The organism is Streptomyces sp. NPDC058534, from assembly GCF_042717365.1.
GTDB lineage: Bacteria > Actinomycetota > Actinomycetes > Streptomycetales > Streptomycetaceae > Streptomyces.
The window spans coordinates 1-52,420 of the sequence record NZ_JBHXNW010000062.1 but is presented as its reverse complement, the minus strand read 5'-3'; the positions used below and the strand labels follow the sequence as shown (position 1 = coordinate 52,420).

The 52,420-nt window shown below is 69.5% G+C and carries 56 protein-coding genes, 2 tRNA genes, 1 other RNA gene and 1 pseudogene; 37 read left to right on the top strand and 23 right to left on the bottom strand.

The window, feature by feature from the left end; all coding sequences use genetic code 11:
• Both ACFWR9_RS30780 and ffs read right to left on the bottom strand, forming a co-directional pair.
• Nucleotides 1-2,202 (bottom strand): DNA polymerase III subunit gamma and tau (locus tag ACFWR9_RS30780; protein ID WP_383847564.1); only part of this gene is annotated, 2,202 nt, incomplete at its 3' end.
• A gap of 48 nt (nt 2,203-2,250) precedes the next feature.
• Nucleotides 2,251-2,345, bottom strand: an RNA gene (gene ffs, locus ACFWR9_RS30775) — signal recognition particle sRNA small type.
• Between the two features lie 74 nt (nt 2,346-2,419).
• Here ffs and ACFWR9_RS30770 point away from each other — a divergent pair.
• The 4 genes from ACFWR9_RS30770 to ACFWR9_RS30755 all read left to right on the top strand — a co-directional run bounded on the left by ACFWR9_RS30770 (nt 2,420) and on the right by ACFWR9_RS30755 (nt 5,995).
• Nucleotides 2,420-2,507, top strand: a tRNA-Ser gene (locus ACFWR9_RS30770).
• Nucleotides 2,508-2,886: 379 nt separating this feature from the next.
• Nucleotides 2,887-3,204, top strand: coding sequence for a hypothetical protein (locus ACFWR9_RS30765; protein ID WP_383847562.1), 318 nt, complete (start codon nt 2,887-2,889; stop codon nt 3,202-3,204).
• A gap of 377 nt (nt 3,205-3,581) precedes the next feature.
• On the top strand, nt 3,582-5,258 hold the full coding sequence (locus ACFWR9_RS30760) for an Eco57I restriction-modification methylase domain-containing protein (RefSeq protein ID WP_383847560.1): 1,677 nt from the start codon (nt 3,582-3,584) through the stop codon (nt 5,256-5,258).
• Between the two features lie 11 nt (nt 5,259-5,269).
• The gene (locus ACFWR9_RS30755; protein ID WP_383847558.1) at nt 5,270-5,995 is read left to right on the top strand and encodes a PaeR7I family type II restriction endonuclease; all 726 of its coding nucleotides are present in this window, start codon (nt 5,270-5,272) and stop codon (nt 5,993-5,995) included.
• 334 nt (nt 5,996-6,329) lie between these two features.
• Here the strand turns inward: ACFWR9_RS30755 and ACFWR9_RS30750 are convergent, their stop codons facing one another.
• The 5 genes and pseudogenes from ACFWR9_RS30750 to ACFWR9_RS30730 all read right to left on the bottom strand — a co-directional run.
• Entirely contained in the window at nt 6,330-6,947 is a 618-nt protein-coding gene (locus ACFWR9_RS30750; protein WP_383847556.1) for a hypothetical protein, read from the bottom strand.
• On the bottom strand, nt 6,940-7,365 hold the full coding sequence (locus tag ACFWR9_RS30745) for a hypothetical protein (protein ID WP_383847554.1): 426 nt from the start codon (nt 7,363-7,365) through the stop codon (nt 6,940-6,942). Before ACFWR9_RS30745 ends, ACFWR9_RS30750 begins: the two co-directional genes overlap by 8 nt.
• Before the next feature lie 37 nt (nt 7,366-7,402).
• Nucleotides 7,403-8,455 (bottom strand): hypothetical protein, encoded by a 1,053-nt coding sequence (locus tag ACFWR9_RS30740; RefSeq protein ID WP_383847552.1) that lies wholly within the window; start codon nt 8,453-8,455, stop codon nt 7,403-7,405.
• A 181-nt stretch (nt 8,456-8,636) separates the two neighbouring features.
• The gene (locus tag ACFWR9_RS30735; protein WP_383847550.1) at nt 8,637-9,149 is read right to left on the bottom strand and encodes a hypothetical protein; all 513 of its coding nucleotides are present in this window, start codon (nt 9,147-9,149) and stop codon (nt 8,637-8,639) included.
• Between the two features lie 760 nt (nt 9,150-9,909).
• Nucleotides 9,910-10,089, bottom strand: a pseudogene (locus tag ACFWR9_RS30730) (site-specific integrase); the annotation flags it as partial.
• A gap of 25 nt (nt 10,090-10,114) precedes the next feature.
• Between ACFWR9_RS30730 and ACFWR9_RS30725 the strand changes: the two are divergent.
• Nucleotides 10,115-10,573, top strand: a complete 459-nt coding sequence (locus tag ACFWR9_RS30725; RefSeq protein ID WP_383847548.1) for a hypothetical protein — start codon at nt 10,115-10,117, stop codon at nt 10,571-10,573.
• Between the two features lie 86 nt (nt 10,574-10,659).
• Here the strand turns inward: ACFWR9_RS30725 and ACFWR9_RS30720 are convergent, their stop codons facing one another.
• The 3 genes from ACFWR9_RS30720 to ACFWR9_RS30710 all read right to left on the bottom strand — a co-directional run bounded on the left by ACFWR9_RS30720 (nt 10,660) and on the right by ACFWR9_RS30710 (nt 14,144).
• Nucleotides 10,660-10,932, bottom strand: a complete 273-nt coding sequence (locus tag ACFWR9_RS30720; RefSeq protein WP_383847546.1) for a hypothetical protein — start codon at nt 10,930-10,932, stop codon at nt 10,660-10,662.
• Nucleotides 10,933-11,067: 135 nt separating this feature from the next.
• Entirely contained in the window at nt 11,068-13,155 is a 2,088-nt protein-coding gene (locus ACFWR9_RS30715) for a hypothetical protein (protein ID WP_383847544.1), read from the bottom strand.
• A 671-nt stretch (nt 13,156-13,826) separates the two neighbouring features.
• Nucleotides 13,827-14,144, bottom strand: coding sequence for a hypothetical protein (locus ACFWR9_RS30710; RefSeq protein ID WP_383847542.1), 318 nt, complete (start codon nt 14,142-14,144; stop codon nt 13,827-13,829).
• Between the two features lie 38 nt (nt 14,145-14,182).
• Between ACFWR9_RS30710 and ACFWR9_RS30705 the strand changes: the two genes are divergently transcribed.
• Together ACFWR9_RS30705 and ACFWR9_RS30700 are read left to right on the top strand one after the other, a co-directional pair.
• Nucleotides 14,183-15,004 carry a hypothetical protein gene (locus ACFWR9_RS30705; RefSeq protein ID WP_383847540.1) on the top strand — a complete coding sequence of 274 codons (822 nt, stop codon included), beginning with the start codon at nt 14,183-14,185 and terminating at the stop codon, nt 15,002-15,004.
• Nucleotides 15,001-15,264 (top strand): hypothetical protein, encoded by a 264-nt coding sequence (locus ACFWR9_RS30700; RefSeq protein WP_383847538.1) that lies wholly within the window; start codon nt 15,001-15,003, stop codon nt 15,262-15,264. Before ACFWR9_RS30705 ends, ACFWR9_RS30700 begins: the two co-directional genes overlap by 4 nt.
• A gap of 348 nt (nt 15,265-15,612) precedes the next feature.
• On the opposite strand, the gene ACFWR9_RS30695 is transcribed toward ACFWR9_RS30700, so the two are convergent.
• The 4 genes from ACFWR9_RS30695 to ACFWR9_RS30680 form a co-directional block, all read right to left on the bottom strand.
• Entirely contained in the window at nt 15,613-15,966 is a 354-nt protein-coding gene (locus ACFWR9_RS30695) for a restriction endonuclease (RefSeq protein ID WP_383847536.1), read from the bottom strand.
• 11 nt (nt 15,967-15,977) lie between these two features.
• On the bottom strand, nt 15,978-17,714 hold the full coding sequence (locus ACFWR9_RS30690) for a tyrosine-type recombinase/integrase (protein WP_383847534.1): 1,737 nt from the start codon (nt 17,712-17,714) through the stop codon (nt 15,978-15,980).
• A gap of 11 nt (nt 17,715-17,725) precedes the next feature.
• A complete protein-coding gene (locus tag ACFWR9_RS30685) occupies nt 17,726-18,025 on the bottom strand; it encodes a helix-turn-helix domain-containing protein (protein ID WP_383847532.1) in 300 nt (99 codons plus the stop codon).
• A 156-nt stretch (nt 18,026-18,181) separates the two neighbouring features.
• Nucleotides 18,182-18,748: a helix-turn-helix domain-containing protein gene (locus ACFWR9_RS30680; RefSeq protein WP_383847530.1), complete on the bottom strand. Its 567-nt coding sequence runs from the start codon at nt 18,746-18,748 to the stop codon at nt 18,182-18,184.
• A gap of 269 nt (nt 18,749-19,017) precedes the next feature.
• Here ACFWR9_RS30680 and ACFWR9_RS30675 point away from each other — a divergent pair, with 269 nt between their 5' ends.
• From ACFWR9_RS30675 to ACFWR9_RS30655, 5 genes are all read left to right on the top strand, one after another.
• Nucleotides 19,018-20,553, top strand: coding sequence for a DnaB-like helicase N-terminal domain-containing protein (locus ACFWR9_RS30675; protein WP_383847528.1), 1,536 nt, complete (start codon nt 19,018-19,020; stop codon nt 20,551-20,553).
• 295 nt (nt 20,554-20,848) lie between these two features.
• Entirely contained in the window at nt 20,849-22,138 is a 1,290-nt protein-coding gene (locus ACFWR9_RS30670; protein WP_383847574.1) for a hypothetical protein, read from the top strand.
• 168 nt (nt 22,139-22,306) lie between these two features.
• Entirely contained in the window at nt 22,307-22,798 is a 492-nt protein-coding gene (locus ACFWR9_RS30665) for a mobilization protein (RefSeq protein WP_383847526.1), read from the top strand.
• A complete protein-coding gene (locus ACFWR9_RS30660) occupies nt 22,795-24,528 on the top strand; it encodes a relaxase/mobilization nuclease domain-containing protein (protein ID WP_383847524.1) in 1,734 nt (577 codons plus the stop codon). The genes ACFWR9_RS30665 and ACFWR9_RS30660 overlap by 4 nt, the downstream gene beginning before the upstream one ends.
• Before the next feature lie 107 nt (nt 24,529-24,635).
• Complete coding sequence (locus tag ACFWR9_RS30655; protein WP_383847522.1) at nt 24,636-25,016, top strand: hypothetical protein; 381 nt, start codon at nt 24,636-24,638, stop codon at nt 25,014-25,016.
• Between the two features lie 199 nt (nt 25,017-25,215).
• Here ACFWR9_RS30655 and ACFWR9_RS30650 read toward each other — a convergent pair whose 3' ends face one another.
• The gene (locus tag ACFWR9_RS30650) at nt 25,216-26,037 is read right to left on the bottom strand and encodes a DUF317 domain-containing protein (protein ID WP_383847520.1); all 822 of its coding nucleotides are present in this window, start codon (nt 26,035-26,037) and stop codon (nt 25,216-25,218) included.
• Nucleotides 26,038-26,161: 124 nt separating this feature from the next.
• The gene (locus ACFWR9_RS30645; RefSeq protein ID WP_383847518.1) at nt 26,162-26,515 is read right to left on the bottom strand and encodes a DUF317 domain-containing protein; all 354 of its coding nucleotides are present in this window, start codon (nt 26,513-26,515) and stop codon (nt 26,162-26,164) included.
• Nucleotides 26,516-26,817: 302 nt separating this feature from the next.
• Here ACFWR9_RS30645 and ACFWR9_RS30640 point away from each other — a divergent pair, with 302 nt between their 5' ends.
• The 10 genes from ACFWR9_RS30640 (at nt 26,818) to ACFWR9_RS30595 (ending at nt 32,634) form a co-directional block, all read left to right on the top strand.
• Entirely contained in the window at nt 26,818-27,048 is a 231-nt protein-coding gene (locus ACFWR9_RS30640) for a hypothetical protein (RefSeq protein ID WP_383847516.1), read from the top strand.
• On the top strand, nt 27,026-27,538 hold the full coding sequence (locus ACFWR9_RS30635) for a DUF6879 family protein (RefSeq protein WP_383847572.1): 513 nt from the start codon (nt 27,026-27,028) through the stop codon (nt 27,536-27,538). The genes ACFWR9_RS30640 and ACFWR9_RS30635 overlap by 23 nt, the downstream gene beginning before the upstream one ends.
• Nucleotides 27,539-27,565: 27 nt before the next feature.
• Nucleotides 27,566-28,411 (top strand): helix-turn-helix domain-containing protein, encoded by an 846-nt coding sequence (locus ACFWR9_RS30630; protein ID WP_383847514.1) that lies wholly within the window; start codon nt 27,566-27,568, stop codon nt 28,409-28,411.
• Nucleotides 28,412-28,508: 97 nt separating this feature from the next.
• Complete coding sequence (locus ACFWR9_RS30625) at nt 28,509-28,898, top strand: hypothetical protein (protein WP_383847512.1); 390 nt, start codon at nt 28,509-28,511, stop codon at nt 28,896-28,898.
• The gene (locus ACFWR9_RS30620; protein ID WP_383847510.1) at nt 28,895-29,437 is read left to right on the top strand and encodes an NUDIX hydrolase; all 543 of its coding nucleotides are present in this window, start codon (nt 28,895-28,897) and stop codon (nt 29,435-29,437) included. Before ACFWR9_RS30625 ends, ACFWR9_RS30620 begins: the two co-directional genes overlap by 4 nt.
• Before the next feature lie 83 nt (nt 29,438-29,520).
• The gene (locus ACFWR9_RS30615) at nt 29,521-29,766 is read left to right on the top strand and encodes a hypothetical protein (protein ID WP_383847508.1); all 246 of its coding nucleotides are present in this window, start codon (nt 29,521-29,523) and stop codon (nt 29,764-29,766) included.
• 59 nt (nt 29,767-29,825) lie between these two features.
• Complete coding sequence (dapF, locus tag ACFWR9_RS30610; protein WP_383847506.1) at nt 29,826-30,626, top strand: diaminopimelate epimerase; 801 nt, start codon at nt 29,826-29,828, stop codon at nt 30,624-30,626.
• Nucleotides 30,623-31,714 (top strand): ATP-grasp domain-containing protein, encoded by a 1,092-nt coding sequence (locus ACFWR9_RS30605; RefSeq protein WP_383847504.1) that lies wholly within the window; start codon nt 30,623-30,625, stop codon nt 31,712-31,714. The genes dapF and ACFWR9_RS30605 overlap by 4 nt, the downstream gene beginning before the upstream one ends.
• A 36-nt stretch (nt 31,715-31,750) precedes the next feature.
• Nucleotides 31,751-32,272 (top strand): C39 family peptidase, encoded by a 522-nt coding sequence (locus tag ACFWR9_RS30600; RefSeq protein WP_383847502.1) that lies wholly within the window; start codon nt 31,751-31,753, stop codon nt 32,270-32,272.
• The gene (locus ACFWR9_RS30595; RefSeq protein ID WP_383847500.1) at nt 32,272-32,634 is read left to right on the top strand and encodes a glutamate ligase domain-containing protein; all 363 of its coding nucleotides are present in this window, start codon (nt 32,272-32,274) and stop codon (nt 32,632-32,634) included. The genes ACFWR9_RS30600 and ACFWR9_RS30595 overlap by 1 nt, the downstream gene beginning before the upstream one ends.
• A 48-nt stretch (nt 32,635-32,682) precedes the next feature.
• Here ACFWR9_RS30595 and ACFWR9_RS30590 read toward each other — a convergent pair whose 3' ends face one another.
• The 6 genes from ACFWR9_RS30590 to ACFWR9_RS30565 all read right to left on the bottom strand — a co-directional run bounded on the left by ACFWR9_RS30590 (nt 32,683) and on the right by ACFWR9_RS30565 (nt 42,709).
• Nucleotides 32,683-36,039, bottom strand: a complete 3,357-nt coding sequence (locus ACFWR9_RS30590; RefSeq protein WP_383847498.1) for a type ISP restriction/modification enzyme — start codon at nt 36,037-36,039, stop codon at nt 32,683-32,685.
• A gap of 656 nt (nt 36,040-36,695) precedes the next feature.
• Entirely contained in the window at nt 36,696-38,477 is a 1,782-nt protein-coding gene (locus tag ACFWR9_RS30585; RefSeq protein ID WP_383847496.1) for a copper resistance CopC/CopD family protein, read from the bottom strand.
• Between the two features lie 201 nt (nt 38,478-38,678).
• On the bottom strand, nt 38,679-39,455 hold the full coding sequence (locus ACFWR9_RS30580; protein ID WP_383847494.1) for an SDR family NAD(P)-dependent oxidoreductase: 777 nt from the start codon (nt 39,453-39,455) through the stop codon (nt 38,679-38,681).
• An 8-nt stretch (nt 39,456-39,463) separates the two neighbouring features.
• A complete protein-coding gene (locus ACFWR9_RS30575; protein WP_383847492.1) occupies nt 39,464-39,955 on the bottom strand; it encodes a cupin domain-containing protein in 492 nt (163 codons plus the stop codon).
• On the bottom strand, nt 39,952-40,593 hold the full coding sequence (locus ACFWR9_RS30570) for a GNAT family N-acetyltransferase (RefSeq protein ID WP_383847489.1): 642 nt from the start codon (nt 40,591-40,593) through the stop codon (nt 39,952-39,954). Before ACFWR9_RS30570 ends, ACFWR9_RS30575 begins: the two co-directional genes overlap by 4 nt.
• Nucleotides 40,586-42,709, bottom strand: a complete 2,124-nt coding sequence (locus ACFWR9_RS30565) for a penicillin acylase family protein (protein ID WP_383847487.1) — start codon at nt 42,707-42,709, stop codon at nt 40,586-40,588. Before ACFWR9_RS30565 ends, ACFWR9_RS30570 begins: the two co-directional genes overlap by 8 nt.
• Before the next feature lie 83 nt (nt 42,710-42,792).
• Between ACFWR9_RS30565 and ACFWR9_RS30560 the strand changes: the two genes are divergently transcribed.
• The 7 genes from ACFWR9_RS30560 (at nt 42,793) to ACFWR9_RS30530 (ending at nt 46,983) form a co-directional block, all read left to right on the top strand.
• Nucleotides 42,793-43,521, top strand: a complete 729-nt coding sequence (locus ACFWR9_RS30560) for a siderophore-interacting protein (protein WP_383847485.1) — start codon at nt 42,793-42,795, stop codon at nt 43,519-43,521.
• 24 nt (nt 43,522-43,545) lie between these two features.
• A complete protein-coding gene (locus tag ACFWR9_RS30555) occupies nt 43,546-44,136 on the top strand; it encodes an HhH-GPD-type base excision DNA repair protein (RefSeq protein WP_383847483.1) in 591 nt (196 codons plus the stop codon).
• 411 nt (nt 44,137-44,547) lie between these two features.
• Entirely contained in the window at nt 44,548-45,216 is a 669-nt protein-coding gene (locus ACFWR9_RS30550; RefSeq protein WP_383847481.1) for an HdeD family acid-resistance protein, read from the top strand.
• Nucleotides 45,217-45,297: 81 nt separating this feature from the next.
• On the top strand, nt 45,298-45,618 hold the full coding sequence (locus ACFWR9_RS30545) for a hypothetical protein (RefSeq protein WP_383847480.1): 321 nt from the start codon (nt 45,298-45,300) through the stop codon (nt 45,616-45,618).
• Nucleotides 45,619-45,670: 52 nt separating this feature from the next.
• Nucleotides 45,671-45,805 carry a hypothetical protein gene (locus ACFWR9_RS30540; RefSeq protein ID WP_383847478.1) on the top strand — a complete coding sequence of 45 codons (135 nt, stop codon included), beginning with the start codon at nt 45,671-45,673 and terminating at the stop codon, nt 45,803-45,805.
• Between the two features lie 153 nt (nt 45,806-45,958).
• Entirely contained in the window at nt 45,959-46,255 is a 297-nt protein-coding gene (locus ACFWR9_RS30535; RefSeq protein ID WP_003999914.1) for a type II toxin-antitoxin system VapB family antitoxin, read from the top strand.
• Nucleotides 46,256-46,365: 110 nt separating this feature from the next.
• On the top strand, nt 46,366-46,983 hold the full coding sequence (locus tag ACFWR9_RS30530; RefSeq protein WP_383847570.1) for a LytR C-terminal domain-containing protein: 618 nt from the start codon (nt 46,366-46,368) through the stop codon (nt 46,981-46,983).
• 38 nt (nt 46,984-47,021) lie between these two features.
• Here ACFWR9_RS30530 and upp read toward each other — a convergent pair whose 3' ends face one another.
• On the bottom strand, nt 47,022-47,657 hold the full coding sequence (gene upp / locus ACFWR9_RS30525) for a uracil phosphoribosyltransferase (protein ID WP_383847476.1): 636 nt from the start codon (nt 47,655-47,657) through the stop codon (nt 47,022-47,024).
• A 138-nt stretch (nt 47,658-47,795) separates the two neighbouring features.
• Between upp and ACFWR9_RS30520 the strand changes: the two genes are divergently transcribed.
• The 8 genes from ACFWR9_RS30520 (at nt 47,796) to ACFWR9_RS30485 (ending at nt 52,347) form a co-directional block, all read left to right on the top strand.
• Complete coding sequence (locus ACFWR9_RS30520) at nt 47,796-48,032, top strand: hypothetical protein (RefSeq protein ID WP_383847474.1); 237 nt, start codon at nt 47,796-47,798, stop codon at nt 48,030-48,032.
• 300 nt (nt 48,033-48,332) lie between these two features.
• Entirely contained in the window at nt 48,333-48,875 is a 543-nt protein-coding gene (locus tag ACFWR9_RS30515; RefSeq protein ID WP_383847568.1) for a hypothetical protein, read from the top strand.
• A gap of 74 nt (nt 48,876-48,949) precedes the next feature.
• Nucleotides 48,950-49,381 (top strand): tRNA adenosine(34) deaminase TadA, encoded by a 432-nt coding sequence (tadA, locus tag ACFWR9_RS30510; protein ID WP_383847566.1) that lies wholly within the window; start codon nt 48,950-48,952, stop codon nt 49,379-49,381.
• A gap of 66 nt (nt 49,382-49,447) precedes the next feature.
• Nucleotides 49,448-49,532 (top strand) — tRNA-Ser (locus ACFWR9_RS30505).
• 89 nt (nt 49,533-49,621) lie between these two features.
• Nucleotides 49,622-49,798 carry a hypothetical protein gene (locus tag ACFWR9_RS30500; RefSeq protein ID WP_383847472.1) on the top strand — a complete coding sequence of 59 codons (177 nt, stop codon included), beginning with the start codon at nt 49,622-49,624 and terminating at the stop codon, nt 49,796-49,798.
• Nucleotides 49,798-50,091, top strand: coding sequence for a Dabb family protein (locus ACFWR9_RS30495; protein ID WP_383847470.1), 294 nt, complete (start codon nt 49,798-49,800; stop codon nt 50,089-50,091). Before ACFWR9_RS30500 ends, ACFWR9_RS30495 begins: the two co-directional genes overlap by 1 nt.
• A 203-nt stretch (nt 50,092-50,294) precedes the next feature.
• Entirely contained in the window at nt 50,295-51,134 is an 840-nt protein-coding gene (locus ACFWR9_RS30490; RefSeq protein ID WP_383847468.1) for an RNA polymerase sigma factor SigF, read from the top strand.
• Between the two features lie 292 nt (nt 51,135-51,426).
• Nucleotides 51,427-52,347 carry an RNA polymerase sigma factor SigF gene (locus tag ACFWR9_RS30485; protein WP_383847466.1) on the top strand — a complete coding sequence of 307 codons (921 nt, stop codon included), beginning with the start codon at nt 51,427-51,429 and terminating at the stop codon, nt 52,345-52,347.
• The last annotated feature ends 73 nt before the right edge of the window (nt 52,348-52,420 follow it).

Sequence of the window (52,420 nt, the reverse complement as noted above, 5' to 3'; positions counted from 1 at the left end):
CGCGCGGGCGGGGGCGCGCGGGGGGGGGGGGGGGGGGGGGCCGCGCGGCCCCGCGGGGGGCGCCCCCCCCCCCCCGGGGGGGGGGGGGGGGGGGGGGGGGGGGGGGGGCGCCCCCCACGGCCGCTGGGCGGGCGCGCCGCCCCCGAAGCCACCGCCACCGCCAGCGCCAGAGCCAGCGCCGAAGCCGCCACCCCCGCCGCCGGAACCGCCGTGGCCACCGGAGGGCCCGGCGGGAGGCGGAGGTGCCGAACCGCCGGAGGGGTCGACGACCGCGTCGATCTTCCACTGCACGTTGAACTGCTCGGCCAGGGCCTGGCGCAGCACGTCCTCGCTGCCGCTGCTCACGAAGTTGTCGCGAGCGCCGGCGTTGACGAAGCCGATCTGGAGGGAGGTGCCGTCGAAGCCGGTCACCTGGGCGTTCTGGCTGAGCAGGATCCAGGTGAACCGACGGCGGTTCTTGACCGCCTCCAGGATGTTGGGCCAGAGCGAGCGGGGGTCGACCCCTCCGCCCGGCGGCGGGGAGGCGGGCGGAGGCGTGGAGGCGGCCGGTGCGGGTGCCGACGCGGCGGGCGGAGCCGCGGCGAGGCCGGGAGCGGCCGGCGTCCGGGCCTGTCCGCCGCCCGCCGGTGCCGCCGTGGGCCACCCTCCGGGCCGCCGCCCGCCACCGGCGGGTGCCGCGGTCGGCCAGGCACCCGGCGCGGGGGCGGGACCGGGCTCGGCGGCAGGAGCGGGAGCGGGGGTCGGAGCGGGAGCGGGGGTCGGAGCGGGTTCGGCGGCGGGAGCGGGTGCGGATGCGTGAGGGGGTGCGGGTGCGGGAGCGGCATGAGGCTGCTGCCCACCACCGTGGGAGCCGCCGCCCTCGCCCTCACCAGGACCGGCACCGGTCGCCGGATCCGCCGGGCCACCCTGTGCCCGTACGGCCGCCCGGGCCGCCGCGGGCCCGCCGCCCGGCGCGACCGGAGCGGCGGCGCCTCCGCCACCGGTGTGCGCCTCGGGCCCCGGCACGTACCCCATGGCAGGCGCGCCCGCGCCCCCGGAGAACTGCACACCGCGCTCGATCCGGTCCAGGCGCGCCATCACCGACCGCTCGTCGCCGTACGCGGCGGGCAGCAGCACGCGCGCGCAGATCAGCTCCAGCTGGAGACGGGGCGAGTGGGCGCCGCGCATCTCGGTCAGCCCCTCGTTGACGATGTCGGCGGCCCGGCTCAGCTCGGCTGCGCCGAAGGACCTCCCCTGGGCCTGCATCCGCTCGATGACGTCGGCGGGGGCGTCGATGAGCCCCTTCTCCGCCGCGTCGGGCACGGCGGCGAGGATCACCAGGTCGCGGAGGCGCTCCAGCAGGTCGGTGACGAAGCGCCGGGGGTCGTTGCCGCCCTCGATGACGCGGTCCACGACCCCGAAGGCGGCCGAGCCGTCCCCTGTGACGAACGCCTCGACGACGGAGTCGAGCAGCGAGCCGTCCGTGTAGCCGAGCAGGGCGGTCGTCATGTCGTACGTCACACCGTCCGCGCCGGCGCCGGCGAGCAGCTGGTCCATGACGGACATGGAGTCACGGACGGACCCCGCGCCGGCCCGGACGACCAGCGGCAGCACCCCGTCCGCGACCGGGATCTCCTCCTTGCCGCACACCTCGGCGAGGTAGTCCCGCAGGGTGCCGGGCGGCACGAGGCGGAAGGGGTAGTGATGGGTACGCGACCGGATGGTCCCGATGACCTTCTCGGGCTCGGTGGTCGCGAAGATGAACTTGAGGTGCTCCGGGGGCTCCTCGACAACCTTCAGCAGGGCGTTGAAGCCCTGCGGGGAGACCATGTGGGCCTCGTCGATGATGTAGATCTTGTACCGGCTCTGGGCGGGCCCGAAGAAGGCCTTCTCGCGCAGGTCACGGGCGTCGTCCACGCCTCCGTGCGAGGCGGCGTCGATCTCGATGACGTCGATGGACCCCGGCCCGTTCCTCGCGAGGTCCTGGCACGACTGGCACTCGCCGCAGGGGGTCGGCGTGGGGCCCTGCTCGCAGTTCAGACAGCGGGCCAGGATCCGGGCGCTGGTCGTCTTGCCGCACCCGCGCGGACCGCTGAACAGGTACGCGTGATTGACCCGGTTGTTCCGCAGCGCCTGCTGCAGCGGGTCGGTGACATGCCCCTGCCCGATGACCTCGGCGAAGGACTCCGGGCGGTAACGGCGGTAGAGCGCGAGAGACGACACGCATACGAGGTTATAGGCGTCCACTGACAACCGGATCGCCCCGCGAACGCGAACGCCCCCCACGCACCCGCCAGAGCCGACCTACCCTTGCTGCCTTCCGGCCCTGGGGGAGTTCAGTCAGATAGCGCCGCGTGAGGGGCTGGGCCACACGTTACCCGATGTGGGGCGCTCAGAACGAGTTCGCAAGCACTCCTCCACGTCATGTAATGTTCTCGGCGGAGGATTCGCCTAGAGGCCTAGGGCGCACGCTTGGAAAGCGTGTTGGGGGCAACCCCTCACGAGTTCGAATCTCGTATCCTCCGCCAGTGCCTCACCGGGCACGAAGTCGAAGGGCCCCACCGTTCGCGGTGGGGCCCTTCGTCGTGCGTGGTCTCAGTTTTGGTCTCAGTTGCCGTGCTGCTTCGCCGCAAGTGCGGTGGCGGGGCGGCACGGCCGGCCCGCACGGGCACACCTCTGCTCGAACCCCGGAGGGAGCCATCCACCGCTCAGCAGCCGAGGATGCGCGGGAAACGCGGTGATGGCGGCGACAGCGAAGGCAAGAGACGCCCATGGGGTGTGCACCATCGTCGTCACCTGCTGGCCGCGAGTGTCGATGAAGGTCGTCTGGAACGTAGCAACGCTCACGAGGTCAATCGTGCTGAGGGCCCTCCAATCGAGGTCGAGCCCGATGGTGCTACTCGCAAAGTGCAGCTTCTGCCGGGTGATCGTCACCTCTCCCGGACCATCGACCAGCCATCGCGGTTGGGCGTTTCGCGCTGCCTGGCGCCGCCGGGCGGAGTTGCCGACAGCGGAACCCACAAGGCTCCCGATGACGAAGGCAGGAGGGCCGACAGCAACTACGTTGCTGTGCTGGTAGCGCCCATTACCGGGGGCTCGCCAGGTCGAGCGCTGACCGGGACCGACAGCAAGGGCAAGGTCCCCGCGTTCCAAGCGCGCCGTCGTGGCGATCAGCGGGCGGCGAGCAAGACCACTTGTCAGGAGATCCGCGACGATCTCGCATGAGTGCCACAGGTGTTCATCCAGAGACGACCACGCGGGACGATTCTCTTGCTCCGGTGGCGGCGCGAAAGGATTGACCTCTGTCACTCTGCGGATCCGTTCCCCCGAAGGCTTGATCACATAGCGCGACCAAGCATATCCAGAGGGCTCCACAGCCGGGTGACAGTTAGGGATCTCGCCCCGTAGAGATCGATCTTCGCGAGAGCCAATACCTCCGGGGGGCCAGAGCACACTCTCATTCATCGCGGGTACGCATGCACGTCAACCTCACGGGACGCACGCGCCCGATACTCCGCGGATGCAGGCAGATCACTCCCTTGATCGCGAGCGCCCCTGTGGATAACTCTCGTGGCCGGAATCCTCCCTAGTAGTGTCAAGACGTGGCCACTCCCCTGTTCTTCGACACCGCCCTCCACTCCCTCCCCTCGGTTCCCGAGGAGGCCGTGGAGCACGGCGAGGTGTTCACGCGGCGCTGGGTCGTCGATCTGATCCTCGACCTGGTGGGCTACACTGCGGACAAGCCCCTCTATGATCTGAAACTCGTGGAGCCCGCCTGCGGGTCAGGAGCGTTTCTGGGAGCCGTGGCTTCGCGGATCAGTGCATCCTGCCGGGAGCAGAGCCGCCCCATCGGTGACGCACGCGGGGCTGTGCGTGCGCTCGACCTGCTGGAGCGCAATGTCCGCAGGAGCCGCGAAGTAGTCGAGAAGCACTTGGTCGGCGATGGCTGGGACCCAGCCGAAGCCCAGCAGGTGGCGGAGTCCTGGGTCGAGCAGGGGGACTACCTACTACAGCCTGAGGCGACCCAGCACGCGGACTACGTGATCGGCAACCCGCCCTACATCCGCCTGGAGGACGTCCCCGCCGACCGGATGGCGGTCTACCGCCACGCATGCCCGACCATGGGCGGCCGTGCGGACATCTACGTCGGCTTCTTCGAAGTCGCGCTCCGCAGCCTCAGGCCAGGAGGCCAGCTGGGCTTCATCTGCGCGGACCGCTGGATGCGCAATCAGTACGGCCGGCGGCTCCGGCAACTGGTGACCAAGAACTTCAGCATGGACCTGGCTCTGGTCATGCACGATGTCGATGCGTTCGACGACCAGGTTTCGGCCTACCCAGCCATCACGCTCATCAGCAAGCGGCCCCAAGGCACCGCCGTAGCAGCGGACACCACGCGAGCCTTCGATGCGTTCCAAGCCACCGACTTCGCGCGCTGGTACGCGAGTGATCGAACCGAAGCGGTTGCGACGGACGCTTTCCAGGCTGCTCGCATGCCGCACTGGTTCCCGGACGAAGACTCGTGGCCGAGCGCCTCACCAGCCCGGCTGGCTGTGCTCGAAGAGCTGACAGAGCGCTTCCAACTGCTCGAGAACGACGGCACCGGTACCCGGGTCGGCATCGGGATCGCGACAGGCGCAGACAAGATCTTCCTCACCAACGATGGCAAGTTGATCGAGGATGATCGGCTGCTGCCGATGGCTATGGTCCGCGACACCACAAGCGGGACCCTGAACTGGAACGGCACCTACCTGGTCAATCCCTGGTCGGCCGGCGGCGACCTGGTCGACCTCACTGCGTATCCGCGGCTTGCCCGGTATCTCGAGGAGAACGGCGCAGCGCTGCGCAAGCGCTACGTGGCGGTCAAGCAGCCGCACCGCTGGTACAAGACCATCGACAAGGTCGATCACAAGCTGACCCGGCGGCCCAAGCTGTTGTTCCCGGACATGAAGCTGACGATCCATCCGGTACTCGACAAGGGCGGACTGTACCCTCACCACAACCTGTACTTCATCGTCTCGGACGTCTGGGACATGCGCGTGCTGGGTGGTCTGCTGCTCTCCAAGGTCGCGGAAGCATTCGTGGAGGCGTACGCGGTCAAGATGCGAGGGGGGACCCTCCGCTTCCAGGCCCAGTACCTCCGCAAGATCCGGGTCCCCCACCCGGAAGCGATCAACGAGCGTGACCGGGACGCCTTGGCGGCAGCCTTCGACAAGCGAGACGTGAGGGCAGCCACGGAGGCCGCCCTGCGCGTCTACGGACTTGCCGAACTGCCTGACTAGGAGGACGGATCTTGACGGTCACTCGCCAGGATTTCGAGGACGCGATAGCAACTTACTGGGATGCCAGGAAGCTCCAGCGCGAACAGTCGGCGATCAAGGCTGCGGTCGGCGCCGGCACAGCCGGATCCGTACGCGGTGGCAAGCACTTCGACGCGATCGCGTTCCTCCTGTCGAAGTTCTTCCTCGAAGCCGGCTACCCGCCCGAGAGCATCCGGGTCACCAAGAAGCAAGGACTCGAACTTCCCGGCTACTACCGCCCCCAGAAGCAGTGGGACCTTGTGGTCGTCCACGAGGGCGTCCTTGTCGCAGCCTTCGAGCTCAAGGCATTGGGTGGCCCCTCGTTCGGCAACAACTACAACAACAGGGTCGAGGAAGCGCTCGGCAGCGCGGTGGACCTGCGACGAGCAGCCTTGGCTGACCTGTATCCGAAGGAGAAGCCCTGGCTCGGCTACTTCTTCATCATGGAAGACCACCAGAAGTCGCGGAACCCGGTCAGGATCGCGAAGGGTGCGTTGCCCATCGACTCACCATGGTGTGGAACCTCCTACCAGGACCGCTTCGGGATCTTCTGTGAGCGCCTCGTGGCGGAGCAGTTGTACGACGCCGCCTGCTACGTCACATCATCGGCCGAGGAGCCCAAGCCCACGGAGCTGGTGGAGAGCCTTGACTGGCGACACTTCTCAGCAGCCATAACTGCCCGCCTCACGTATCTGAAGGAGCTTGGGCTCCCCGGTTAGGAAGACGCGGGGCCTCGACCAGCCTGGTCGAGGCCCGGTGTTCGGATGCCTTCGCAGGGGCGAGGGCCCCTTACCTCGATCTTGCGTGACGGTCCGCCGGCGGAGTCGGTCGGCCGTTTTCGTGTGGTGGGTAGAGGGTGGGCAGGTCGGGGGCCCAAATGTCGTCTCGGGGTGGCGCCGGGTTCCACTGCTCCGGGGTGGTGAGGGGCTCTCGTAGGAACGAGTAGATCTGCTGGTCACCGGGGTTCGGTAGGAGTGCGAGCCGTTCGAGGGCCTCGGTGATCACGTGGGTCCAGGGCCAGTGCCGGCCGGGGACGGGGGTATGCGTGTCGTCTCACGGCGAGCCGCCGGCGGGGCCGCCGGGAGCACCGGGGGCCGTCCCACCGGCCGGGGGAGCGGGCACGGGTGGGGGTGGCATGGCGCGGCGCAGGCGCGGGAGGAGCCGGCGGGCGCGGCCCCGGGGGCGAAGGTGCGCTTCCACCGCGGCCATGTATCGCTCGCGGACATCCGCCAGCGCCCGCAGGTCGATGACCGACGTCGGGATCACCATCGCCGTGTCATCCGCCACTGGGGGCGAGCGCCACGCATCCTTCATGCTCTGTCCGGCCACCGTCCGCGTACGGGCGACGAGTTCGTCATACGCGGCGCCCACCTCCGGAGCCTCGAAGCGGACCCACGCCTCGTGCCAGGTCAGTCTGGACTGAATCTCCCGCAGCTGCTCCGACAGGCGGACCCGCTCCTCTGCGGCGGCGTCCGCGCGGCGGCGCCGCACGGCGTAGGCCATCTCCGCGTACTGGATGCTCACCTCATACGCGCTCGCGAACAGTTCCTGCTTCCGCTCCCGTAGCTGGGCGCGGCGGCCAATCCGCGCCTGGACGCCGAGGACGAGGCCGGTAACGAGTGCGGCGAGAACGGCGGCGTAGGGGCCGAAGTCCTTGATCGCGTCAGCCAATGATGTGGTCCTGTTCGTCGAGGCCCGGCGAACCGTGGCCGTGGGGTGCTTCGAAGCCCGGCCAGATGCTGGTGGCGCGATAGGCAGACTCCCAGCGCAGGTGGCGGACGATGATCGCGACGAGGAGCCGCCCGCCGTCACCGGGCGACCAGCGGCGCGAGGGCGCGTCCTTCGGGTACCAGAGGCAAAGGGAACCGTCGGGGTTGCGGTGGGCGGGGCAGTCGGGTCCGCGTGCGTGGACGCGGGGGAATGCCGGATCGCCGGGGGCGAAGACGATGCGGAGACTGTGTGAGGGCAGGATCCGCACGTGCGGGTAGACCTGGACGGTGAACCCAGACGCGAAGTCGGCGGGCTTGTCCACCTCGCGCACGTCGAGCCCCGTTGAACGCATCCCGGTCAGCAGCTTGGCGCGGGCCATGGGACGCGCGAACCAAGGACGGCGCGCGGGACGCCCGTCACCGCTCAACGACCGTGTCCTCCCGCCACGAGCGCGTCTTCGGGATGAGCAGGCTCGTGCCCGCCAGACCCAGGCTGGCAGTGGTGCTCAGGGGAGTGGAGGCGGCGGAGAAGGCGCGCTCGCGTTCACGCATCGTCTTGGGGAAGAGGTGCTCCATGACCTCCGCCACCGTGTCGATGTCGTCGGGGTCGGCTAGGGCCTTCGCGAGCCTGTCTGCGGCGACCCGCAGCCGCCGCTCGGCGTCCGCGTCGGGGATCAGCGGCTTGAGGTCGGGCGAGACAGAGCGCGGATCCTTGGTCGGCTCGCCGCGCTGGAGGCGCAGGGCGGCCTCCAGCAGCACCGTGTGGACCGCGCCGACAAGGCCCATTCCCGGCTCGACGAACTCGTAGGACCAAACGGAGAGTTGGTGTGAGGAGAAGCCTGGCTTCGCGGCCTGAGCATTCCACGCCTTGAGGATGCGGATGGCGCGGCGCCGGGTGCGCCGCAGGGCGTCGGCGCCGGACGTCAGCAGCTCTACGTGGCCCTGGGGGTCGCTGGCACTCCATGCCCTTGTGGAGCCCGGGGCCTGCTCCAGGTCGGGGATCCACAGTCCGCGCCCATCGCGGCGGCGCAGCGCCACGATGAGATCGACCGTGACATCCGTGCCGTTGACCGGGGCGCCGAAGTGAATCTTGAGGCCCCGCCGGGACGTGCACACCCGCGCCTTGGGGTAGAACGGGGTGCGCTCCGGGTCGCGGAGCTTCGGACCGATGAACGCGACAAGTTCGTCGGTGACGGTGTGCGGAGCCTCTCCTTCTCCGTCAGGACCAAGCTTCGGGTGCCGGACACGGTCCAGGATGATCCCGCCGTCCCCATCGCTGACGGCTCCCGCGTGCGGCTGAATGTGGGTGCGAACGGGGATCGAACCCGAGCTGTACGACGTACGGCCCTCGGGGTGCTGCTCGGCCAACATGCGGGCCAGTACCAGACGTTCGCGCGTCGCCGCGAGGACGTCGGGATCTACGTTGATCAGAGTGAGCAGGTCGTCGAACTGCTTGTGCAGATGTGCCATGACCGTTCCTTGCGGGCGGGGGTGCGGTGCGTGGACAGACAGCCGGCACGGGTGTGTACCGTGCTCCGAGTCTGACGCACACCACTGACAACGCCCCCGCGCCCAGCGGGAGTCATAGCCCAGCGCGGCCCGGTCGATGAGACGGTCACCGAGATCACGGACCGGCGCCGCCCGCCGGGTCTCACGACTCCTCGGAGTCATCGGGTTCTTCCTTGCCCTGGACCAGGATCCTGCCTCCGACGAAGACCACACCCAGAGCGAGCGCGGAACCGACACCGACCATGGCCTTCTTCAGCAGACCGTCCACGTGGCGCTTGTGCTCGGTGTCCTTCTGAGAAGCAAGTCTTGCCGTTTCCTGGATGAGTTCGAGGAGGTGCTTCCTCTGCTCCCAGGTCAGGTCGCCCCTGTGGAGTTCCCGCTCGAAGATCTCCCGGTTCGCCCGGAGGGCCTGGTAAACCTGATCCAGGCTATGCCTGCCGTCCGCGAGAGTGGCCTCGTGGGCCTTCTCGATGGCGCCGAAGGCATCCGTGGCGAACTTCCTGAACTCGGGGAACTGTTCGACGATCTTCATGGCCACTTCGGTGTCCATGTCAGGCATCATGGCCGCGAACCTGACCGCCTTCTCCTTGGAGAGGTGCCTCCAGGTGTCGATTCCGAGCGCGCGCATGATCTCGGCTTCGTTCTTGTACTTCATGCCGTAGGGCCTCCATTGCTCTCCTTCGCAGCGCGTTCTTCCGCCCTGCGGGCCGCTAACTCTGCCCATCGCCGTACGTGGAGGGATTCCGCGCCCGGTCCACTGCCTGAGCGCACGCCTCCCCGTGGGCCGACGAGACCGCGTTCTCGTCCATGCCGCGCACGTGGGCCTCGATCTCCTGGCCTGGCCGACGAGAAGTGTGCCAGCGGACTGGCAGGTCCGTGTCCAGATCGGGCTCGAAGTCCCACGCCCATGTCGACCATCGGGCAGGAGTCCCGACATTGAGCGGTTCACCTCCCGTCAGGAACACGGCATGAGCGTGGTGCACCATCCGGCGGTCGGGAATCTCGTGGCGGATGAGCTGGTCTCCGCCTCCCGCCTTGGCCTCCCAGTGTTCCCGCCCCATCTCCTTGACCGGCGCACAGCGCCGGTCTTGTCGGTGACGGCTCGGCGGACGTCGGCGGGGAGCTGGTCGAAGGGGATGCGAGACATGGACACGCGCTGTTCCTCATGGGGCTCGGAGCGGCGGCTGGAGCCTTCTCGGATACGAGGTCCTGAACGGCCGCCACGCCGACTACCACCGAGGGCGTTGACGCCCTCCCCCGACTCGGCGCCATCGCCGAGTCCCTACAGCTCCGCACCGGTGGATGCTCCGGCTGCACGAAGGTCGGTGCGCTTTTGCCAGAAGATGCAGGCGATCGGCAGCTCCGCCGGCACCGCCCACCAGGTCCACCGCACCCTCCGTACCGCGCTCAACGAAGAGGGCCTCGCCCTGACGAAGCCCGAGCGCCAGGGCGATGACCCAGCGGGCCGCGTTGCGGTGCTTCCCCGCCTCTGCCACGAGGCGTTGGACCTCCTCGACCGAGTAGGGCTCGACTTCGTCCTCTTCGAGGCGCGGGGCCTTCGCGATCGTCGCCGGATTCCGGACGGCGTGCCCACGCCCTGGCTCACCCGACCTGGCACTCGTGGCAGCCGCACTCACCGAACTGCAACAGGTCACCGCCCCGGCCGACATCGGGATCAAGGACGCGGTGGACCGCTGGGCGGACTACGCCCCGCCCGGAACACTGCAGTACTTCAGCGGCGACACACTGCTGCACACCGACTTCGCACCGGACAACGTCCTGATCGCCGACAGACGCGCCTGCCTCATCGACTGGGCGTGGCCAACGCGCGGTGCGGCGTGGATCGACCCGGGCGCCTTGGCCCTGCGGCTCATGGACGCCGGCCACTCAGCAGAGGACGCGGTGGCCTTCGCAAGCCACTTCCCGTCGTGGGAGAACGCCGATCCTCAGGTGCTGACGGCATTCGGGGCAGCGACTGCGGCGCTTTGGCGCGAGATCGCCGAAGAGAACCCGACGCCCTGGAAGCACGGGATGGCGGAGCAGGCGGCGAAGCTAAGGGACATCCTCCGACAGCGATAGGGCCTTCCAGCCCTCGATCCGCAGCGCGGGCTGCCCGGACCAACTGCTGTGGTCCGGGCAGCCCGTTTGCCATGACGCCTCCAGCTTTACGGGGAGGGTGCCGGCGCGGGCTGATTGACCGGCGCCGTGGTCATGGTCGAGGGCTGCGTGGGGGTCGTTGCGTCACGTGCGGTGTTGTCTATTCCGCCGAACAGCGCCCAAAGCATCATCACGACAGCGACAGCGGCACCGATGGCGCCGACGATGTCGCCTTTCCCCTTGGAACCGGGGATTTTGTCCGTCGTGTGTTTGTGAACGAAGTAACAGAGCACGAGTCCGGCCGTCAGAATGGCGGCGCGGAGACCGTCGATGGTGATCATTGCTGGGCTTCTCCTACAGGCTCGGAGCCTGCCTGCCCTGGCCCGCTCGGGTCCGGCAGGCAGGTACCACCCAGGGGGCCGCTGCAAGTGCTGGCGCCCCCGGGGCCTCTTCTCAGTGGGCTGGGTGGTGGCCTGTCAGGTCTGGGTGCGGTCCGCGTCCGGGGTCCGGCCGGGGTGCGGTTCGGCGGGAGGCCGGACATCGATCAGCAGGTCTTCCAGAGCGCGTACGTTTTCCCGGACCTCCTGCCAGTCGGCCCGGCTGCCCATGGGGTGTTCCTTGAGCGGGTTGGGGAAGTCGGCGGCCTCGGTGATCAGGTTCTTCACGGTGCTGACCGCTTGGCCCAGGTTGTCGAGCAGGTCGATGCGGCGCTGCTCGTTGCGGTCTTCTCGGGACTGTGTTCGCCCGGCCGTTGCCGCTTGCGCTGCGCGGAGCTTGCGCCGTTCCTTGGCACTGCGGTCGGGGTCGGCCTGCTCGAAGAGGTGTCCCTCGCGCAGGGTCTGCAGGGCAGCGCCATCCGGGATGGGCTGGCTCTGAGAGTCCACGTGCAGGTACGTGTAGTCCGCCTGGACCGAGCGGCCCTCGCCGGTGCCGCCGGCCTTGGTGGGGTCAAATGTCTCTAGCACGGTCTGCGCCTGCCGACGTCCGTGGGAGGTGGCGGCCCAGGGGGAGAGGAGCGCCGGGGGCGTGGCTCGGTACGGGACACGGCCGTCATCGACCTTGCTGCCGGTGTCTCGGGTGAGGACGGCGTCCGCCATCAGCGCGGTGCCCGCCAGGACCATCAGGGTGGTGACCGCGTTGTGGTCACCGTCGTCCGCCAGCAGGCGCACGGATTCCGGGGAGCCGACCACCGGCGTCCAGTTCTGGAACACCTCCGGGGTCAGGGCACCGCCGTTGCGCCAGGCACGCCGGGCGACGTCCGTGGTATCCGGCTTGACGGCGCGCCAGGGGAGGTCGATAAGGACCCCGAGAAATCCGGCGTACCGCTCGTCACGCACCTGACCGAACCCACGGTCGCTGCGGATGAACCTCTTCGCCTCCACGAAGATGTGCGGCCGAGTCAACGTGTGCACAATCAGTAGTGCCCGCCACAGCGGCGTCAGGCGTCCGTCCGGGTCGCACACGGAGTGCCGCTCCAGGCCGAAGTCCGCGACCAGGACGTTGACGTCGTCGACGGTGAGTCCGTCCTCGGCAGCGAGCGTGGCGAACGTCTGGCTGATCAGCCCCCGGGCCAGAAGATGGCCGACCATGCGCCGCGCGGTCATCGCGTCCTGAGCCGCGTCCCTCCAGGGGTTCACGCTGATGTGCCGAGCGCTCTGGGCGGTGGCGATCGCGGCCGGCAGAGTGTCAGGCGCGGCGTCTTCGGAGATGACGGCGCCGACGACCAGGCGCAGTGGGATGCGGCGCGCTTGCAACTGACGCAAGGTGGGCATGCTCAGGCCGTCCCGCTCCAGGGCTGCGTTGTACTGCTCCGCGTCGCGGATGTACGAGCGTCGGCGCGCCGCGCGGGACGCGTTGAAGGTGTCGCCGAAGGACGTCGCGACCCGTCGAACCATCTCGGCCGCGTTAGCGGCAGGATCGTGCAGCCGGGCGCGGCCGGCACTCACTGCCCTGGAAATGCCGTCGTACAGGCCCGCGATGTACGTCGTCGGGCTCCCGTCGTCGTAGTGGGCCTCCGAGATGACCGCCTCGACCGGCGTCATTACGCCGTTGCTGAGGATCGAGTCGCTGTAGTCGGCCCCCTCCTGCCGCAGAGTCCCCATGGCCACGGCCTCCACGAGCGCCCGCGCTTCTGCCGGGCTGGCGAAATCCACCCTCAGCTGGGCGAGCTGGTGGCCGGAGTCGTCGACCACCCCGGTGGGCTTGGGCGAGGTGGGGGCGTTGACGAGGTGCGAGAGTCTCGGGTTGCCGAGCACCGTGGAGAGAGAGGCGGCATCGGCGACACCTTCGAGGAAGTACAGCGCGGTGGCCCCGGCGTAGAAGGTGCCCAGGCCGTCGACGCCGTTCTTGTGGGTGGCCAGGAGAACAAGCCGGGGTACGTCCAGGAAGACGCCCGTCGCAGCCTCGATGGCTTCGAGCGAGAGATTGATCCGCGGGTTGTCCCGCATGGCCCGCCGGAGCGTTCCCAGCTCCTTCGGCTCCGGGATGGGGAGCGGCTGGGGGACGTGCTCGATGTCCAGGACGCTGCCGTCCTCGGACGTGATCTGTACGCGTGAGGAACTCATGAACGAGATTCCTGTCGTTCATTAGTGTTCCGCAGCACTTGCGCGGAAGACACTCCCACCTGGAGAACAGGCAGACGCGGGCACGACGGCTACCGCGTGAAACCGTCCACGCCAGACCGGTGACGAGACAGGCCATCGAGGGAAGAGCTGGTTTCCACCCAGCTGTCCCGGGCCGCTGCAGGGTTGCCGCCCACCAACGCCAACTACCGTGGTGAGCACGTCCGTTACTGAGCGCTTCTCTGTTCGTAGCGAGAGAGTGTAGCTCCTTTCGGACTGAGGCAGTCGGTGCTTCAGATCGGTCCTGGTGCGTCCGCAAGCCGGAGACTGTCGGCGCTTACGAGCGGGTTGACATGGGGCATCCCGGCTGTTCGCCGTACGGCCAGGCTCCTGGGCGAAGCGACCTGTTCGTCATCGACGATCTCAATGAGAATGCCCGCCCATCTGGACTGCGGATGCATCACCGTCAGGGACCTGCATGCGCGTGCGTCGCACGGGTCTGGGCTCCTGACGGCCTCGACGGGGGTTGCATTCAGCCCCGTTCGGCACACCCTCCTGGATCCGCTCAGTCAACCCCTCACGAGTTCGAATCTCGTATCCTCCGCCAGTGCCTCACCGGGCACGATGTCGAAGGGCCTCACCGTTCGCGGTGGGGCCCTTCGTCGTGCTTGGTCTCAGTTGCGGTGATCGGACGGGGTCGGACCTCGGCGAGCTGCGTGGCTGAGCAGATTTGCCGATGGTGCCGCCCAGGACGTGGGCCGCACATCGGTGCCGGTGAAGAGTTCGGCGATCCGGTTGGCCTGCTTGCTGGGGCCGGACAGATAGAGCGTCGGGTACTTGCCGCCCATCGGAGGCGATCCGACCACGGCGGCATCGATGACCGGCATCGGGTCCAAGTCCTGCCATCGCTGACCGCCGAAGCACAGCGCCAAGAAATTATCGGCAGCGCCAAAAAAAGTCGCAGCAAAGTGTGGGGTCTCGAGTCTTCGCATCCATATGAGTCGCCAGGCTTACAACTACCGTACGAGGATTGGTGTTGCTCAAAATGATCAGCAGGGGCGACGAGGCCGAGCTGAAGGTGAAGATCCCATTCGAGGACGGGGACGATCCGCCTCCCCCGACCCTCATTCAGGACCGGAGGCTGTACGACGAGTTGCTGCGGGTGGAGTTCCGCGGCCCCCGCTACGACGTCTTTGCCCAGGAGCTGTGGACCTACGGCATCCGCACCCTGACGGCATGGATGCGCACGGGTGCCATCTCCAGTCACTGCCACCGCTACAACGTGGCCTTCGACGCCTCGGAGGTCGAACTGTCCATCCTCGCCCGGACCTCAGAGGTACGCGAAGCCCTGGCCGTGGACAGCGTGACGGCGGCCGCACCCCGCTTCCTGGAGCGCTCGCTGCGCGGCGGCGAATGGAACCCGGACAAGGGCGCCAGCATGTTCACCTTCTTCGTGGGCGGATGCGTCATGGCCTTCGGCGACGTCTTCAAGACCTGGTCCCGGAAGCGGCGCCGGGAAGTGAAGGTGATGGCTTACGGGCTCCTCAACCTCACCGAGACCGACGCCGTTTTCCCCGGTCAACTCAGTCTGTTCGACGACCCCGCTGAAACGGTCGCCTCGCGTGACACGCTGCGACGGATACTGAGCGAGGCCACCCCGGAGGCTGCTGCCATCTGCACGCTGATGCTGCGCCGCCCGGAGCTGAACCAGCGCGAAATCGGTGCTCTGCTGGGCGGTATGAGCGCCCGCGCGGTCGAGGGACAGCTGCGCCGCCTCCGCGGAACCGCTCGCGTGCTCGCGGCGAGCGGGAAGATCAGTCGGCCGCAGTTCTTCGAGGCAGGCCAGCGATGACCGTACAGATCTCCTCCGAAGCCGTAATGCTCCTCGTCATCGGCTGCGTCGTCGGGCTCGCCGTCTACAAGCACACCACGCGGACCCATACCGGTGCCTCCACCCGAGGAGACCTGGTGGGCGCGATCGGAGCGGCAGTGGGCGTCATGACCGTCCTGGCGCTTCTCTTCAGCCTAGGAGACGCCGACGAGACGTTGCAGCGGCCAGGCCCGGCATCGGGGCCGACGACGATGACGAGCGCGGAAACCCGAGCTCCGTGAAGCACACGGTCTCCGCTGCCTGTCCGGCGTGCATGGTAGCAATCAGGTAGCCCCTTGCCGAGGGATTCTGGATGACGGTGAGCACGGCGGTACAGCCGTGCTCTATCTACGCGGCCCGGAGGCGTACGGCACCAAAGTGGCTGAGTATCGTGATCCGGCCTCGCGCCACCCGAGGCCGGTTACTTCTCGTACGCCTGCTTCCAGCGCGCTCGGTGACGGGAGTCACCCTGCCCTTGGCCGTTCACCTCACTCAGGGACAGCAGAGAGGCCCCGTTGTTCCACAGCCCGAGGTGATCCCGGTGCACGGCAAGAATTCCGTGCTGCAGGGCAAACCTCTCTGAGGGGCTGCTAAACCGCGTGGTCGTGACGAACACGGCCAGGTCTGCCGAAGTGCACCTTGGCGCCCAGCAGATCGCGCAGTTCACGGATCGCAATCGTGCTGGTCGGCGCGTAGCGCTTGCACTGGATCACCAGGCTCCGGCCGTCCGGGAGGCGGCCGACGACGTCAGCGCGGTTGTCGTTCGCACCGCCCACCCGTCGCACCTGTGTGCAGCCGTCCCGTCGGCACAGGCTTGCGACCAGGTCCTCGAACTCGGTGCCGGTCATCGCGTCCACCTTGGCGAGTGTCCGGTGCCCGGCCTTCACCGCCTCTTCCTGCCGCCACAGACGGTCCCGCCCGCTCGCGAGCCTGTCCCCACCCACTTCATCTCCGGCTACCGCTCCTCGCTGTCGCCGTACTTCCCCGGATCCTTCGCGCGATCCACAGCCTGTGCACAAGCAGCGGCAAAGGCAGCCGTCACGGCTCCTTCGTCCGTGCCGCTCGCCCGAACGTCGATCTCGCCTCCGAGCCGGCGAGCTGTGCCCCAGCGCACCACCTGGTCGGTGTAGAGATCCGTCTCGAACTCCCAGGCGTCCACGGACCACGGATCGGGACGATTAGCCGGCTCACGCGCCCCGCCGGGCAGGAAGGCGGCGTGGGCATGGTGGACAACGCGCCGGTCGGGCAGGCGGTCACGAACAGCGCTTGGGGCACCAGCCCCGTCCCACTCCTCGACCTCCGCCATCTGCCCTGGCCGTTCGAAGCGCCAGCGTTCCACGAGGAAGTCGGCGTGCCCGCGATCGCGGAAGGGGACGAGGTACTCGCCGATGCGAGCGACGTACACCAGCACCCCGCCGGGAGCGGGCGCCCCAGCGGTGGCCTCCTCTCCTCCGTCACCGGACACAGGCCACAGCAGTCCGCTGACCTTGGCGGCCGTGTCCCTCAGGACGCGACCGGTCAGGTGCTGGTAGCGGCGTCGCATCCGGGCGGAGTTGCCAGGCTCCCAGCCCATGATCCGGTCCACCACGGCGTCGGGGACGCCGAGGATGAGCAGCACGGTCGCGGCCGTGTGGCGAGCATCGTGGAGGCGGCCGTCGCGAACGCCGGATGCCTTCAGCAGGTCCTTCCACCGGTGGTAATCGGTGTTGGGGTTGAGCGGCTCACCGGTCGGCGAGGTGAACACGTACCCCTTCTCCACCCACAGGTCACGGGCGAGTACTCGCTCGCGGGCCTGCTCCTCCTTGTGCTGCCGGAGCAGCTTCAGGAGTTCCTCGGGGACACCGATCGGGCGCTTGCCCGCCTTGGACTTCGTGCCCTTGGTCTCCTTACGGATGTTGACCTTCTGCGGGCAGTACCCGGACTTACGGCCGCAGCGATCACCGCAGCCGTGCTTGTAGCGGGGCCGCAGGCGACTCTGCCGGACACGGATCACACCGGCATCGAAGTGGACGTCCTCCCACGTCAGGCCGAGGACCTCGCCCTGACGCAGGCCGAGCGCGAGGGCGATGACCCAGCGAGCGGTGTTGCGGTGCTTCCGGGCTTCCAGCAGGAGGCGCTGGACCTCCTCAATGGTGTACGGCTCGACCTCCTCTTCCTCCAGCTTCGGCGCCTTGGCGATCGAGGTGGGGTTGAGGGTGATGTGTCGCCGCCGCACAGCCTCGTTGAGGGAGGTGTTCAGGGTGCGGTGGGCCTGGTGCGCGGTGCCGGCGGCGCTGCCGGCCTCCTGCATCTTCTTGTAGAGCCGCTCGATGTGCTCGGGCTCGAGCTTCTCCAGGCGATGGGCGCCCAGGCCGGGGATGAGGTGGCGGTAGACGGCGGCTCGGTAGCCGTCGATCGTGTACTCGCCGACGCTCGGCGCGGCGATGTTCTCCACCCAGTGCGTGAGCCAGGTTTCCACCGTCCAGTTCTGGCCGGCCTTGCGGACGCTTCCGGCGTCGCGCAGGCGTTCCAGGTCGCGTACGACCTTGGTGATCTCCGCGCGCGTCTTGCGGCTGGCGTGGCGGCGGTCCGGACTGCCGTCGTCCTTGACGCCGACGGTGACGCGGCCGTGCCAACGCCCGTCCTTGCCGAGGTAGATGGTGGAGGCGCCGTTGGGCTGGCGGGACGTGCGGGGCTTCTTCGGCTGTGCCATGTGCGCCCCGCTCAGGCCGCGGCGCCGAAGTCCGAGAGCCGATAGCGGCGGGCCAGGAATTCTCCGACCGCCTCGGCGGGTATGCGGCGCAGGCTGCCGATCTTGACGGATCGGATCTCGCCGGAGGAGACGTACTCGTACATCTTCGTCCGGCCGATGCCGAGGCGGCGGGCCGCCTCCTCGACGGTGAGCCCGACGAGGGTGGGGTCGCCGGTTTCGTCGTCCCGCTCGGGCATCAGGGCACGCAGGGCGCCCTCGGGGATGCCGAGCAGGTGGGCGATCTGGGTTACGGGCAGGGGGAACTCGGGCAAGAGGGCTCCTCACCCGGTCACGTACGGAGCGCCAACTCCGGTCGGACCGGTCATGGTGGTGTGGGTGGTGGTTGGGCGGTTGCGCAGACGCGCGAAGGTGCCGCGGTGGAGGGCCCTGGGTGTTCGCAGCACCAAGGGCCTGGCGGCAGGCGGGGGTTATTCGTCGACGGCAGTGTCGGCAGCAGCCGACGGCCGGTAGGCATCCCCGAGCCAGCGGATCAGCCGGGAGCGGGCTCCCTTGTGGCGGTGGAAGTCGCCGTTGGAGGCAGCGTCCAGTTCGCCGGCCAGCATGTTGCGGACCATGGTGTCCTGGTCCGGGTTGGCCTTGGTGTACTCGCTTAGCTGGTCCTGGATGGCGTCCATGGACTTGCCCAGGGCGCGCCATTCCTTCCACCGCTCGACGTACTCGCCGATCAGCCGGCGGATGATCGGGTTGGCCATCTGCCCAGGCGGACTGGACAGTTCGTCGAGGGTCATGTCGAAGACCTTGCAGAAGCCGAGCGCCTCGTCGGTGTTGACGCGGCGGCGCGGCTTGCCGCTCTCGATGCGCCAGATCGCGGACTGGCCGATGGGGTGGCCGGCCTCGGCCATCTTCTCCGCCAGGGTGACCGAGCTCCAGCCGCGCGCCTCGCGCTCCAGCTTCACGCGCTCGGCGATGTTGTCCTCGACCGGAGGCCGCGCATTCGAGGTGCTCGCGTCGTCGTCGCCCTTGCCGCTGGCCATCTTCACCTCCTCGTCGTGCGGGCCTGCCGTACATCTGCGGCCTAGGGTGAACCAGTTAACATCATTTGGAAGCCGAATGCAACTAGACGTCTCCCGAATGCCTAGGGTACGCTTATGACGTCCGGCGGTGAACACGGCTGGACAAGCAGAAACCCCCGGTGCTGGAACACCGGGGGCGAAGCGGAAACCCTCACAACCGCCCAACCATGACGATCTGGACCGGTGGCCGGAGTTGGCGCTCCATGTGGCCTGCCGGGAGAGGAGTCCTATTGACCCAGAGTACGGGTCACATGCAGGAGATGCCATCCCACTTCGGATACGGCCCCGCGCCGTCCCCGGACGAGTCTGCGCAGGCTCCTTTCAACCTCGAAGCCGAGTGCGCGGTGCTCGGCGCCTGCATGCACGACAGCGACGTCATCGACACGATCCGGCCCATCCTGGGTGACGACGCCTTCTACCGGCCTGCCCACGAGACGGTCTGGCGTGCGCTGCTCGCCCTGCACCGCGAGGACAGGCCGACCGACCCGATCGTCCTGACCGAGCTGCTCCAGCAGCAGGGCGATCTGCAGCGCGTCGGCGGAGCCAGCTACCTGCACCAGCTAGCGAGCGTGCTCTACGGCACCGGCAACGCGGAGCACCACGCGGAGATCATCCGCCAGAAGGCCGACCTCCGCCGCCTGCGCGCCTCCGCCGTACGGACCGTCCAACGCGCACAGGAACCGGGCGCCGACCCCGAGGCGATACGCAGCGAGATCGAAGCGGACGTGCGCGCCGAGCGAGAGCGGGCGCTGGCCTCGGGCCAAGGTCGCCTGAACCGCTTCGCCAGAGATGGGTGGACCTTCGTCCAGGAGACCGGCGCGGATACCGAACCCCTATGGGGGACCCGCGACAAGACCGTCTGGTCCTCCGGCGAGAGCCTGATGATCGTCGGCGCTCCGGGCGTCGGCAAGACCACCCTGGCCCACCAGGTGATCTTCGCTCGCCTCGGCCTGCAGGAGACCGTCCTGGAGATGCCGGTCGCCCCCAGCAGGCGGGTGCTCTACCTGGCCATGGACCGGCCGAAGCAGATCGCCAAGGCCATGAAGCGCCGGGTCTTCGACACCGACGAGAAGATTCTGCGCGATCGGCTCGTGGTCTGGGAGGGGCCTCTGCCCGCCACCCTGGACAAGGAGCCCGACCTCCTTGCCGACCTCGCCGCCGCGCACCAGGCCGACACCATCGTGATCGACAGCCTCAAGGACGCGGTCAGCACCATGGTGGACGACGGCCTCGCCGTCGCCTTCCACAACGCCCGCAACCGGGCCCTGCGAGGCGGCGTGGAGATCATGGAGCTGCACCACCAGCGCAAGGCCACCGCCGACGCCCCGCGCGGCCAGCGCCCCACCCTGGACCAGGTCTACGGCTCCACCTGGTACGTCTCCGGCGCGGGCAGCGTCCTGTTCGTCACCGGCAAGGCCGGCGACCCCGCCGTCACCCTGCACCACCTCAAGACCCCCACCGGCGAGATCGGCCCGCTCGACGTCACGCACGACCATGCGCGCGGCACCACGACGGTCGACCCGACCAAGGACCCCGCCGTCCTCCTGCGCACAGCCCCGAACGGGTTGAGTGCACGGGAACTGGCAACCGTCCTGACCGGCGGAGGCGATCCCGAACGCGCCGACGTAGAGAAAGCCCGGCGCCACCTGAGCCGCCTCGTCGACAGCGGCCTGGCGAACAGGGCCGACGGCATCGCCGGAGGAGCAGGAGGCGGGCAGCAGACCCGCTACTACGCCTCCGCACGCCACCTCACCGCCGTCGGCTGAGCCCCACCAGCCCACGCGAAGCGATCACGCGACCGTACACGCGGCCCTCACGCGAACACCCCGCCGTGAACCGCTCACAGCGCACACGCTCACCGCAAAACCGCAGGTCAAGCGATCACGCAAGCGTCCACGCCGTACACGCGCCCAAGCGATCACGCGCGGGCCCCCCTTTAGAAGGGGGGCCCGCGTGTACGCCCCCTCCGTGAACGCCCCTCACTCCATCGTCTTCCTCCCCTTGGAGACCGTCTGCATGCCCCTCGGCAACTCCGCGCGCATAAGCGCCGACAGCGACGCCATGTCGCTTCTACCTCACTGGACCACCTCGTCTGCGGTCGGCGCAGTCCTGCTCCTCGTAGTCGCCCTGCTCGCTGGATGGCTGCTGCGCCGACGGGTCCGGAAGACCGGTATCGGGCAGCGACGTAACACCGCCGCCGTCCCTGTTGCCGCTGTCGCCGCGATCGGATGCACCGCCTACAGCGCGGACACCAGCTGGCGGTTCGCCGCCGACTACCTGGACATGGGGAGCACCATCGAACGGGCCGCGATGTTCGCCGCCGCCGAGCTCGCCCTGTTCGCAACCGCCCTGCTGGCCCGTCAGAACCTCAACGGCCCGAAGCAGGCACCCGGCCTGCCCGGCACCCTCACCTGGGTGATCACCGCCGTGCAGATCCTGCCCGCCTACGCGGAGTCCGGGCTGGTGGGCGGGACAGTGCGGGCCTTCGTCGGCCCGATCATGGCTGCGATGCTCTGGCACCTGGCCATGGGCATCGAACTACGCCACCGCAGCCCGCACGCGGACTCCCGCAGCCTGGCTGCCGTCCTCGCCCGGCAGATACACGAGCGGCTGCTGGCCCGCTTGGGGATCGCTGACCGGGACGCGGACGCCGCCCGGATCATTCGCGAACGCGCCCTCGACCAGGCCGTCACCCTGATCCTCCGGGCAGAGGCCATGACGCCCGAGCAACGTGCCAAGGGGCGAGGCCGGCGACTCACCCGCCGTCTGCACCAGGCGCTGGAGCAGGCCGACGTCGACCGGGACAAGCGCCAGGACGAGCTGCTGCTGCGCAAGCTCGCCACTCGCCAACAGGCCCTTGCTCTGGCCTCCATTCCGCTGCCCCGGCGTTGGCCCGCCCTCACCCCGGGCACGACGGGCGGCTTCACGCCTGCCCGCCCGCGCGCCACAGCGACGAAGCGGGCAGAGAACCCGGACCGCCCGCCCGAGAGCGATGCGGGCGATGACACCGCCCACCGGGCTGCCCGCCCGGAGCCCGAAGCCCGTCCGGACAGGCCCGCCCGCACAACCACGAACCCGGAACCGAAACCGGGCGAGGAACCGCCGGACACCGATCCGGGCAAGGCCGCACGGGCCAAGTCGAAGAACCCGGGCCCCAAACCGCGCGCGACAGGCGAACTCCTCACCGAATACGCCCATCGCATCCTCGGCGAGACCGGACGTCTCTCCCGCGACCTGCTGGAGGACACGGTCCGCGATGACGGCTACAGCGTCGCCAGCGACACCGCAGGCGAGGTCGTCCGCACCGTCAAGGCCGAGCTGAAGGCCGCTCGCGCCGACCACCCTCACTGAGCCCGCTCCCCCACAACACCCAAGGAAGACCGCCCAATGCACGACTCGCCCAACGAACATCCCACCGCCCAAACGGAGGCGACCACCGCGGCCCCAAACGGCACAGCAAGTTGGAGGTCCGGACACTCCCCCACAGGGGGAGCGCCCGAACCCGACCCCGCCCCGGGGGTGGCGGGGCTCGTCCGGCACCAGGGGGCGCCGGACGGGAAGGCTGCGACCGAGGGCGGACCGCAGCCGGGCAAGGCCAGCCGCAAGGGCAAGGCCAAGAAAGGAAAATCCCGCCCGCGCGACAAGAAACAGCGCCCCGCCCACAGCGTCCGCCTCAACGAGCAAGAACTCGCCATCATCCAGTCCGGCGCCGATCACGTCGGCATGAGCGTGGCCGGTTTCCTGGCCCACTCCGGTCTGGCCGCCGCCCGCGACCAGTCCCGCACCGCGGCAGCCATCGCCACCGAACGGGACATCCTGACCGCGCTGTTCGGCGTACGCCGCCAGCTCGGCTGGGCGGGCAGCAACGTCAACCAGGCGGCCAAGGCACTCAACTCCGGTGTCGACGCACCGCACTTCGCCGCCGCCCTCGCCGATCTGCAGCGTGCCGCGCAGGCCGTCCAACGGGCGGCAGACAGGATCGCCAACGTGCAGGAGGAGCAGGCGGCTTGATCCCCCGGATCCACAAGCAGGGCAGCAAGACCCTCGGGCTCCTGCACTACCTGTACGGCAAGGGCACCCACGAGGAGCACATCGACCCGCATCTGGTCGCTTCCTTCGACGGCATGGCCCCCGACCCCGGCCGCGACCCCTCGGTCACGAAGAGGGACCTCCAGCACCTCCTCGACCAGCCCCTGTCGCTGCTCGACGTTGACCAGCGTCCCGACAAGCACGTCTGGCACTGCTCGGTGCGCGCCGCACCCGACGACCCGATCCTGTCCGACGAACAGTGGGGTGACATCGCCCGCCGCATGGTCGCCGCCACCGGCATCGACCCTGGCGACGGTGCCGGCTGCCGCTGGGCCGCCGTCCGGCACGCCGACGACCACATCCACATCATCGCCACCCTCGTCCGCGAGGACGGCCGCCGCCCCGACCACCATCGCTCCGGTAAACGCGCCCAGACCGAGTGCCGCCTGATCGAAAAGGAACTCGGCCTGCATCAGGTCGCGCCCGGGGACGGCACCGCCGCCAAGCGAGCCACCAGCGCGGAGCGGCACAAGGCCGAACGGCAGGGCAGGCAGCGCCCGGCTCGCGAGGAGCTGCGGGAGACCGTACGGCGCGCGGTGGCCGGCGCCGACAGCGAGGAGGAACTCTTCGACCGATTGGCCGCTGCCGGTCTGCTGATCCGCAAGCGCGTCGCGCCCTCCGGCGACCTGCTCGGCTACAAGGTCGCGCTGCCCGATGACCGCAACGGTGAGAAGGAGCCTGTGTTCTACGCAGGTTCCACGCTCGCACCCGACCTGTCCCTGCCCCGCATCCGCGAACGCTGGACGCTTCCTGCCGAGGCCGCTTCAGCGGACGACTCCGGGCCAGAGCAGCCGGCCCTGCAGGACGTGACAGGTCCCGCGTTCGCGCGGCGCCGAGCCACCGCCACTACCTGGCAGGCGCTACTGATCATCGACCACGGCGACGACGGCGCAGCAGCGGCCCAGATCGCTGCAGCGGGTGAGGTCCTGGACGCTCTGGCCAAGACCTCCGCCGCCCATACCCGTGCTGAGCTGCGCGAGGCGGCCTTCGCATTCGAGCGGGCGAGCCGCTCCCACGTGAAGGCTCACCGCGGGCACGACCGCGCCCTGCGCCAGGCCGCCCGCGACCTCGTCCACAGCGGGCCGGCCCTCGGCCGCGGGGAAGACGGCGCCACCACCGCCATGCTCATCGATATGGCGTTCTTCCTCGCCATGGCCGCAGCGAACTGGCACGCCAAGAAACACCACGGCCAGCAGGCCGCAGCAGCCCGGCAAACCGCTGAACACCTGCGCGCCGCCTACCATGCCGCCGCAGGTGAACCCATGGCCGTTCTCCGCCAGCGAGGCCAACGCCTGGCCCCGCGTGTTCATCAACGGCAAGCCGGCCTTCTCCACCAGGTGCTGCCAGAGCTAGCCGAACGCATCCGCGCCGAGGCAGGCTGGCCCGCCCTGGCCGCCACCCTCGACGACGCCCGCAGAGCCGGCCATGACCCGGCAGTACTGCTGACCGAAGCCGCCCGACGGCGCGAGCTCGACACCGCGACCTCCGTCAGCGACGTCCTCGTCTGGCGTGTGCGACGCAGCACCCACCTGCCCGCCCTGCCCGAAAGCCCCCACGACACACCCGCCCGAGGCGGTCGCCGCCAAGGCCCCTCTACGCCCACCAGGCAGTCGCCCCCGAGCGCGGTGAACGACTCCAACCGTCGGCGCTGACCAGCCGAAACGGGCGAAACATAGCCGCCGATCGTCGGTTGGCCAAACCGGCGATCCTCCGGACCATTAATGCTTCCACCCACCCCACTCCCGTGAGGAGCACCCGTATGCCCAAGACCCAAGCCCGACCGGAAATCGTCGTCCTACTCTGCGACGCGGACCTCAAGCGCCGGCGTGAGACCAACACGTGGCACCACCTCGACGGGCGCCCGTTCAGCGAGGAGGAGCAGAGCCTCGTCCTCAGGGCCACTCGCGTCGAGTTCGAAGAGATCGAGTCACAGCTCAAGCGATACCAGGAGTACCGGCTCACGACGGACGAAGCTCCGGATGCTCTGCAGCGCTTCCTGGCCCCGTTCATGGAGCGGCTCGCCGAGAAGAATCTCGGCAACGCCGTCGAGCTCATGAACGAGGACGAGCGAGCCGAGCTCGATCACCTCCTCGGCGACATCGTCACACCGGTCCGTTCCTTCGCCCCGTACGCCTTCTGACCTCGGGCCCCACGCTGGCGCATGCCCAACGTGCTGGTGACGGTTTGTAGGACAAAGCCGGCCTCTGACACAGAGGCGTGTGCGTTCCAAGCGATAGCCGGTACGACAGACCGTGACGCCACGAGGGCGCCGGCCAAGGCACAGCAGCACGAAGCCGGGCCCCCTGAGGGGAGGCCCGGCTTCACTGCGTTGGATGGCCTCAGCTGGCTGGAGCGCGCAGGAGCCGGTCGTGTGTGCTCTCCGGCAGCACCCGGCGCAGCACCGGCGCACTGGAACTGAGGGAGCCGACGAACGCGGCGACGAGATCGTGCGGCACGCTGGCGCCGAAGGAAGCCGCCCACAGGTAGCCCGCCCCCAGCACCGGCTCGGCCCACGCCTGCCACCCACCCAGGGCCGCCTCGTCCGCCTCAGCCACCAGCCCCAATGGGTCGCCATCCTGGATGAGGGGCGGCACCTCGCCGAGGCGGACGTGGGAGGAAAAGGTCGGATCGACCGCTCCCGCGCCGGGCTGGTCGACGTCACGCAGCCAGCCGTGCGCCGTAACCGCGTCGAGAACCAACTCGGGTCCACCGAGCCCCAGAGCAGGTTGATCGCGGGCGTCGAGCGTGGTGAGGAAGGTGGCGAGGACCTCTCCGGGAACCTCGGGGGTGAAGTAGGCCGACCACTGGGCGAGCGGGCTGAGCATGTCCGAACGAGCGGACACTTGCCAGGCGATCGGCAGGCTTCCCAGGTGAAACGGCTCGTCCGGCAAGACCCATTGCACCCACCGCAGGGAGTCGGGACTGATGTGCAGGACGGTGCTGCGCAGGACCTGACGGTCCTCCGGCGCCTCGTCCGGCTCTTGGCGCCCGCGGACGATCGTCAAGCTAATCCAGCCGAGGCCGGCGAGCGTGTTGGCGACGGAGTCGTACAAGCGTCCGTCGTCACCGGCCAGGTACCGGGGGCCGACCCAGTACGCGGACGGAACACTCGCCGGGGCAGGCGGGCCGGACGGAAAGTCGGAATGCAGGTATGCCTCCAAGAGCTTAGGGATCTTGATGCCGTCGGCCGCGTCCGAGCTGGACGGTGCCAGGGTTGGCTGCGGCAGTCTCGGGTGGGTGTCCCCTTGCCGTCGACCAGGCAGACGGCGAGGGTGCCTCTGGCAGTCACACCTGCTGGGAGGTCTCCAGCACGCGAGCAACTACGGCAGCGACGACATCGGCCGGCGTCTCGGTGTCGAAGGACATCTGGTAGCCACGCACCTTGGCCGTACCGGTAACGGCGATCTTCCACCCCTCGCCGTCGGTGCCAGGACGTCCGAGCGGGAACCACCCGAGGTAGAAGCGACCGTCCTTCGAATTGACGTGCACGTCCGCGCGGTCGTCCACGACCAGCTGGAAGTCGTCGTCGGAGAACTGGTCCATCACGACTGTGGCCTGGCCCGGGCCGAGTAGCCACTCACGCAGCCGTAGGGCCTCGACGGTGGCGGAGAATCCGGGACCCGATGACACCGCAGCCACAGGAAATCACCTCTTTGACCTGGTGTTTTGCAAGAAGGTCGTCCAGATTCACATGCCGCTGCGGCGTTGGCCAGTCATTCGTGGATCTTTGCTGTCTGCCCCCGGCGAACTGAGAAGCGGAGGCCGGAGGCAGTCAGCAGGATCTGGCCACTGCGGACCTCTGTCTGCTCCACCACCGCGCTGCTACCCGATCGGGGCGACATCCCGAAGTCATGGCAAGTTCCGGCAAGTTCCTGGCCCGACAACCCAATCACGGGCAAGCTCGGGCACAGAGATCTTTACCGGCATCCGAGGAGGACATCATGGCCCTGCGTAAGCTCGGTAAGGACCCGGAGAGTCCCAGTGGCGGCTCCCCCACCATCTACCTCGACGAGGAGAAGGACAGCTACCTCGTGCAGGGGTTGAAGGTGGAGGACATCGAGCGCCTCGGGCAGATGGACGTCCCCGGCCACGAGTCGGTGGTGGAGATCCCCCGGCGCATGGTGCAGTTCTTCCTGGAGGTGAAGAAGGCTGATGAGGACCCCGACGTTTGAGGAGCTGTTCCGCGACTGCCAGAGGACGGCCGTCCATCTGGAGATGCGCGACGCCTACATGAAGTCGGACCCGGCCTTCATCGACTGGAAGGCCGGCGTGACACTCGACCCGGCCGAGCGCTGGGGCGACTGGCACAGCACCGTCACGGAGGCGGCCTCGCGGGGCGTTGAGGTCCGCCGGGCCCGGGTCGTCTCGACTCCCGTCAGCGAGTACATCCGCTTCGAGTACGACGTGACGGACGGGCTGAACATCGCCGCCGGCGAAGACGTGCGCTGGCTCTCCCGGCGAAACGCAACGGGCCTCGCGCTTCCGGGCAACGACTTCTGGCTTTTCGACTCCAGCCTCGTCCTCGTCAACCACTTCGATGGCGACGGCGAGAACATGGAGCTGGAACTCACCGAAGACCCTGAGGTCGCGAAGCTCTGCGAGTCGGCCTTCGAGTCCGTGTGGGCGCGGGCAACACCGCACGCAGAGTTCCAGTCGGCCTGACAGCTCGAACGGCACCTTCGCAGCGACATGACATCACCATCTTCGAGCGTTCAGGAAGCCCGCAGGGCCCTGGGGAAACGCCTGCGCGAAATCCGGCTCGAAGCCGGGCTCACCAAGCGAGCGCTGGCCAACAGTGTCGGCTGGCATGAGTCGAAGTGTTCGCGCTTCGAGAGCGGCACGCGTCCGCCTTCGGAGCGCGACCTTCGTGCGTGGGCCGCTGCTTGCGGCGCACAGAGCGCGGCCGAGGATCTCGTCTCGACGGCCCGAGGCATCGAGGGCATGTATGTCGAGTGGCGCCGGATGGAGCGCACCGGCCTGAAGCAGGCCCAGGAGTCCGTCCTCCCCCTGTGGGAGCGCACTCAGCGCTTCCGCATTTACTCGCCGTGGCTCATTCCCGGCCCCGTGCAGACGGCCTCGTACATCACCGCACTACTCACCTCTATTCGCGACCGCCGCGGCCTGATCGATGATGTGCCGGCGGCCGTCAAGGTGCGCGTGGAGAAGCAGCAGATCGTCTACGGCAACCACACGTTCGCGATCCTCCTGGAAGAGGGAGCACTCCGAAAGCGCATAGGCGGAACGGACGTGATGGCCGGTCAACTCGGCTATCTGCTCAGCGTCATGGCTCTGCCCTCGGTAAGCATCGGCATCATTCCTGAGGACGCCGACCGTTCAAGCCTCTGGCCTTCCGAGGGCTTCTTCCTGTACGACGACCACACGGTCCACGTCGAACTCGTCTCGGCCCACCTCGCTGTCACGCAGAAGCACGAACTTGCCATGTATGCCCAGACGTTCACGGATCTGGCCGAACTTGCCGTCTACGGCTCGGCAGCGCGGGAAATCATCACGGCAGCCATCGAATCCCTGGGGTGAACGCCGGGCAAGTTCCGGCACACTCGTAGAGCCCCTCATGTCGTTCTTCCTAGCGTTACTGGCACGGCTGGAAGACGTGCGCTGAAGGGGCGAAACGGTGATCACTTTGGCAAGTACTGGCAAGGCATCGAGAGCAACCGACGGCGCTGGAACCGAAGTTCTCCCGATCGACGTTGAGACAATCTCCGAGAGCACCGAGGCAGTCCTCTCCATGCAAATGGCCACCTCGACCCGCAAGGACATGGACGTGTCCCTGCCGGAGATCGTCGGGCACCTCAACCTTCTACTCGGTGAGGATCTGGGAGCAGACGAGGACGAGGACGTGCGGGAGCTGTTCCGCAAGGGGTACCGGCTCCTCGACTTGAGAAATCGTCCGACCACAGAGACCCCGTCGTTCGGCGCATTCATCTACCTCCGGGACGCCGCCGACGTCACGCGAAGGCTCCTGTGGATCTACACCCAGCGTCACGGGCTCGGTGCCCCGTGAGTGTCAGGGAGGACCAGATCGTCCGGGAGCTGTCCCACTACATCTACGAGCACCCTGACGAGCAGATGGCGCTGATGCCGGTGTACGACGCCGCCCGCGACCACGCACAGCGCGGAACCTGCACCCACAGCCGGCGCTGCCCCCTCGTGACGACGGGCGCGGTCGTCGTCGACGAACGCAACTGCGTCCTCTCCCTGCGGCACGAAGGGGCCTTCGCCCTCGCGGAGGCGGAACCCGAGGAACGGGACAACTCTCTCAGCGGAGCGGCCCTGCGCCTGTTGGCCGAGGGGGTCGGCATCCGCGAGGTATGGACGGAACCCGACAGCGAGGGACCCTTCCTGATCGACGTGACCAGAGCCGGGCACCACAGGTACGGCCCCCGCCTCCGGATCGGCTTCCGATACCTCTTCCGCTCCCACTCCGGGGCCGTCGCCCCCATGGTGATCGAAGCGGGCACGGCGGCCTGGATGCCCCTCGGAGAAATCGGCATCCCGTCAGTCCGCAACCGGCTTCACGGCCACCTGGTCGGCGCCCGATGAGCCCCCGGGACCAGCAACTCGCCTACGTGGCAAGCCTCTTGGCACTCGGCGGTTCGATCCTCCTGGCCATCTGGAGAGGCTGAATGTACGAGCGCCGCACCACCGACCCGACTCCTGCACCCCCTCCGCCCCTCGGCACCATCGCAGGCCAGAGGCAGCCAAACGATGTCCGCATAGGCGACTTCGTGTGCCTCGACCGGCTGTACCTGCGGGTCCGCGACATGAGGTCCGCCGGCACCTCGGGCCACCGGGTGCTGATCTTCGACGGGCACTCCCCGTGGGTCATGAATAAGCCGACGACCACGTATCGGCCCATCGAACTCCTCTGACCCGAGTCCCATTCGGCCATCACAAGAACTGTCACCTCAGCCCAGCGAGGAGCTTTGCCATGCGCTTCCGCAAGATCCACGGAGCGGGGAACGACTTCGTCCTGTTAGCCGACTCCACACCTGACAGCGAGAAGGACTGGTCAAAGGAGGCTGAACGCCTCTGCGCCAGACGAACCGGCGTAGGCGCGGACGGCCTCGTCATCAGCAGCCTGATCAGCATCAACCCGGTCGTCCTCGACGTCGGCTGCTTCAACGCCGACGGCTCGATCGCGACGATGTGCGGCAACGCCCTACGGTGTACTGCCTGGGCCGCGCACCACGATCACGGCTTCCGCGAGATGAGTCTCCGCATGGCGGGGGTGATGCACGAGGCGATCGTGAGTGACAACTCCGTGTGGGTCACGGCCGAAGTCGGCGCGGTCCATCCCCGACGAGTTCAGACCGTCATCAACGGCAAGCCGACCTGGTTCGACAGCGCCCACACCGGCACCGAACACGTCGTCGCCGTCGTGGACGACGTGGACGCCATCGACGCGGAACTCGTCGGACGCCTCGTGCGCCACCACGCCAACCTTGCCCCGCTGGGAACGAACGTCAACTTCGTACAGGCCGCCGGCAGCCAGACGCTGAAGGTCCGCACCTACGAGCGCGGCGTCGAGGCGGAAACCCTGTCGTGCGGGAGCGGAGCCGTCGCGGCCGTCGTCATCGCCACCCTGCGCGGACTCGTGTCGCCGCGTGCCGTCACCGTCCACAACCGGGCCGGGGAGCCGCTCACGGTCCGGCCGCATCCCGACCGACCGAAGCGGACTCACTGGGTCGGCGGGCCGGTCACCAACACCTTCGAAGGGGTCCTCGCATGACTCAGTTCCTCAGCCCCAGCTCCGGCCTCGCGGTGCGAGATGCCACCCAGAAGCTTCGCGACTGGCAGCGCGCCCGAGAGGGGCTCGGTGTCGCTCTCGTCTACGGGCCGGTATCGGTAGAGGACCGGCGCTACCACTCGAAGTGCCCCGTGAACCAGCGTTCCGTGACCGCTTTGTCCGAGGCCCTGGACGACATCGGGGCCCGCTGGAAAGTGCTGAACCCGTGCGAGCCGGACTTCATCATGGAGTTGGCCGGGTACGACGTGGCTCTCTCGAACCTTCACGGTCCGTACGGCGAGGACGGGAGGCTACAGGGCCTGCTGGACTACCTGCGCGTGCCGTACTGCGGCAGCGGAGTCGCCGCGTCCGCGGTGGCCGCCGACAAGATCCTCTGCAAGCGGGTGATGCTGAGTCTCGGCGTCCCCACGCCCGGATGGTGGGTGTGGTCGGGGGGCCCGATGCACTGGAACGGGCGGGCGGCGATGGTCAAGCCGCCCTTCGGCGGCTCCAGCGTGGGCATGAGCCTGGTCCGCGAACAGGCCGACCTCGCCAGGGCACTGGCGGACGCAGCCGGCGAGGAGGGTGCAGACGTGCTGGTCGAGGACTACCTGACCGGCGTGCCGCTGACCGTGGGGTTGCTGGAGCTGCCCGGAGGCGCGGTTGTCGTGCTCCCCCCGCTGGCCACCGAAGCCACCGAGGCGGAGTTCTACGACGCCGACACGAAGCTCGACGTGGAGTCCAGGGGCGCCGTAGCCGTACGGGCCGCCGAACTGCCGCCCGAGGTGCTGGCCAGGGTCACCGAGCACGCCACAACGCTGTGGGACGGACTCGGCCTCCGTGGTTCAGCGCGCGTCGACTTCATCCTCACCGAGGACGACCAGCCGTACGTGCTGGAGGTCAACAGCACGCCGGGCATGTCCCGCGACAGCAACTTCGTAGTGGGCGCCGCGATGGTCGGACTCACGCACACGGATGTCGTGCTGGCGATGCTGCACGAGGCGCTGGCCCGTCCGCCATACGATGTTCCCCTGCCCACTCCCGCGTTCGCCGGCACCACCCTGACTCGGGAGGCTGCCCTCTCACCGTAGGAGCACGCCGCTGTGTCGCGCGTCCACGATGTCCCCATGTGCCGACAGCTCATCGCCCCCGCCGAATGGGATCTACACGGTGGGTGGGCACTCGGGGACCGGGCCGAATGGTCCAACCGGGCGTGCGGCTTGGCGTCGCTGAGAATGATCCTGCTCGCCTACCGGCGCGAGGCACCTACGGTCACCGAACTGCTGAAACTCGCAGTCAAGAACGAGGTTCTGACCCCGCGTGGAGCACTTCACGCGGGGATCGCGAGCCTGTCGACCGATCTCGGCGTCCCTGCGACCGCGGAGCCCGTGCGGGTCGAAGACCTGCTCGCCCGCCTCGATGACGCACCCGTCATCGTGTCCGTCACCGAGCAACTCCCCGACGACGGCCGTTCCGGAGGCCACCTCGTCATCCTTCGCGGCTACGAGGACGGCCCCGACCCGACGATCTTCATCCGGGATCCATCGGCCTGGGGGCAGACTCACGATCGAATCCCCCTCAGCCGACTGTCCCCTTCTTACGCCGGCCGCGCGATCACCTTCGCGCCCCTGAACAACGGAGAGTCTTGATGCCCGAGGCAGACGGCGACACGACCGAGGCCGCAGGCGGCCGAAGGATCGCCGTACTCGGAGAGATGCTTGAGCTGGGCGACGAAGCCGTGGAGGCTCACCGCCAGGTCGGTCGCATGGCAGCCGAGAACGGCGTCGATCTCATCGTGGCGGTCGGCGACACACTAGCCAAGCAACTCGCCCTCGCGGCGGGCGCGGCAGGCGTGCCGGACATCGCGATGGTCGGCGACAACGGCACCGCCGCTGCCTACTTGGCGTCCATCCTCCGCCCCGGCGACATCGTCCTCGTGAAGGCGTCCCGCGGTGGACAGCTCTGGCAGATCGCCCAAGCACTCACCGGGCAGCCGGTCACCGGCCTGTGAGCAGCCGTCGGCCTGGCGGCCTACCCTCAACTCATGAATCCGCCGATGTCACTTGCCAAACATTTCGGCTGCTCCACCAGGGGAAGGCTTGGCGGACTTGCGTACGCCAAGTGGTACGGGTAGAACGCCGCGTTCCGTCAATTCCGATACGGAAACGAGAGGGCCAGAGCAGACAGCTTCCAGCAGTTCTCGCTGAGCCGATTCCTCCTGCACTAGCAGGCCAAGGATGTTGAGGAGCGCGAGCAGCTCCGTTGTCCAGTTGGGGGACCACCGGCGGGCTACAACAGTGTCCAGCTCCAGTCGTCGTTTGCCTGCAGGGTTCCGCCGCCGGTAGCCGAACCACTTGTCCAGAACATTCATCCCGGAGACCTGATACTCCCTGGTGGACGGTGGCACCGGTGCGATGCAACCGTCGCCGATCCACAAGCGCTGTTCCTCCGGCTCGTAGCGGAGGGACTGAGGCATCCCCTCTTCCGTATCCGGTATCTCCACGACACAGCGAGGTCGGTGAGAGGGAAGTCTTAGTGTCTCGCACGAGCGTCCCTCAGCCGGATCTGCGAACCGGTCACCATATGTGTGCAGCCACAAAACACGACGGCCTATGTGAAGAGAACGGCCCCACAGGTGCGCATCGCCAGTAAGCGGTACGCGGACGCCAGGATCTTCGAGGTCTTCCCGAAAGCGTTCTGTGTAAGCGGGGTGGGCGACCATGGCCGCGACATAGGCCAGGAAGTCTTCGGGAGTGACCGGCGTGCCGTACTGCCTTGAGAGCAATTCGAGCAGGCCGGGAGCAATGTTCTGAACTTCGCCCCGCGCATCGCGGTACAGCGGCCGAACGCAACCGCTGCGGCCGTTGTAGTAGTGCATGTCGGGTATCAGAGCACTGAAAACGAGGGCCGGTCCGTTCACGACAGCGTGAGCGTTTTGCTCGACAGTGAACACTTGACGATCTCCGCGAACGCGCCAGAGGTCAGGACGCGCGACGACCATCAACCTGTGATCCGGCATCATAAACTGCCGGTCGAAGGCTCGGTAACCAACCTGAATGGGATCAGGCTGCGAGCGCTGCTCATGCCGTAACGGCGTTGCGTCGTAGCCCGTCGTGCCGAAAAGAGGCGCCACTCGACTGTCGATCGTGCGGTCTCTGGCTTCTCCGAACAATTTCTTTCGCTCGGATTCGTCGGCTCCCAGGAAAATACGCCATCTCATGTGAAGCGTCGACTCGTCCGGTGCGTAGACCCATACCCGGCCGGGTGTCACCCCGCGTGAGGACCACGGGATCAGGTCCGCAAGTAGCGGTGCACTCAACCACAGGTCACCGCCTTCCGGGAGGAACGGATCAGTGGGCCCGGTGGCACAGTCCCGCCACTCGGGGTCGTCCAGAGTCAGCCCTAACAGACGCTGGGCTTTCTCGTCTCGATGCCCGTGAACTTTCATGTGGTGCACAAGGGCGGTGTCATCACGGTGGCCGTCTCGACGACGCACGAATACCGCGATGCAAAGCTCTTGGGCCACGTCTGGGAAGAGGCGGGTCGCCACCTCTGATCGTTGACCTTCAGGGGAGAGATCAATGATCCAGCCCTCGTCTGCCGATTGCCGCAGATAGCGGCGCATACCGGCGAACGCGCGGCTCTTCAGCCAAGCTTTCGGGGTGATGTAGGCAACTACGCCGAACGGAGCGTCGTCGTGTGCGTCGAATACCTTCCAGGTCCCCCAGCGCCAGAAGAAGGTGTACAGGTTGGACATCTTCGACTCATAGGTGCCATTGCCAGTAAGGCGAAAAGCATCGAGCGGCGGCGCCTCACCGACATTTGGATCACCTGACTCGATCCATTTTCCCGCGCCTCTGGAGACAGCGTCATGAGGAGGATTACCGATGACCACCATGACGCGCTCATCCCGCTTGATCCTGTTGGCCTGTCGCCGAGACTCCGCGAGCGGACGGTACGTATGAGGAATCCAGTTGAATTCGGCCCTGGGATTGTCGAGGGTGTCGGCTACCAAAAGGCGCAGCCCCTGTTTCGGAGCGGCCGAGCCGTAGTCCTTGAGCAGTGCGTGCATCCGAAGATCTGCCACAGCGTAGGGGCCGATCTGTCGTTCAAAGCCGATCAGCCGCTGGCCAACCATCTGCCGAAGTTGGGGGCCGAGCGCCCCAGGACCCTCTTCCTCGGCGATCGTGGCGGCTGCTCGTTTCAGAACTGACAGCAGAAATGTTCCGGTTCCCATGGCAGGGTCAACCACGACCACTTCAGGTGACGCAAACCCGGTCTCGATCCCGAAGGACCTTTTCAGAATCGCTTCGGTGAGGCGGACCATGGCCTCGACCACTCCGTGAGGGGTGTAGTAGGAACCGGTGCGCATGCGCAGATCACGGTCGTAGATCTGCAGGAAATCCTCGTAGAGGAGTAGGTAGGAGTCTCCGGAACCGTCATCCAGCCTGCTCCAGTCGACGACTCCCACCACCCGCAGCAGCGTGTCCAGCGTGGTGGCAAGACCGACGGTTGACGACTCCTCGGTGAGGACATCGAGAGCCTTGCCCATCAAGGAATGCCGCTTGCCGAGCTTCGTAGCGATGGCGTGAATGGACTCTCCATCGAACGCGATGCCTTCGACCCTTGCCAGCAGGAGAGCGAACACCACCGTCTGACCGAACTGTTCGACGAACTCGTCATCAGTGGTCTCGGGGAACAGCAGCCGCCGCCACTCTTCGGCGATGTCTGTGAACAGTCGGCGGCGCCTTCCAGCTCTCTCCAGCGTCATTGCCTCCGCCACCTCGTCGCAGAGCAAGCGACACAGGCCGGCCACGGAACGGACCAGCTGCGCGGTAGTGCGGGGCGGCTTTGGCTGCCAGGTGAGGAAGTCGTGGAGCACCCTCGCCAAAGCCTCGTCGCCGGGCGTGAGCCGAGACCCCGCAGAGAGAACCGAACCCTGCATTCCGGCAAGTCCCCCGATGCGTCGGCCGCCCCGATACAGCCCGAACTCATTCCCGTCGCAATAGAGGACGTTGGGGAGAAATTGCAGCTTCTTCCACTGCGCGGCGTTCTCCCCTGTGAAGAGGGAAGGGTCCGCGCCACGCCCCGGCTGCTTCAGTTCGATGTATCCGACGAGCGCCCCGTCGACGGACACCGCGTAGTCGGGCCTGGCACGCAGGTCGACGAGCGGGACTTCGCCAGTCAGCGTGACACTGAGTCCCAACCGCCTTCCGACCGTTCGGATCAGGGTCTCCAACGGCCCACGGAGCTGGTCCTCCTGCCACCCGCCGCCTTTCAGCTTCGGGGTGACTTCAGCACCGAAAGCGGATACGGCCGCCCGCACAGCTTCTTCGTAGGTACCGCGCCGACCATCTCGTCCCGCCATGCCGCCCCCTGACGGGCAAAGACGGCCGACGGCATTGGTGCGAACCACACGGCCGCACCCTGCCTTCGAGTACGCCGGGGCTCCTCCCCGACATCACCCTCTTACTGAATGTAAGAAGCCGACCGCAATTTGTGAAGAGTGCATCGCGAGAGCTGGACTGCCCTTGAAGCAGTGGATGCTCTGGAATGCAGGTCCGTGGCCCGTATCCCGACATCGCCGAACCACAGCTGCTACGGCTGCGTGTAGCCGATTGACGGGGCCAACTGGCGGCCGTCCTGAGCGCGTCTGGCTCTGACATCGGGAACACGCTCCCACCGCATCCCAGTGTCTCGACCCGCGTGCCCGGCCTCCAGGGGTGACCCACCTCGCGGCGCTGCTCCTGGGAACGATCTGGTAGCCGAGCCACTCCCAATGCCTGTCGCCGGCACGACCCTGGCCCCGCCGCGGTCTCAGTTCTGGTCTCATTCGCCCCCGTCCGGCGCCGTTCAAGGGCGCCACTACCGTCCACTCCATCCCAGGTCAGAACACCCCCGTCCCCCGCCGAACCCCCAGACGAAGACTTGGAAAGCGTGTTGGGGGCAACCCCTCACGAGTTCGAATCTCGTATCCTCCGCCAGTGCCTCACCGGGCACGAAGTCGAAGGGCCCCACCGTTCGCGGTGGGGCCCTTCGACGTTGTGGCCGGCTACCCGGGCCGGCCGTCCGTCACCGTTCGATGCGGATCCGCCGCTCCTCGCTCACCTGGTCGATCTCCGAGACGCGGATCGTCGTTCGCATGGTCCAGGTGCCGGGGAGGGGGAGGGTGAGGGTGTTGGTGCTCCAGTAGCCGCCTCGGTCGACGAGTCGCGCGTCGATGGGGCCGACGTCCTTGTCGGGGAGGGTGAAGGAGAGGCGGAGTTCGGGTACGGCGGCCAGGGCGCCGTCGGGGCCGAAGACCACGGCCTGTACGGCGTTGTCGCCGGTGCGGCCGGGGTCCAGGGTGATCTGGACCGTGCCGCGGCCGGAGCCGCCGACCTCGAAGGGGATCGTGGTGACGGACGCGGGCAGCACCCCGCCGGCCGGCACGGCCCGCGCCGCCTCGTCCGCCGCCCGGCCCGGCAGGGTGCTGGTGAGCACGGTCGTGACCACCAGGACTACGGCGGCGACGACCGCCTCGGCCAGGACGGAGCGGCGCAGTCCGCGCCGGAGGGCGTCCGCGGCGGTGGAGAGGTCGTCGTCGGGGGCGGACGGCTCCGGTTCGGCGGAGTCCGGCGGCGGGGCCGGTGGGCCCCCGGCCGGCACCGGTTCCGGTGCCCGCTCGCGCTCCCGTTGCCGTACGGGCGTCCTGGTCGCCGCCAGTGCGGCCGTCCAGCGCCGGGAGACGGCCGCCGCGGCCAGCAGTACGGTCACCAGCGCCACCTTGGCGAGCAGCAGCCCGCCGTACGTCGTCCCGGTGAGCGCCTGCCAGGAGCCGAGGCCGCGCCAGGACTGGTAGACGCCGGTGACGACCAGGACGGTCACGGAGACGAAGGCGATGCGCGAGAAGCGCGCGACCGTGGCGGCGTCCGGGGCCGCGCGCAGGGTGACGAGCAGGGCGACGAGGCCGCCGAGCCAGACCGCCGTGGCCAGCAGGTGCACCACGAAGGACGTCACCGCGAGCGGCACCTGGATTCCGGCGGCGGCGTGCTCGGCGGCGGCCCAGGTCAGGGCGAGGGCGAGGGCGAGTACGGCGCCCACGGCGGCAGCCACCGGGCGGGGCTGCCGGTGGCGGTCCTCGCGGCCCATACGCAGCAGGAACAGCGCTACCGGCGCGAGCAGCGCCAGCCGGGCCAGCAGCAGTACGCCGGGGCGGGTCGTGAGGGTGTCGGCGAGCGCGCCCGCGTCCAGGGCGTCCGCCGGTCCCGTGCCCGCCTCGTACGGGGCGCGCAGGAGGAGCAGGGCGAGCGTGGCGCCCAGCAGGGTCCACCAGCCCGCGACCAGGGGGCGGCGCAGCGCGGAGACGTCCGGCGGGCGGCACAGGGCGACGAAGGCGGCGATGCCGATGAGCAGGGCGGCGGCGAGGTAGGAGAGGTAGCGGGCGACTTTGTTGAGGGTGGCGGTCAGGGGGTCCTCGGACGGGCCCGTGTCCACCGGCGCGGTCGTCGTGGAGGGCCGGCCGACCGAGAAGGTGAAGGCGCCGGAGATGGGGTGGCTGTCGGCCGACACCACCCGCCAGGCCACGGTGTACGTGCCCTCCCCCAGCTCGGCGGGCAGGTCGACGCGGGCCGTGTCGGAACGGCCGTCGGCCCGGTCGGCGTCCCCCGTGCGCACCCGGTGGCCGCCGGGGTCGAGGACGCGGAAGGAGTCGTCGCGCAGGCCGACGGACTCGCTGAAGGTCAGGGTGACGTGGCCGGGGGCACGCTGGAGGACGGCTCCGTCGCCGGGGTCGGTGGAGTTGAGGGCGGCGTGGGCGGACGCGGGGGCCGCGCCGCCGAGGAGGAGCAGGACCAGCAGGGGGCCCAGCAGCACCAGCCGCCGGACTCCGCGCCGGTCCGGCCGGTCCCGGCGCTCCCCTCCCGCCCGCCGGTCCGGCCGGCCTCCCCGCCCTCGGGCTCCAGCGCGTGCACCGCCCACACACCTCACGTCGCATCTCCGTCGTCGGGACCCACTGCCTCGGGGATACGTACGGACACGGAGGCCGCCCCGCTCACCCGCTCGCCCCGCGGATCCTCACCACGACGGGCGTGCCGTCACCCCGCCGTCCACCACGAGGTCGTGGCCGGTGATCCAGGACGCCAGCCGCGAGGCGAGGAACGCGCACGCGTCGCCCACGTCCTCCGGGCGCCCCAGCCGTCCCGTGGGCGCCGCCCGCCGCCAGCGCCGTACGCCCTCCGGCCAGGCCTCGTCGAGGCCCTCGCGGTCGATGAGGCCGGGCGAGACGGAGTTGACCCTGACGCCCCAGGGGCCGTACTCCATGGCCGCCGAGCGGGCGTGCATCACCACGGCCGCCTTGGATGCGCTGTAGTGCGCGTGGGCGGGCGCGGGGGCGGACGCCTCGATGGAGGCGATGTGGGTGACCGTGCCGCCGCCGTCCTGGGCCCGCATGATCCCGGCCGCGGCCTGGGTGCAGGCGAAGACGCCGGTGAGGTTGGTGTCCACGACCGAGCGCCATTCGGCGGCCGTCATGCCGGGCAGGTCCCGCAGCGGTTGCACGCCCGCGTTGTTGACCAGTGCCGTCAGCCGTCCGCCGCCCCAGTCGGCGGCCTCCTCGACCAGGCGCCGGGCGGCGTCCTCGTCGGTGAGGTCGGCCCGCAGGACGGTGGCGCTCCCGCCGCGTTCCCGGATGCGGTCGGCCGTCTCCCGCGCCGCCGCGACCGCCGTACGGCAGTGCAGCGCGACCGCCGCGCCCTCCTCGGCGAACCGCAGCGCGATGCCGCGGCCGATGCCGCCGCCGGCGCCCGTGACGAGCGCCACCTGACCGTCGAGGAGCCGCGTGGGCGGGTTCATGGGCGGGTTCATGGGCGGCACAGTTCCACGATCCGCGCGGCCCGGTCCGGATAGCGCGCCGTGAGCTCGGCCGCGTCGCCGTGCTCGTAGTCCCCGTAGGTGAATCCGGGCGCCATGGTGCACCCGAAGAGCGTCCACGTGCCGTCGGCCGCCACGCCGGCGCCCATCCAGGTGCCGGCGGGGACCGTGAACTGCACGTGCTGGCCGCCCAGGACGTCCGGTCCCAGTACGGCCGTACGGGTGCCGCCGTCGGGGGAGAGGAGCAGCAGTTCCAGTGGGTCGCCCAGGTAGTGGTGCCAGACCTCGTCGGCGGGCAGGCGGTGCAGTGCGGAGAAGTCGCCGGGGCGGGCGGTGAGCAGGGCGACGATGGCCGAGCCCGCGGGGCGTCCGTCCGGGCGCTCGGGGCCTGCCCAGGTACGCCGGAACAGGCCGCCCTCGCGGGGGATCGGCTCCAGTCCGTAGTGCGCGATCAGGTCCTCTGCGGTGGGCGGGGAAGTCACGCCGGGAACGCTACCTCCCGGCGGAGGAAAGCGAGTTGCGCCTTCTTCTTGGGCAGGTACACGTCCGGCAGGTCGACCTCGGGCAGCACGACCGCGGGTCCGGCGGTGAAGCCCTGCCTGAGGAAGCGGGCGATCGCCTTCTCGTTGCCGATGTCCGGGTCGACCACGATGCGGGTCCGGTCCAGGCCCAGCAGCACGTACGCCATGAGGGCCCCGGCCAGCGCGGCGGTCCAGCCGGGCCGGGCGCCCTTCGTTCCGGCGGGGGCCAGCAGCAGGTGGACGCCGATGTCGCCGGGCTCGACGTCGTAGCACTCGCTCACCCGGTCGGCCCCGGGCTCGTAGGTCTGGAGCAGGGCGACCGGGTCGCCGTCCTTGACCACCAGGTGGGCGTGGTGGGTGTCGAGGGTGTCCATGTGCGCGTAGACGGCCTCGACCTGGTCGCGCGTCAGGTCCGTCATCCCCCAGAACGCGGCGCGTTCCTCGCTCACCCACCGGTGGATCACCGCGGCGTCCTCGGTGGCGTCGAGGGGGAGGACGCGGACGGTGCCGAAGCCGTCGAGAGCCTGCTCGTGGAGAGGAGTGCGGGTGGCGTACGGGGTGGGGTGGGCCGTGGGAGGGAGGGTGCGCGGGTCAGGCATCGGAGTCCTTCGTGAGCTGGTCGAAGTCCGTGACCACGGGGGCGAGTTTCCCGCCGAGCCACAGGGGTTGCTGGTCGTGGTGGTGCGGCGAGCCGGGGGTGCCCGAGGCGGCGTGGGGCACCGCCCAGCGGCTGTTGCTCCGGTCGGCCAGGTCCCAGACGTAGCGGGCGGCGGGGCCGCGGGCGGCGCGGTCGGTGATGCCGGGCACGGGGGACGTGCACAGGACGCAGTCGTGGTCGCCGGAGAGCCGCGGGCCCGGCGTGGGGGTGGGGGTGGTGTCGGGCAGCGCCCGCCAGGCGGCGAGGCGGTGGGTGTCGCCCCAGGTGCCGGCCGGTGGCCGCGCGGCGACCTCCTCCAGCGCCGCGCGGACGGCGGCGGCGCGGTCGATGCCGTACAGGTCCTCCGCGCGCAGCAGGTGTTCGAGGGCGTGTCCGACGCGCGGCACGAGCGCGAGCCACGGCTGGAGCACCTCGGGGTACGCGGGCGGCACGGACGCGGGGGCGAGGACGGGGTGGGCCGCCAGTCGCCGTACGACGGCCGTGCGCAGGGCGGCGTAGTGGGCCGCGTCGGCGCTGTCGGCGTCCATGTGCCGGTCCCAGGCCAGGAGACGGTCGCGGAGGGCGGCGGCCTCGGGGGTCAGGCCGTCCAGGGTGGTGAGACGGTCGAGGAGGGCGGCGGCCGAACCGAGGTGGGTGTCCGTGTGGATGGCCGGCATGTCCGCCGCCGACCAGCGCTCCCTTCCGGCGAGCAGGGCGGTGATGCGGTCGGCGCGGTGCGGCGGGGCGAACTCGATGCCGAGCGGGGTGGCCGGGCCGCGCTGGTTGGCCATCACGGCGACGCCGTCGGTGAGGCCGGCCCGGGGCGGGGTGTGCCAGCCGTGCCATTCGTGGCCGGGCTCCCAGGCGGGTACCGGGCGGAGGCGGTTGGCGTCCGGTCGTACCGGCACGCGTCCGGCCACCCGGTGAAGCAGCCTGCCCTCGGTGTCGGCGGCCTGCACCACGTTGACCGGCTCGGCCCACGCGTCCAGGGCCCGGTCCACGTCGGCGACGCGGCGGGCGCGGAGCAGGGGCAGCAGGGCGCCGAAGCCGAGGTCGGCGGTGACGCGGGGCGGGTAGCGGAGGCTGAGGGCGGCCGGGGTGCCGTCGTCGAGGCCCTCGGGGCCGCCGGCGATCACCGGGCCGCGGTCGGTCTCGATGACCTCGACCTCGACGGTCTCCTCCCCCTCCTTTCCGTCCTCCCCCTTCTCCCCCGCGACCCGGATCAGTTCGGTGTGCCGGGCGGCCCGGTGCCAGGTGCCGTCGGGGCCCAGTGCCTCGACGCCGGCGCCGGTGCGGCGCAGTCGCTCCTGGTACAGGTCCTGGTAGTCGGACATCGCGTTGGTGATGGCCCAGGCGACCGTGCCGGTGTGGCCGAAATGGGCGATGCCGGGGATGCCGGGCACGGCCAGGCCGACGACGTCGAACTCCGGGCAGGACAGGTGGATCTGCTGGTAGACGCCGGGGTCCTCGATCCAGCGGTGCGGGTCGCCCGCGATGACCGCGTGCCCGGTCGTGGTCCGGTCGCCGCTGACCAGCCAGCCGTTGCTGCCTGCGGTGCCGGGGCCGTCGGTGGCGAAGAGGGCGACGGCCTCCGGGCCCAGGTGGGTGGTGATGTGCTCGCGCCAGAGCTTGGCGGGGAAGCCGGCGAAGAGGATGTGCGTGGCGAGCCAGACCGCGAGCGGAGTCCAGGGTTCCCAGCGGCCGGGGATGAGGCCGGTGCGGGTGAATTCGGGGGCGCTGTGGGGGGTTCTCCGTGTTCTCTGTTCGGTGAGGCCCTCGTTCACGCCGTCCACGTACGACCGCACCCACGCGGCCGTCTCCGGGTCCTTCTTCTCCAGGGCCGCGTAGCAGCGGCGGGCGGTGTCGGCGAGGCGTGCCCGCCGGGCGAGGCGGTCCCAGGAGAGGGCCTCGGGGCCGAGGAAGGACGCGGAGGTGCCCTGGGCGCGGTGCCGTTCGACCTCCAGTTGCCAGGCCCGGTCCCGGGCGGTCACCCGGCCCTGGGCACGGGCGAGTTCGTCCGCGCTGTCCGCGCGCAGGTGGGGGATCCCCCAGGCGTCACGGTATGTCTCGGCGCTCACCCCTGTGCCCCTACTTTCCTTTAGGTTAGGCTCACCTAAGTATTGCCGTGGTGGCCGAATAGTACGTGAAGGGTGAAGAAACGATGGGGCAGGGGCGGGGTTGGGAGGGCGCGGTCCTCAAGCTGATGCGCGCGAAGGACTTCGAGTTCACGGTGACGGACGCGGAGGACGTGACCCCGGAGTTCCGGCGGCTGCGGCTGACCGACGGCGGCATGCTGGCGGCGACCGGGGCGCATCCGACGATGTGGGTGCGGCTGTGGTTCGAGAACGCGGGCAAGCCGCACCAGCGGGGTTACACGCTGGTCGACCCGGACCCGGCGGCCGGCACCTTCAGCATGGAGTTCGCCCTGCACGAGGGGTGCGCGAGCGACTGGGCGCGGGCTGCGAAGCCGGGGGACACCATCGAGGCGACGGTCCAGGGAACCGGGTTCGACTTTCCGGAGCCCGCTCCGTCGCGCGTGTTCGCGGTCGCGGATCCGGCGTCGCTGCCCGCGCTGAACTCCCTGCTCGACGCGCTGGGGCCGGTGCCGGCGACGATCTGGTTCGAGGGGGGTGACGACGACGGGCTGCCCTTCCGTACGGATCCCGGGCGGCACGAGGTCCGGGCAGTGCCGCGCCGGGACGCGGGGGCGCATCTGGTGGCTCGGGTGAAGGAGGAGTTGCCGGAGCTGGTGCGGGACGCCGGCGGCGAGCCGTACGTGTGGATCGCCTGCGACACGGCGACCACGCGGGCGCTGGCCTCGTATGCCCGCAAGGAGCTGGGGCTTCCCAAGCAGCGGGTGAACGCGCTGGGGTACTGGCGCGCGTCCTGAGCCGGTACGCGCGATCATCGGGGCATGGACGTCACACTGCACCTCGCCCAGGACCCCGAGGCCGACGAACTCCTCGGCCGCAGTCCCCTCGCCGCGCTCGTCGGCATGCTGCTCGACCAGCAAGTGCCGATGGAGTGGGCGTTCAAGGGGCCGTCGACCATCGCGCGGCGTATGGGGGCGGAGGATCTGGACGCGCACGACATCGCGGCGTACGACCCCGAGGGGTTCGCCGCGCTGCTCTCCGAGAAGCCGGCCGTGCACCGGTACCCGGGGTCGATGGCGGGGCGCGTCCAGCAGCTGTGCCGGTACCTCGTCGAGACGTACGACGGTGACGCCGAAGGGGTCTGGCGGGGGGTCGAGACGGGCGGGGAGCTGCTGAAGCGGCTCCAGGGGCTGCCGGGGTTCGGCAAGCAGAAGGCCCAGATCTTCCTGGCGCTGCTGGGCAAGCAGCTGGGCGTGCGGCCCGAGGGGTGGCGGGATGCGGCGGGTGCGTACGGGGAGGCGGACGCGTTTCGCTCCGTCGCGGACATCACGGGGCCGGAGTCGCTGACGAAGGTGCGGGCGCACAAGCAGGAGATGAAGGCTGCGGCGAAAGCGAAGGCCTCCGGCAAGTAGCGGGGATGCCTGCGGCGGCCTGTGGCTGCTTCGGTGGGGGTGCGCGTAGCGCATTGGGTCCGGTTGTGGGTCGGGGTCGCGCCGGGGGGTGTCCGTCCTCGGAACGGCGCGGAATCGGTTACTTGCAGAGGCGCGGGGCGTTGACGCGCCAACCGCTGCGGGCGGACACCCCCCGACACGACCCCTTCTCGCCGTACACGGCTCTCCCGCCGTCTCCCCCTAGCTGCGGGCAGTCGTGCCGCCTGGGGCGGCACGGGTGGGCGCGGCGGCAACCGGCCAGCGGCGGGTCGCGTCACCCACCCCCGGCCCGCACCCGCGCCGGGTGCCACGTGGACGTCGGGCAAGTGGTCGCGTCAGTCCCGTGGACCGTCTCAAGTGGCGGGGGTGTCGGGGGCGTTCCCAGCATGGAGCATGACCGAGCCACCGAGTGGGCCTCCCGGAGGGACGCCGTACGACGATCGCGGGGTGCACGCGCGGCACGGTGTGCGCGGCACCGGCGGCGGTCGGTCCGAGCCCGAACCCGCGTTCGAGGGGCCCCTGCGGCTGCTGTCCCGCGCCGCATGGCAGACCGTGCTGTTCACCGGCATCGCCTCACTGGTCCTCGGCGTGCTCGTCCTCGTGTGGCCCGGCGCCTCGCTGCTCGCCGCCGGCGTGTTCTTCGGGCTCTATCTCGTCGTCAGCGGCATCCTCCAGCTGGCCGCCGCCTTCGGCACGCACCGGACGACCTCGCTGCGGGTGCTGGCCTTCGTCAGCGGCGCCGTGTCGATCCTGCTGGGGCTGTTCTGCTTCCGCGGGCCCCTCCAGTCCGTGCTGCTGCTCGCGCTGTGGATCGGCATCGGCTGGCTGTTCCGCGGCGTCACCCAGATCGTGGCCGCCGTGCACGACCCCGCGATGCCCGCGCGCGGCTGGCACGTCTTCCTCGGTGTCGTCACCGTGGTGGCCGGCGTCGTCCTGATCGACTCGCCGGTCGAGTCGGCCTCCGTCCTCATGCTGGTCGGCGGCTGGTGGCTGGTCGTCGTCGGCCTCGTCGAGATCGTCACCTCTCTGCGGCTGCGCGGGCCCGCGCGTCACGAGCTGTGAACGGCGCCCGTGCCTACGCCGAGCGAGCGGTTCTCATACCCGCGCGATGGACGGCGTACGCCCGGCGGGGACACGACTGACGTGAGCCCCGCACCGCACGCCACCACCGCACGCGCCGGGCGCACCGCCCGGCTGCGGGTGCTCGTGCTGCTGCTCGCCCTGGTCGTGCCCTGCGCGCACGCCACGGCCGAGGCGGTGCCGACCGCGACGGTGGCCGGCGCGGTGGGGGAGTACGACCAGGTCGACAGTGCCCTGCGCGCTCCCGTGCGCAGTGGGCGGCGGGCCGGGCCGGAGCGGTCCGTGGTCCGGCGGGCCGCAGGTCGTGCCCGCTCCGCACCTTCTGTTCCGGCCGTGCCGCGCTCCCGCGCGTGCGGCCCGCGCTCCGTGGTTCTGCGCTGCTGACGGGGCCGGGCTCCAGGAGCACGGAATCCCGTACACGGAGACAGGAGCAGTCATGCCCAACGACCCCTACGCCGTCCTGCGCGCCCTCCTGCGTGCCGAGGCCGCCCGCAGTACCCCCAAGCCCGGCAGCGCGCCGCAGGCTCCGACCGAACGGCCGCTCCCCACGCGGGAAGGGAGCCGCGGCTGAGGCAAGGGACCGGGCGGTGGGGGCGGTTCGGGACCGCCTCCGCCGCCGGCGGCGCGTCCGCCTTCCGATTGATCCCCTTTACGGCGCCATTTCCAGCGCCGCACTCGGGCGCCATGGCTGCGCCCGCAACGTCCGGGCCGGTAGGCTTTCCGTGTGATCTTCAAGCGCATCGGAAACGGCCGGCCGTACCCCGACCACGGCCGGGAAAGCACCCGGCAGTGGGCGGACGTCGCTCCGCGTCCGGTCCGCCTCGATCAGCTCGTGACGACCAAGGGCCAGCTCGACCTGGAGACCCTCCTCGCCGAGGACTCCACCTTCTACGGCGACCTCTTCGCGCACGTCGTGAAGTGGCAGGGCGATCTGTATCTGGAGGACGGGCTGCACCGCGCGGTGCGCGCGGCGCTTCAGCAGCGCCAGGTGCTGCACGCGCGGGTTCTCGAACTCGACTGACCCTTTCGGGTTGCCTTGCGGCGAACCACGGAACGTCGACTGATCATCTAATAGGCATCGCCGCCCCGGCGCATTACGCTGCGCCCATGAGCATGCTGACTCCTCCCGGCATGGGTGGCCAGTACAAGATCACGGGGGACAAGTACCCCCGGATGCGCCCGGCCCGGCGACGCGGCAGGCTTGCCTTCCTCGGCGTCGCCTGCGTCACCGTCCTCGGTGTGCTCGGCTGGGGCACGCTGCAGCTCGTGGACGTCTTCACCGGCGGCGACAAGGCCTCGGCGGCCGGTGCCGCCGGCTGCGTCACCGCGTCCGCGAAGACGAGCGCCTCGCCCGCCGCGGTGAAGCTGCCGAAGCCGGGTCAGGTCACCGTCAACGTCCTCAACGCGACGACCCGCGGCGGGCTCGCGCAGAAGACCGCCGACGAGCTGAAGAAGCGCGGCTTCCGCATCGGCGACGTGAGCAACGCGCCCAAGGAGTACGACAAGAAGGTCGCCGGCACGGGCCTCCTGCTCGGCCCGGCCGCCTCCCTGAAGAGTTCGCTCACCGTGCTCGGCACCCAGCTGGCCGGTGCCGAACCCCGCGTCGACGCGGCCCGCAAGGGTGCCGAGGTCGACCTGATCATCGGCAACGGCTTCAAGGGGCTGGCGAAGCCGGCGGACGCCGGCGCGGCGCTGGCCCGGCTGAGCGCGCCGCAGCCGACGCCCGCCGCGGAGAAGAAGAGCTGCTGAGCAGCCCTGGGGGTGGCTGCCGCGCGGCCTTGCGGGTGCTACTCGGCCGCCCCGTACATGCGGTCGCCCGCGTCGCCGAGGCCCGGGACGATGTAGCCCTGCTCGTTCAGGCGCTCGTCGACCGAGGCCGTCACCACGGTCACCGGGGTGCCGGCCAGCTCGCGCTCCATCAGTTCGACGCCCTCGGGGGCGGCGAGCAGCACCACGGCCGTCACGTCGTCGGCGCCGCGCTTGATCAGCTCCCGGATCGACGCGACCAGGGTGCCGCCCGTGGCCAGCATCGGGTCCAGGACGTACACCTGGCGTCCGGACAGGTCCTCCGGCATGCGGGTCGCGTAGGTGGAGGCCTGGAGCGTCTCCTCGTTGCGGATCATGCCGAGGAAGCCCACCTCCGCGGTCGGCAGCAGCCGGACCATGCCGTCGAGCATGCCGAGGCCGGCCCGCAGGATCGGCACCACCAGCGGGCGCGGGTGGGAGAGCTTGACGCCGGTGGTCTGCGAGACCGGCGTGTGGACGTCGACCTGCTCGGTGCGCACGTCGCGCGTGGCCTCGTAGGCGAGCAGGGTGACCAGCTCGTCGGCGAGACGGCGGAAGGTCGCGGAGTCGGTGCGCTGGTCGCGCAGCGTGGTGAGCTTGTGGGCGACCAGGGGGTGGTCGACGACGTGGAGACGCATGTCCCCCACAGTAACGGGGCCCCGCGGGGCCGGTGTCCCCGCGGCTGGGCAAGCCCCGAACCGCCGCGCCACTCATTCGCCGGAGTCAACCGCCCGGGCGGGGGAAGGCGGGAGGGACGGAGACTGGGTGGTGAGACTGTGCCTGACCGGAACTTCCACGACATGCCGTCCCGCGGCGAGGAGCCTGGGACACGACGCGGTACGGAGCCGGAGCGGAGTACGGAGCGGGACCGGGGGGCCGAGCGGCGACGGCGCCGGGCCCAGTTCCTGCGGGACCTCGCGGACGCCCGTGAGCTGCGGGACCGCGTGCAGCCGCGCCGCGTCAAGGTCGCCCGGCTGCGGCACGCCATGCGCATGCGCACCTTCCGCTGGTGACTTTCCGGCCCGGCCGGGGAAGATCGCGCGCCGCGCCGACGTTGGTCGGAACGGACGTACGCGGAGACCCGGGAGAATCCGCGTACGATCCGCACGTGGCGGCGGCTGGGCGGCTGCCCGGGGACGTACTTCGCGGCACGCCGGTCAAAACTGCCGGACACAGGGCTCCGAAGACGTCCCCTGAGCGCCTTGTTTCTGCCACGATTCCGACTGGGTGGGCTCGGAGCACCGCTCCCCCGCCCACAGCCTCCGCCGGGGGGACCCCCAACCGGCACGCCTATGACCAGTGGGAGAGTCACGGTGTACTTCGCCGCACTGCTCGCGCGCACCGAAGACGGGTGGGAAGCGAGCGACACGGAGCTCGACAATGTGGAGACCCTGTCGGATCTGGCCGACCTGGCCCGGGAGGCCTCTCCCGACGAGGACACGGTGCTCGTGCTGATCGAGCAGGAGGACGCGTGGTTCGGAGTCGTCCGGGTGGACGGCGAGGAGGACCCCCGCATCTACGTCTCGGACGCCGCCGCGGCCGCCCGCAGCAGCTACGGCGAGATCCTGCTCACCGACGAACTGCTCGGCCGGGACCCCGGTGACGACGACGACCTCGACGCCCTCGACCTCGACGGCACCGAGGACGGCGAGTCCGACGACGACGAGGACGGGGCCGAGGGCGGTGACGGTGCCGCCGGCGCCGACGAGGCCGTGCCGCACGGCCCGGTCGGTGACCCGGAGGTCCTCGACGACCTCGGCGTGAGCGAGAAGGAACTGCGCTCGATGTCCGGGGACGCGGTCGGAGAGATCGCCGAGGCACTGGGCGCCTCCGACGTGCTGGAGACCGTCCGCTGACCGGACAGGAGCAGGAGGACGACACGGACCGCTCCGTACCGCCCGACCCGGTGCGCGACCCGTGGCGGACCGCGATGCGGCTCGCCCTGGCCGAGGCCGGGCGGGCCGCGCGGGGCGGGGACGTCCCGGTCGGCGCCGTCGTGCTGGCGCCGGACGGCCGGACCGTACTGGCGGCCGGTCACAACGAACGCGAGGCCACCGGCGACCCGACGGCCCACGCCGAGGTCCTCGCGATCCGGCGGGCCGCGGCGGTGCTCGGCGAGTGGAGGCTGAGCGGCTGCACCCTCGTCGTCACCCTGGAGCCGTGCACGATGTGCGCGGGCGCGCTGGTGCAGTCCCGCGTGGACCGTGTCGTCTACGGCGCCCGCGACGACAAGGCGGGCGCGGCCGGCTCCCTGTGGGACGTCGTGCGCGACCGGCGGCTCAACCACCGTCCCGAGGTGATCGAAGGCGTGCTCGCGGACGACTGCGCCCGGCTGCTCACGGACTTCTTCCGGGACCGCTGACGGCCCCGTACTGGGCGTCCACAACCGATTTCAAACCAGGCCGCACTCTGTTGTAAGGTCTCTCTCGGTAGCGTGTCCGAGCGGCCGAAGGAGCTCGCCTCGAAAGCGAGTGTGGCGCAAGTCACCGAGGGTTCAAATCCCTCCGCTACCGCTCTTGAAGGGCCCCGTCGAAAGACGGGGCCCTTCGTGCGATCATGTTCGACCGAAAGGCGTGCGTCGAAAGGGACAGGGGAGGCCGCGGTGGCGGTGAACTCGAAGAAGATCGCCGTCTACGTGCTCGTGGTCTTCGCGCTGTATGTGATCATCACCGATCCGGCGAAGGCCGCCGACTACGTCCAGATAGGTTTCCAGGGCATATCCGACGCGGCGAGCGCCGTCGGCGACTTCATGACCTGGGCCGCCAACGGAGGAGAGTGATGATCCGCCACCTCGTGCTGTTCAAGCTGAACGACGGCGTCGAGCGCGACGACCCGCGCGTCGTGCAGGGCGTCGAGGCCTTCCGGGCGCTCGGCGGCCAGATCGAGGAGCTGCGCTTCTGGGAGTGCGCCTGGAACATCAGCGACCGGCCCATCGCCCACGACTTCGCCATCAACTCGGCCGTGGACGACGCCGACGCCCTCACCCGCTACCTCGAACACCCGGCGCATCAGGCAGGCGTCGCGCTCTGGCGCGAGTTCGCCACCTGGGTGATCGCCGACTACGAGTTCTAGCCCCGGACGGGCTCCGGAACGGCCCGCGTCCCCCGGCCCTCGCGTTCCCCGGCCCCGCACCTGCCCGGTGCGGGGCCGTTCCGCGTTCACTCAACACGGTGTTATGCGGTGCTTGCACACAGTGGACATGTCTTGTGATGCTATGACCGCTTTTGACGGATGAGTTGACGGAAGAGCTGACTGATCACGAGGTGGAGTTGACCGTGCCGGCCAGTACTGCGCCTCAAGCACCGCACGCACCGCCCGCCCAGCCCCAGGAGGCCCCCGCGCCCCCGCGCAGCCGGGGCGCCGACACCCGGGCCCTGACCCAGGTGCTCTTCGGTGAACTCAAGGGCCTCACCCCGGGCACGCCGGAGCACGACCGGGTGCGCGCGGCGCTCATCGAGGCCAACCTCCCGCTGGTGCGCTACGCCGCCGCCCGCTTCCGCTCCCGCAACGAGCCGATGGAGGACGTCGTCCAGGTCGGCACCATCGGGCTCATCAACGCCATCGACCGCTTCGACCCGGAGCGGGGCGTGCAGTTCCCGACCTTCGCGATGCCGACGGTCGTCGGCGAGATCAAGCGGTACTTCCGCGACAACGTCCGCACGGTGCACGTACCGCGCCGGCTGCACGAGCTGTGGGTGCAGGTCAACAGCGCGACCGAGGACCTGACGACCTCCTTCGGGCGGTCCCCGACGACCGCCGAGATCGCCGAGCGGCTGCGCATCACCGAGGACGAGGTGCTGTCCTGCATCGAGGCGGGACGGTCGTACCACGCCACCTCGCTGGAGGCCGCCCAGGAGGGCGACGGGCTGCCCGGGCTGCTCGACCGCCTCGGCTACGAGGACCCGGCCCTCGACGGCGTCGAACACCGCGACCTCGTACGGCACCTGCTGGTCCAGCTCCCGGAGCGGGAGCAGCGGATCCTGCTGCTGCGCTACTACAGCAACCTCACCCAGTCGCAGATCAGCGCGGAACTCGGCGTCTCCCAGATGCACGTGTCGCGGCTACTGGCGCGTAGTTTCCAGCGATTGAGGTCCGCGAACCGGATCGACGCGTAACCTCGGAACGGACTCGGGGCGCAGTCGAAAGCGCGAGCGAGATGTCACCGGGGCGAGCGAATCGCTCACCAGGGCCGTTGCGGGCTCAATCGGGCTGAAAGGCCGTCAGACCCCCTGTTTCCAGGGGGTATTCGTGTCTCGGATGTCGACATGTCACTACAGCGCGTTGCCGACATGTGACATTCTGCCGGAGACGCGTTTGCCGGAGCCCCGGCTCCGGTATTCAGGTGAAGGCTGCGTTCCCGGCGTGGGAGCGTACGCCGCGACCGTCCCGCGACCCAAAGGGGGTGGCATGTCCGCAGACCAGGGCAGCTCGAAGGTGCTCGCGCTCGCGGAGAGCGAGACCGCGCCCGGCACGATCGAGGCGCTCGGCCCCGTCGATGACGTCCAGGCCATCGAAGCCGTTCCGACCCTCGACGCCGTGCCGGCCCAGAGCCTTCCGGCCACGGAGGCCATCGACACCCGCACCCTGTCCCGCTCCCTGTTCCTGCGGCTCGCCGCCCTCGACGAGGACAGTCCGGAACGTGGCTACGTCCGGGACACCCTGATCGAGCTGAATCTCCCGCTGGTGCGTTACGCCGCCGCGCGCTTCCGCTCCCGCAACGAGCCGATGGAGGACATCGTCCAGGTCGGCACGATCGGCCTGATCAAGGCGATCGACCGCTTCGACTGCGAACGGGGCGTGGAGTTCCCGACGTTCGCGATGCCGACGGTCGTCGGGGAGATCAAGCGGTTCTTCCGCGACACCTCGTGGTCGGTGCGGGTCCCGCGCCGCCTCCAGGAGCTGCGGCTGGCGCTGACGAAGGCCAGCGACGAGCTGTCCCAGAAGCTGGACCGCTCCCCGACGGTCGGCGAGCTGGCCGCCGTGCTGGGCGTGTCCGAGGAGGACGTCGTCGACGGCCTCGCGGTCGGCAACGCCTACACCGCCTCCTCGCTGGACTCCCCCACCCCGGAGGACGACGGCGGCGAAGGCTCGCTGGCGGACCGCCTGGGCTACGAGGACACGGCGCTGGAGGGCGTGGAGTACCGCGAGTCCCTCAAGCCGCTGCTCGCCAAGCTGCCGCCCCGGGAGCGCCGGATCATCATGCTGCGCTTCTTCGCCAACATGACCCAGTCGCAGATCGGCGAGGAGGTCGGCATCTCGCAGATGCACGTCTCCCGGCTGCTCACCCGGACCCTGTCGCAGCTGCGCGAGGGCCTCATCTCCGACTGAGCCCCACGCCTGCGGCGCCTCGGACGACAGCCGCAACGACGACAGCCCGGCGACCGCCGCGGCACCTCGGGGG

What these genes read in the sequence shown, in the direction of transcription:
- ACFWR9_RS30745 (WP_383847554.1), bottom strand. Translation starts at nt 7,365, where the DNA reads ATGGCCCGCGCCAAGCTGCTGACCGGGATGCGTTCAACGGGGCTCGAC.
- ACFWR9_RS30740 (WP_383847552.1), bottom strand. Translation starts at nt 8,455, where the DNA reads ATGGCACATCTGCACAAGCAGTTCGACGACCTGCTCACTCTGATCAAC.
- ACFWR9_RS30735 (WP_383847550.1), bottom strand. Translation starts at nt 9,149, where the DNA reads ATGAAGTACAAGAACGAAGCCGAGATCATGCGCGCGCTCGGAATCGAC.
- ACFWR9_RS30720 (WP_383847546.1), bottom strand. Translation starts at nt 10,932, where the DNA reads ATGATCACCATCGACGGTCTCCGCGCCGCCATTCTGACGGCCGGACTC.
- ACFWR9_RS30715 (WP_383847544.1), bottom strand. Translation starts at nt 13,155, where the DNA reads ATGAGTTCCTCACGCGTACAGATCACGTCCGAGGACGGCAGCGTCCTG.
- ACFWR9_RS30710 (WP_383847542.1), bottom strand. Translation starts at nt 14,144, where the DNA reads ATGCGAAGACTCGAGACCCCACACTTTGCTGCGACTTTTTTTGGCGCT.
- ACFWR9_RS30700 (WP_383847538.1), top strand. Translation starts at nt 15,001, where the DNA reads ATGACCGTACAGATCTCCTCCGAAGCCGTAATGCTCCTCGTCATCGGC.
- ACFWR9_RS30690 (WP_383847534.1), bottom strand. Translation starts at nt 17,714, where the DNA reads ATGGCACAGCCGAAGAAGCCCCGCACGTCCCGCCAGCCCAACGGCGCC.
- ACFWR9_RS30680 (WP_383847530.1), bottom strand. Translation starts at nt 18,748, where the DNA reads ATGGCCAGCGGCAAGGGCGACGACGACGCGAGCACCTCGAATGCGCGG.
- ACFWR9_RS30670 (WP_383847574.1), top strand. Translation starts at nt 20,849, where the DNA reads ATGTCGCTTCTACCTCACTGGACCACCTCGTCTGCGGTCGGCGCAGTC.
- ACFWR9_RS30655 (WP_383847522.1), top strand. Translation starts at nt 24,636, where the DNA reads ATGCCCAAGACCCAAGCCCGACCGGAAATCGTCGTCCTACTCTGCGAC.
- ACFWR9_RS30640 (WP_383847516.1), top strand. Translation starts at nt 26,818, where the DNA reads ATGGCCCTGCGTAAGCTCGGTAAGGACCCGGAGAGTCCCAGTGGCGGC.
- ACFWR9_RS30630 (WP_383847514.1), top strand. Translation starts at nt 27,566, where the DNA reads ATGACATCACCATCTTCGAGCGTTCAGGAAGCCCGCAGGGCCCTGGGG.
- ACFWR9_RS30615 (WP_383847508.1), top strand. Translation starts at nt 29,521, where the DNA reads ATGTACGAGCGCCGCACCACCGACCCGACTCCTGCACCCCCTCCGCCC.
- dapF (WP_383847506.1), top strand. Translation starts at nt 29,826, where the DNA reads ATGCGCTTCCGCAAGATCCACGGAGCGGGGAACGACTTCGTCCTGTTA.
- ACFWR9_RS30605 (WP_383847504.1), top strand. Translation starts at nt 30,623, where the DNA reads ATGACTCAGTTCCTCAGCCCCAGCTCCGGCCTCGCGGTGCGAGATGCC.
- ACFWR9_RS30600 (WP_383847502.1), top strand. Translation starts at nt 31,751, where the DNA reads ATGTGCCGACAGCTCATCGCCCCCGCCGAATGGGATCTACACGGTGGG.
- ACFWR9_RS30595 (WP_383847500.1), top strand. Translation starts at nt 32,272, where the DNA reads ATGCCCGAGGCAGACGGCGACACGACCGAGGCCGCAGGCGGCCGAAGG.
- ACFWR9_RS30580 (WP_383847494.1), bottom strand. Translation starts at nt 39,455, where the DNA reads ATGAACCCGCCCACGCGGCTCCTCGACGGTCAGGTGGCGCTCGTCACG.
- ACFWR9_RS30570 (WP_383847489.1), bottom strand. Translation starts at nt 40,593, where the DNA reads ATGCCTGACCCGCGCACCCTCCCTCCCACGGCCCACCCCACCCCGTAC.
- ACFWR9_RS30560 (WP_383847485.1), top strand. Translation starts at nt 42,793, where the DNA reads ATGGGGCAGGGGCGGGGTTGGGAGGGCGCGGTCCTCAAGCTGATGCGC.
- ACFWR9_RS30555 (WP_383847483.1), top strand. Translation starts at nt 43,546, where the DNA reads ATGGACGTCACACTGCACCTCGCCCAGGACCCCGAGGCCGACGAACTC.
- ACFWR9_RS30550 (WP_383847481.1), top strand. Translation starts at nt 44,548, where the DNA reads ATGACCGAGCCACCGAGTGGGCCTCCCGGAGGGACGCCGTACGACGAT.
- ACFWR9_RS30540 (WP_383847478.1), top strand. Translation starts at nt 45,671, where the DNA reads ATGCCCAACGACCCCTACGCCGTCCTGCGCGCCCTCCTGCGTGCCGAG.
- ACFWR9_RS30530 (WP_383847570.1), top strand. Translation starts at nt 46,366, where the DNA reads ATGGGTGGCCAGTACAAGATCACGGGGGACAAGTACCCCCGGATGCGC.
- upp (WP_383847476.1), bottom strand. Translation starts at nt 47,657, where the DNA reads ATGCGTCTCCACGTCGTCGACCACCCCCTGGTCGCCCACAAGCTCACC.
- tadA (WP_383847566.1), top strand. Translation starts at nt 48,950, where the DNA reads ATGCGGCTCGCCCTGGCCGAGGCCGGGCGGGCCGCGCGGGGCGGGGAC.
- ACFWR9_RS30495 (WP_383847470.1), top strand. Translation starts at nt 49,798, where the DNA reads ATGATCCGCCACCTCGTGCTGTTCAAGCTGAACGACGGCGTCGAGCGC.
- ACFWR9_RS30485 (WP_383847466.1), top strand. Translation starts at nt 51,427, where the DNA reads ATGTCCGCAGACCAGGGCAGCTCGAAGGTGCTCGCGCTCGCGGAGAGC.